The organism is Blautia sp. DFI.9.10 (assembly GCF_024461705.1).
Lineage (GTDB): Bacteria > Bacillota > Clostridia > Lachnospirales > Lachnospiraceae > Blautia_A > Blautia_A fusiformis.
In genome coordinates this window covers 1-48266 of sequence record NZ_JANGAA010000026.1, presented here as the reverse complement: position 1 = coordinate 48266, position 48266 = coordinate 1, and the positions used below count along the sequence as shown (strand labels likewise).

The following is a 48266-nucleotide window of genomic DNA, read 5'->3' as shown; positions in this document are numbered from 1 at the left end:
CGTAAGGTGTTTGCCAATGCAGTAGTGGGAGAAGCAAGAATCCCCCTGCTTTAGCCGTGGGGAGTGTCAAGATGTTATTCGGCTATGAGCAAGTAGCGAAGCGGATTGCGAATATCCGTCTTATGGATATTATGATGCCGGTCATGAATGGTTATGAAGCTACAAAGATGATCAGGTCTCTGGACAGAGAGGATGCAAAAGAAATACCGATCATTGCAATGACAGCAAATGCGTTCACGGAGGACAGAATAAGAGCAAAAGAAGCAGGGATGGATGAACATATTGCTAAGCCTGTTGATGTGGGGTTACTGATAAAAGTAATTCATAAATTGGTGAAATATAATGGATATGGCAGTGACAAATAAGCAGTGAAATATAGATAGGAGGACAAAATCATGACAATACAGGAATGCTATGAAGCGATCGGAGGAAACTATAAAGATGTCTTGGGACGTCTTCAAAGCGAAGCACTGATTCGGAGATTTACATTAAAGTTCCTTGAAGACCAGAGTTATCTACAGTTAAAACAGGCATTGGAAAATAAAAATTATGAAGATGCTTTCCGCAGTGCACACACACTGAAAGGGGTTTGTCAGAATCTTTCTTTTGACCGTCTGTATGAGGTTAGTAATGAGTTAACAGAACTTTTGAGAGATAGAACCGGAGCGCAGCCTGGGATATCGAAGGCAATGGAAAAAGTAACAGAAGTATATGAGAGGATGATTGAAGAAATAAAGAAGGGACTGTCGAATTAAGTGATGCGACACGACGTTCGATCTTTGACCAGGTGCTTGGAACATCATAAACCCATTGGATAAAGGAAATAAAAAAATATGGATAAAAGACAAAAGATCCTGATTGTAGACGATTCAGAATTTAACAGGGATATGTTGAAGGAGATCCTCGGAGAAACTTATAATTACCTGGAAGCGGAAAATGGAAATCAGGCAATTCAGATGATAGGAGAAAATATAGGAATTGATCTGATGCTTTTAGATATCAATATGCCACAGATGAATGGTTTTGAAGTCTTGGAAATAATGAAAAGAAGCCAGTGTATTGCTGAAACTCCTGTAATTATGATATCTTCAGAAGATGCCGTTGATACTATGCGTAAGGCATATGAGCTGGGAATCACGGATTATATCACACGACCGTTTGATTCTGTGATTGTAAAGAAAAGAGTTCAGAATACCCTGGGACTCTATATGAAGCAAAAGCATCTGATTAATGTGGTTTATGATCAGGTTTACGAAAAAGAAGAAAATAATAATATTATGATCCGGATCCTGAGTAATGTACTGGGATCACGTAACAGTGAGAGTAGAGAACATATCCTGCATATTAAAACAGCAACAGAACTGATGCTGAGACAACTGGTAAAAATAACAGATGCTTATCCTATGACAGAGGCAGATATTTCTTTGATCACAACAGCATCTTCTCTTCATGATATCGGTAAGATCCGTATTCCGGAAGAAATCCTGAACAAACCTGGCAGACTTACCGATGAAGAATTCAGAATTATGAAAACTCATAGTGAACTTGGTGCAGATATGATCCATGATATGCATTTCCCAAAAGACAATTCATTGGTACGTGCTTCATGGGAAATCTGCAGATGGCATCATGAAAGATGGGATGGAAAAGGTTATCCGGATGGACTGAAAGGAGAAGAAATACCAATCTCCGCACAGGTGGTGTCGATCGTTGATGTTTATGACGCACTTACAAGTGAAAGATGTTATAAGAAAGCATTTGATCATGACACAGCGATCCAGATGATCCTGGATGGGCAATGCGGACAATTTAACCCCATCCTCCTTAAGTGCCTGAAAGAGCTGCGTCTTCAGCTTTCGAAAATGCTTGATAAAGAGAAGGATGACAATAGCTATTACCATGAAGTGCAGAGACTTTCAAATGAAATACTCAGCGACAGATCTTTACCGAACCCAAATTATTCACAGAGTATTCTCAGGGTCATGAAGGAAAAGGTTGATTCCTTCAAAGCGAACAGCGGCATGGGTTCAATTGATTACAATACAAGTTCCGGTCAGCTGACTATATTAAACGGAAAACAGCAGATATTATATCAGAGAAATAATCCGGATTTTAATCTGTTCAAAGAATTCGGAGTAAATGAAGAAGATGTTCATCATATTCAGGGTTTATTATATCAGACATCTGTACAAAATAAAGAAATCTCTGTGCAGATAAAAGCAAGGGTGGAAAATGACCGCCAGATGTACAAACTGAAATTGCATACATTGTGGTCGCCTTTGAAGAAGGATGGATACATTGGGATCGTTGGATATTTTGATATTGTAAAATAGAAAAATGCAAAGGAAGCTCAGAAGGAGGATCCTAATGAAAAAGAAAATCCGGCACTGGCTGGAATTACTATTCTTGCTATGACTGCCAATGCCTTTGATGAGGATAGAAAGAAAGCACTGAAATGTGGTATGGATGGGTTCTTGTCCAAACCAATTGTCATAGAGGAATTGATCAGCATCCTGCAGAAGAACCTGGATTAGGTGTCCGGAGTATTAGAAAAACCGCACAAATAAAGGAAATAAAAATATGGATAAAAGTAGGAAAAAATCAACCGTACTATGTGCAGGTATATTTGTGTTTCTGGGAATATGGATGGTATTGACAGTACCTTGCCGGGCTGCTGAGACGAACAACGATGAAAAGCAGTCACAGATCATCCGTGTCGGCTCATTTGAGGATACTTTTAATTATGTCGATAAAAACGGTGTAAGACGAGGATATGGATACGAACTTATGCAGGCTTTGGCAGGTTATACCGGATGGAAATTTGAGTATGTGAAATGTGACTGGTCTGACTGTTTTGATAAACTTGAAAATGGTGAGATCGATATCATGGGTGATATCTCTTACACCGATGAACGTGCACAAAAGATGCTTTTCCCGGATGAACCGATGGGGGAGGAAAAATATATCCTTTATGCTGATTTATCGGATACGGATATTGGAATGTCTGATTTCAAGTCTCTGGATGGGAAACGTGTAGGTGTGCTCATGGATACAGAACCTGAGATCATGCTGACAGAATGGGAAAATAAGAATGGCATACATACAGAACATGTAAATGTGAATAATGATGATGATGTCGAAAAGAAATTAGCAAATCATGAGATCGACTGTTTTGTATCTCTGGAGGAATCGATCTGGTCTGAACAGGGAATATCATCCGTTACCACGATTGGCAAATCAGGCATATATTTTGCAATAAATAAAGAACGCAGCGATATCAAGACGGAGCTGGACTATGCTATGCGTCAACTGGAACAGGATAGTCCCTTTTTTAAGGCAGATCTGTATAAGAAGTATTTTACACTTGATTATATTCAGATTCTTACAGGTAAAGAAAAGGTCTGGGTGGAAGAGCATGGAGGTATCCAGATAGGATTTTTGAACAATGATCCGGCAATCTTTTCCATGGATGAAGAGACTGGAAAAATTACCGGTATGCTGGCGGAATATATCTCCTATGCCAAAGATTGTCTGGGAAATCAGACACTGGAATTTAATATACATGCATATGATGATTATGATGAAATGATTCAGGCGCTGCAGAATCGTGAGATTGACATGATTTTTTATGCCGGCAGGAATCCATATTTTGCAGAACAAAACGGATATGCACTTACAAACACAGCCTGGACTTACAGTTTGATGGCGGTAACTGATGAGGAAAAATTTGATGAGAATAAGGTGCATACTGTAGCTGTGCCAAAGGAAAAATATGCCTTAAAACAGCATATTGCATTCAGTTATCCTGAATGGAAGCTTGTAGATTGTGATTCGCTTGACAATGCAGCAGATATGGTCATCCAAGAAAAAGCAGACCGTTTCCTCATGGGAGCAAGCCAGGCGCTGATATATGATAACAGTCAAAATTTCAAGAGTGTTCCACTTACAAAAACAATGGAGGCATGCTTTACTGTAAGAGAGGGAGATGGAAGCCTTTTATCAATACTGAATAAAACTATAAAGGCCATGCCGTTTGACATGCTTACAAGTGCACTTGCTATCTATGACAGTACTGCAGATAAAGTAACATTTTCTGATTTCATAAAAGACAATCTGCTTGTTTTTTTTGCTACGGTAGGATTTTTGGCACTCAGCATCATTGGTATTATCCTCGTACTTTTGCGGAAGGCAAGGAAAGCAGAAGCTGTCGCAAAGCTTGCGGCAAAGGATACAAAAAAACTCAATGACAAACTGGAAATCGCTTTGAAAAAAGCAGAGGATGCCAGTCTGGCAAAGACTCGTTTTCTTAACAATATGTCACATGACATCCGTACTCCTATGAATGCAATTCTGGGTTATGCACAGCTTATGGAGGAAGAACTAAAAGAAAAGGATCTGCCTGAAACTTCAGATCATCTGGAAAAATTGCAGCAGTCTGGAAATCTTCTTCTGTCAATCATAAATAATGTACTTGATATGGCTCGGATTGAGAGCGGAAAGATGGAAATTGATGAGAACTATGGCCGGATTGAAGATATCCGGCAGACTTTATTTGAAATATTTGGTGATGAAGCAAAGAAAAAGAATATTGCACTTCATTACACAATAAATGTAGAGCATGAACATATACTGACAGATACTACCAAGGTAAAAGAAATATTTGTCAATATCCTGAGCAATGCCATAAAATATACCCCATCCGGTGGTTCTGTTATGATAAACATAGACGAATTAGTATGTGATGAGCCCGGGTACATGATGGTAAGGACCAGGGTGAGCGATACCGGAATCGGTATGAGCCAGGATTATCTGACAAAGATTTTCGATGCATTCACGCGTGAGCGAAACACTACAAAGAGCAAAATCACAGGAAGCGGATTGGGAATGTCAATCGTAAAGAGATATGTTGATCTGCTCGGCGGAACAATAGATGTAGAGAGTGAGCCTGGAAAGGGCAGCACCTTTACTGTAACATTAAAACACAGGATAGCGGATGAAAGCTATTATGTAAAAAAACACGATGAAGGCTCTGGAACAGCCAGTAAAATCCTTGAAGGCAGGAATATCCTTTTGGCAGAGGACAATGATCTGAATGCAGAGATTGCAGAAGCAATACTTGAGCGTGCCGGCCTTAAAACAGAACGTGTGGAGGATGGCATTCAGTGTGTAAATAAGATAACAAAAATGCCGGTGGGAACATATGATATGATCCTCATGGATATCCAGATGCCCCGAATGGACGGTTATAAAGCAACACAGGCAATTAGGCACTTGCCGGATAAGGATAAGGCATGCATACCGATCGTTGCAATGACGGCAAATGCATTTGAAGAAGATAAGCGGGATGCTGTTGCAGCCGGAATGAATGGTCATATTGCAAAGCCGATCCAGATTGATAAACTGCTGTCGATGTTAGCGGAAGTTTTAAGGCAGTAAGAAAACTAATAATTTCGTGTTATACTGAATGGAGTGGTCATTCTTTCTGTATTGAAAAAACAGGAAAACTTACAGACTGGGAAGGACAACAGCATGAACGCAAACAGACTGCGTTTATGAGCAAGTAGCGAAAGCGGATTGCGAATGTCCGCTTTACTGGATGATAAAGAGGAAATGAATGAACAGAAAGATAGAAAAACAGATAAGAAAAAAGAGTAAGAATAATAGAGTATGTTTGAGCATTTTTGCATTTGTCATGCTGCTTTTTGTACCGTTTTTTGTTTATGCGTCGGAAACAAAAAGTGATGGGAATACAACTCAGGTAATAGAGGAAGAAAATAAAACCGTGAGAGTTGGCTATTTCCCATATGCCAATTTTCAGGAAGGCGGCTATGGGGAACACAAGCAGGGAGCAGGCTATGAGTATCTCCAGAAGATTTCGTATATAACCGGCTGGAAGTATGAATATGTCTATGGCTCATTTAAAGAGTGTCTGGATATGTTGGCAGATGGAGAAATAGATATACTTGGAAATGTCAGTTACACACCGGAAAGAGCAGAATCTATAGATTACTCAACCTATGCCGCAGGAACAGAAAGATATTGGATCTATACCCGGGAAGATCATACAGATCTTATGGATGGTGATCCAAAGCAGATGAATGGCTGTCGTATTGGTGTAGCAGATGGAAGCTATCAGAAAGAACTTCTGGAAAAATGGCTGGACAGCAATCAGATCCAGGCAGAGGTGGTTGTTTGTAAAGGCTATGATGAAATGATAGAAAAACTGGATGCAGATGAACTGGATGCACTTGTGATCCCAGTGCTGTCTGTCAACAGCGATTTTATTGCCATTGCCAATATCGGTGCAAGTGACTGTTATTTCGGTGTATCAAAATCCAGACCAGATCTGTTAAAGGAATTAAATTCTGCCATGGAAGAAATCAACAATACAGAAACGGACTACAGCAGCAAGCTGTATGCCCGTTATGAAGGAAAAGCGGTCATAAACTATGCACTTAACAAGGAAGAAAAACAATGGCTGGATGCACATGAAAATACGATCCGCGTGGGATATCTAAAGGATAATCTTCCTTTTTGTGGTGAAGAAAATGGGAAACTCACAGGAATTCTTGGAACTGTTCTGGATACTGTTCAGGAAAAATATAAAATTACGATCAAGGCAGTTCCATGTTCCACGGGAGTAGAGATGAATGAGGCATTGCAATCTGGCAAAATAGATATTGCCGGTCCTATCATTCAGGATTTTTATACACAGGAACAGTTTCAAGTGGTTTTGACGGATGCAATCTTTGATATTACGCCGGTTGTTATTTACAAGGGAAAAGAATATAGCAGCAGTCTCTCTACGATCGCAGTGACAGAGACCTCACTGTATTCTGGATTGATGGTGTCCCTTCTTTTTCCGGATGCAGAAATCAAACAATATGATACACAGGAAGAATGCCTGGAGGCTGTAGCAAATGGAAAAGTGGGAGCAACTGTCGTTCCATCCTCAAAGATCAATATTCTTAATGAAAGTCCACTGACCCAAAGTCTGTCATTTGCAGAGATGGCAAAACGGCAGGAATTAGGAATGTTCACGACGAGAGAAAACAGAAGAGCAGCTACCATTATCAATAAAGCAATTGAGCAGTCATCCAATGTTTTAAATGGTGTTGTCCTTGCACAGAATTCTGTTTCAGAAAAGGAAATGACCTTGAAGGATATCCTTGCTGAGCATGCAGGCTTAGTTATCGGAGTTTCGTTTGTGATTATTTTTGTACTGCTTCTTCTGGTTTATTCTCTTTCCGTGAGTAGAAAAAAACAGATGGAAGCCCTGAAAGAAGCACAGAATGCAAATGCGGCGAATATTGCAAAAACGACATTCCTGAACCATATGTCCCATGATCTCAGGACACCAATGAATGCAATTGTTGGATTTACAGATATTGCCATGAAGAGGAAACCGGACAAAGAGGTGGAGAATTGTCTGAAAAAGATCAGGCAGAGTTCAGAATATCTGATGACACTGATCAACGATGTGTTGGATATCAGCCGCATTGAAAGTGGTAAACTGGAATATAAACCGGTACCGACAGATCTCAGGGATATGATAAATACTGTTTTGTCGATCGCAAAGGGATATATGGAAAATCGTGATCTTAATTTGTATGTTTCAAGAGAAAAACTAAAAACTCCTTATGTGATGGCAGATGAACTCAGAATCAGGGAAGTATTGCTCAACATTATCAGTAATGCAGTCAAATTTACAAAAGACGGAGGCACCATTTCATTCGCTGCAGAAAACGCTCCGGGTAATGATGAGAATCATATAATTGTACGCTATCGTATATCAGATACCGGAATTGGTATGAGTGAGGAGTTCCAGACCAGAATATTTGATGAGTTCAGTCAGGAAAATGGTGGGGCAAGAACCAGCTATAAGGGAGCCGGACTGGGAATGGCCATTGCCAAACAGTATGTAGATCTTATGGGTGGAAAAATTGAGGTCAGCAGCAGAAAGGGTATTGGCTCAACATTTACGGTAGAAATTCCCCTGCTTATAGCAGAACAGATACTGACTGAAAAGGAAGAAAAGTTAAGGAAAGATATGGATTTACATGGTCTGCATGTCCTTTTGGCAGAGGACAATGATTTAAATGCAGAGATAGCAGCAGCTTTGCTGGAAGAACAAGGGATGATCGTAACCAGGACTGCCGATGGAAAATCTGCCCTGGCACAGTTTTGCAATACAGCTCCGGGGACCTTTGATCTGATTTTGATGGATATCATGATGCCGGAAATGAATGGCTATGAAACGACAAAAGCTATCAGAAATCTGTCGGAGCGTCCGGACGGAAAGGAGATCCCTATTATTGCAATGACAGCAAATGCATTTGCAGAGGATGTACAGGCTGCTTTGAATGCCGGAATGGATGATCATGTGGCGAAGCCGGTTGATATGAGGATTTTAATATCTGTCATCACAAAATATATAGAACGGTAATGTCAATGCTGCGTGGACTTCGGAAATGGGAGAACAGTTCGATATATATATCGGCTGTTCTTTTTTTTATTTTTGGACGTTAAAACGGTAATGTTTTTCTTGTATATAGTAGAGCACTATAGTATAATAAAACCAGTTTTTTTGTATACGTGTAAAAGCTATAATAAGGAAATCGGCAAACCAGATGAAAGTCTGGGACGCAAAGCTATAGGGCCTGTAAAATGGCAGCCAGTTGCATAAAATGAGGTGCACTGTCTGGTTGGCAGTGCTTTTTTTGAGGAATGATTTATCAACAGGAGATGATCTTCCCGATATTTGTACACAGACAGTTTATGATCCAAACATCAATGACATGAGTGGATTGATAAGCTGCTGTTGATGTTAGCGGAAGTTATAAAGCAGCAAGAAAACTGCTGCAACTGTCATTCCATCTTCAAAGATTAATATTCTTAATGAAAGTTCGCTGACCAAAAGTCTGTCATTTGATTTCCGGTAGGAAAGTAAATGAATATTATTTAAGGTTTGGGATAAATTGTGAAATGCAGACAAACAAGAAAAGTAAAAATATAATAGGTATTATACAGAGTTTCCTTATATTGATATTAGTAGTTCTTATTATTTTTATGATGATTCAGATTAATAGGCTGCAGGGGACAGCACGCGTAATAAATTATGCAGGTCTGGTACGTGGAGCTACACAGCGTGAAGTAAAATTAGAAATTACAGGAAACCAAAATGAAGAATTAATTAAATATTTGGATGATATTCTTCTTGGATTGAGATATCAGGATGGACATTATGATCTGGTAAAACTCAATGACGAAGAATACCAGGAAAAATTGCAAATCCAGAGTGATTACTGGGATAAATTGAAAACAGAAATTGAAGCAGCAAGAAACAAGGGATACGAAAATACAGACATTGTTAATATGAGTGAAATATATTTTTCGATGGCAGATGAAACTGTCTCTTCCGCAGAAAGCTATTCAGAAAAGATCGCTGTAAAGATTCGTACTATAGAGCTTTTGTCGGCACTTGATATGTTGAGTCTGGTGATATTGGTTATTATGCAGACTCTAAGGGCAATGCAGATGGCAATGCAAAACAGACTGCTGGAACAGAAAGCATTCATAGATGCCCATACTGGGCTGCCAAATAAAAATGCCTGTAATGATCTTCTTAATAAAAAAGATATAATTACAGATTCTACAGCTTGCATAATGTTTGATTTAAATAATTTAAAAACTGTAAATGATACAATGGGACATTCCGCAGGAGATCAGTTAATAATAAATTTCGCAAAGCTTTTGCGCAGTGTTATTCCAGAAAAGGATTTTGTTGGAAGATATGGCGGAGATGAGTTTATAGCAGTCATTTATCATACAAGCGAGGCGAAAATTAAGGAAATATTAAAATCCTTGAACAGAGAAAAAGACAGATTAAATAGTTATGAAAATCAAATACCAATCGACTTTGCATGCGGATGGGCATTATCCTCCGATGATATGTCGTGTACAATGCAGATGTTATTGGATGCTGCAGATGCTTATATGTATAAAAATAAACAGATATGCAAGAAATATAATTAGCTTTCAGCTCAGAGTAGATAAAAGATAATAGACGCGATCAGACGAAATATTGTTTTGCGTAGAAACACTGGAAATCCTTGAAAACAAAGGATTCTTGGTATAAGATGAAACAAGTCAAAGCACGTTATTGCGTAATAAAAAAGAAAGCAATATATTTATACCGTGAAGTCTGGAAAGTGTTGATTTTAAAGCATTTCTGGATGTGCGAGTTGATTTAGAAATATGATTTTGTGACATTTTTAGGACAAACGGTGGAAAAATCACGGATTTACAAAGACGAAGCATATTGATTTCATGATCGGCATATGCTATAATGCCAGTAGGCAAAAAGATATGACGATGTTCCATGTGAACAAAGAACGAACCCCCGTATGTACCACCAATACATGCGAGGGTTCTTCTCTTTTTATTTCAGTGGTTGAGCATCCACTAGGCTATTCGTTGTCCTTGTTATGACTGTCTAACCATTTGCAAATGAGATGGCAAGTCACACCTGCCGCAACAGCCACCAAAAAAGATATGACTATTTCCATGTGTTCACCTCCCCCCCGTTGCCGGGTCTCGGTTGGACAACGCAGTCAGTATAACACAACTTAGAACAGAATGGAACATATAAAAATACCCGGTGCAAATTAATGTACCGGGTGTTTCTTTGGCTTTTTTGTCAATTCTTGATGTTTTTGTTTTAACCATTCTTCATACTGCTTTTGAGTTTGAATAGAAGAGTTATAGTCATTAGGGCAAGGAGAAACTTTCTTTCCCTTAATCAAATCTCTGTAATAGTAGGATTCTTTTTGCGTTTCCGGTCGTTATATTGCTTTTGAGCTTTTTTGTCAGCAGAACATTTAGGGCAAAAATTTACACGTTTACAGAATGAAATGAAAAAGCTTGAAAATGTAATGTAATAATCAGAGCCATTCCCTTTATTGGGCGTGGCTTTTTATTATGACAATTTTTGTGACAAATTTTGTGACAAACAAAAGAAAATAGACGCAACCAGACGAAACATTGTTTGGCGTAGAAACACCGGAAATCCTTGAAAATAAAGGATTTTTGCTATATGATGAAACAAGTTGAACTCTATCATTGCGTAATAAAAAAAAATCCTGTATAATACCAAACTGTAATATTGTATCATTCAGCGGACAGAGAAATACGCTGTGAATCATTAAAAGAAGTCAGGAGGACATAAGTACATGCGAGTCGATGCGGACGATTTTGCCCGACCTTGCAGCTGCGGGAGGGAGCACCACATAGACGTTAGAGAAATTGTAATTGAATCAGGAGCTATCGGGAAACTGGAAAAGGAAATGTCAGACGGTGATCTGAAAGAATGTATTTCCCCGCTTCTGATCTGTGACACGAACAGTTACAAAGCTACAGAGGAACTGATGGAGGATATCTACGACCGGTGTCAGGTACTGATCCTGGATGCTGAAGGTCTTGAGGCAGATGAGCGTGCCGTGGAGATCGTGGAGAATTATATGGAAGAGGACATCGATCTTGTTCTTGCAGTTGGAGCGGGGACGATCCATGATCTCAGCCGTTTTGTCGCCCATCAGTACCGGATCCCTTTTGTCTCTGTGCCCACCGCAGCCAGTTCAGACGGATTTACTTCCACAGTAGCAGACATGACCTGGAATGGTGTAAAAAAAGTATTTCAGGCATCTGCGCCACTTTTTGTTTTTGCGGATACGGATATTTTTGCTAAGGCGCCTGCAAGGCTTACAGCAGCCGGGGTGTCGGATATTCTGGGAAAATACATTGCGCTGGCAGACTGGAAGATAGCAAGTATTCTTATGGATGAATACTATTGTACAGCGGTGGCAGACCTGGAAACAAAAGCGATCCGGACTGTTAAGGATAATCTGAAAGAAATTGCAGCAGGAGAGAAAGATGCATGTGAGAAGCTGATGTATGCGCTGATCCTTTCCGGACTGGCCATGCAGATGACAGGAAACTCCAGACCGGCATCCGGGGCGGAGCACCATATGGTCCACCTCTGGGATATGGAAGTGGTCAATGGTCACCTGGATGCTCTTCACGGGGAGAAGGTTTCTGCAGCAACCATGTTGGTCCTTCTGGAATATAAAAAGCTTGCAGATGCTATCCGAAGAGGAGCCTGCAGAGTGCATGTCTTTACAGACGGAGACAGAGAACTCCTGCAGGAGACCTTCGGCAGAAAAGGGATTCTTGGAGCACTTGAAAAAGAAAACACCCCGGAACTTCTGGACGATGTAAGCACAGAAACACTTTCCGGTGCACTTCCGGAAATCCTTAAGATCATAGATTTTCTTCCTGCAGTTACAGATATGCAGGAGATGATGAGTATCGTCGGCTGCGTGAGCAGAGTCCGGGATATCGGGCTGCCGGGAAAAGCGATCGAGGAGAGTCTCAGACTTGCACCGTATACAAGAAGAAGGCTGAGCCTTCTGAGACTTCGGAAGATGCTCACATACTGAGCAGGAACAGCTCATAAAAGGTTCTTTTGACTTGACATAAATTTCAGGAAAGGCAGTGATGAACGGTTTGATGAGAGTAGGAATGGGATATGATGTACATAAACTGACAGAGGGCAGGAAACTGATCCTTGGTGGTGTTGATATTCCCTGGGAAAAAGGTCTTCTGGGCCATTCGGATGCGGATGTTCTGATCCATGCGATCATGGATGCACTTCTGGGAGCTGCGGCTCTTGGAGATATCGGAAAGCATTTTCCGGATACAGACCCTGCATATAAGGGAATCTCCAGTGTGAAACTTCTGGTGCATGTTGCCGGATTACTGAAGGAGAATGACTATGCGATCGGAAATATCGATGCCACCATCATCGCTCAGAAACCGAAGATGGCACCACATATTCCGACGATGAGAGAAAATATCGCAGAAGCACTTGGGATTAAAATATCACAGCTGAATATCAAGGCGACCACAGAGGAAGGCCTTGGATTTACAGGACAGGGAGAGGGAATCTCCTCACAGGCGATTTGCTCCCTGTACAGAATCGGGAAATTGGAGGAAGAGTAACATGAAGATTTTTAACACACTGACACGCAGAAAAGAGGAATTTGTACCTCTGGAAGAAGGAAAAGTAAAAATGTATGTCTGCGGACCTACGGTATACAATCTGATCCATATCGGAAATGCCCGCCCTATGATCATTTTTGATACGGTGCGCAGATATATGGAATATAAAGGATATGAAGTAAATTATGTATCCAACTTTACCGATGTAGATGACAAGATCATCAAGAAGGCCATTGAAGAGGGCGTTTCCGCAGAGGAAATCTCTACCCGTTATATCAAAGAGTGCAAGAAGGATATGGCAGATATGAATGTAAAACCTGCTACAACTGCACCCCAGGCTACACAGGAGATCCAGGGCATGATCGACATGATCCAGACTCTTATTGATAAAGGATATGCATATCCGGCAGCTGACGGGACCGTTTATTTCCGTGTAAAGAAATTCAAAGAGTATGGCAAGCTTTCTCATAAGAATCTGGATGATCTCCAGTCAGGATTCCGTTCTCTTAAGGTATCCGGTGAGGATCAGAAGGAAGATCCGTTAGACTTCGTGCTTTGGAAACCAAAGAAAGAGGGCGAGCCGTCCTGGCCGTCACCGTGGTGCGACGGACGTCCTGGCTGGCATATTGAGTGTTCTGTTATGTCCAAGAAATATCTCGGAGAAGAGATTGATATCCATGCAGGCGGTGAGGATCTGATCTTCCCGCATCATGAGAATGAGATCGCACAGAGTGAGTGCTGTAATGGTAAGATTTTTGCAAGATACTGGATGCATAATGGTTTCCTGAACATCGACAACCGCAAGATGTCCAAATCTCTCGGAAATTTCCGTACCGTTCGTCAGATCGGTGAACAGTATGATCTTCAGGTTCTCCGTTTCTTTATGCTGAACGCACATTACAGAAGTCCGCTGAACTTCAGCGCAGATCTGATGGAGGCAGCAAAGAACTCTCTGGAGCGTATCCTTGAGGCGGCAGGCAAGCTCAGCGACCGTAAAGACAATGGGGCGACAGAGAATATTACAGAGGAAGAGCTTGCGCTTCTCAAAGAAGCAGAAGGTTTTGTTACCAAATTTGAAGCTGCCATGGATGATGATTTTAATACTGCAGATGCACTTGCGGCAATTTTTGAGCTTGTAAAATTTGCCAACACAAACGTAGACGAGAACAGCTCAAGGGAGTTTGCCGGTGGCCTTTATGAGGAACTTTTTAAGCTCAGTGATGTGCTGGGATTGAAAATCGAGAAAAAAGAAGAGATTCTTGACAAAGAGATCGAGGATCTGATCCAGGAGCGCCAGGCTGCAAGAAAGGCAAAGGATTTCAAGAGAGCAGATGAGATCCGAGATGAGCTCCTGAAAAAAGGTATCATCCTTAAAGATACAAGAGAAGGTGTGAAATGGCAGAGAGCTTAAAGAAACTGAAAGAGCTGTTTGATCTGAAAGACGCAGACCTTCGGACCTATTCGCCGCTGACGCTGGCCTATATCGGGGATGGCGTTTATGAGCTGGTGATCCGTACTATTCTTGTGAAAAAAGCGAATTGTCCGGTAAATCGTCTCCACAAAAAAGCCAGCAGCCTTGTAAAAGCATCTGCACAGTCGGGTATGATGGAGATCCTCGAACCACTTTTGACAGAAGAAGAAAAAAGTGTATATCGAAGAGGAAGGAATGCGCATTCCGCTACCATGGCCAAACATGCCACCATGGCGGATTACCGGCGTGCCACAGGGTTTGAGGCGCTGATGGGATATCTTTACCTGAAAGAGGATTTTTCAAGGATACTGGAACTGGTCCATGCAGGACTTGAGAAGGAGGAAATTTAAATTGACTGAAATGATAGAAGGAAGAAATGCGGTCCTTGAGGCATTTCGTTCCGGTAAATGTGTTGATAAACTGTTTATTCTGGATGGCTGTCAGGACGGACCGGTCCGCACCATCGCAAGAGAAGCCAGAAAACATGATACCATTGTAAAATTTGTTCCAAAGGAACGATTGGATTCCATGAGCGAGACAGGTGCACATCAGGGTGTGATCGCACAGGTTGCGGCTTATGATTATTCTACAGTGGAAGATATCCTGAAAAAAGCAGAAGATAAAGGAGAGCCTCCGTTTATCATTCTTCTTGATAATATTGAGGATCCTCATAATCTGGGAGCTATCATCCGTACCGCAAATCTCGCAGGTGCTCATGGTGTGATCATTCCCAAACACAGAGCAGTAGGACTGACTGCTACGGTTGCCAAGACGTCGGCAGGCGCACTGAATTATACACCGGTTGCCAAGGTTGCTAATCTGGGACAGACTATTGATGAACTGAAAGAAAAAGGCATCTGGTTCGTATGTGCAGATATGGACGGAGAGGTGATGTACCGTCAGAATCTGACAGGACCTATTGGCCTTGTGATCGGAAATGAGGGAAATGGTGTAAGCCGCCTTGTAAAAGAGAAATGTGATTTTACTACCGCGATCCCGATGAAGGGGGATATCGATTCCCTTAACGCTTCTGTAGCAGCAGGGGTGCTTGCTTTTGAGATCGTGAGACAGAGACTGTCAAAATAAATACATCAAATACAGCCATAGCTGTTCGGAGAAAAAATGTGCCGATATAATGAGATGACGGATGAAGCTCTTATCGAAAGACTTCGTGCAGGGGAATCTGCAATTGCAGATTATCTGATGGAAAAGTATAAAGGTCTGGTCAGAAAAAAAGCCCGTGCCATGTTTCTGATAGGTGGGGACACAGATGATCTGATACAGGAGGGGATGATCGGACTGTTTAAGGCAGTCCGTGATTACCAGCCAGACAGGGAGTCGTCTTTTCAGTCTTTTGCAAATATATGTATTGACAGACAGATATATACTGCAATTAAAAGTTCAAACCGCCAGAAACATCAGCCACTGAACACTTATGTGTCTTTAAGCGACGGAGAGGCGGAGGAAAACTTCAGAGATTCCTGTGTGGAGCATGATAATCCGGAATCGATCCTGATCGACCGGGAAAATGTGGCGGCTCTCGAAAATGAAATGAAAAAGAGCCTGAGCCCTCTGGAAAACAGGGTACTGCAGTTGTATCTGGATGGAAATGGATATATGGATATTGCCCGGATCCTTGGAAAAACACCGAAATCCATTGATAATGCACTGCAGAGGATCCGTGGGAAAATTAAAAGCTATTTTTGAGAAGAGTAAATACCTCTTTCCTTTTGAATATAAAAGTATTAAAATAATATTCATAAGGAGCAGAATAAGAAAGGAGACCAAATTATGGCAAAGATCAATAAATATTGGGGACTTGTTGCAGTAGGAGCGCTTACCGCTGCCGCAGCAGGAGCTATCGCAGCACTTGTATCCAGACGATCTGTATGCGAAGAAGACTTTGAGGATGATTTCGAAGATCTTGATGATTTCAAGGATGACGAGAAGAAGGAAGAAAAAGAAGAGAAAGAAGTCTTCCAGGACTGGGACAAGACTGCATCTGAGACTGTAGAAGTTTCCAAAGAGGCAGATGATGCTGAAGAGGCACCAACAGAAGCAGAAGAGGAAACACCTGCAGATGATGAATCGGAGGCCGAAGCGGAAGAAGAGACAGAAGCAGAAGAGACAAAGACAGAAGAGTAAAAAGAGAATCCTGCGTGCTGTGTCTGCGAGCGACAGCACACAGGATTTTTTGTGCTATAATCATGAAAATATGAATTTTTAAAAAAATAAAAATAATGTATTGACAATATGACAATCATCTGATAATATAAACAACTGTGAGCGGCACAAACGTCGCGAAACAAGCTGCTGTGGCTCAGTCGGTAGAGCGTCGCCTTGGTAAGGCGGAGGTCACGGGTTCGATTCCCGTCAGCAGCTTTTTTTGTGTCTAAAAACAGACAATTTTTTGTTTAGATACAGGTTTTGCGGGTTTCAAAAACTCCGGATTTATGATAAGATAAAACATCAGGATGATATTTAGGAGGGAAAGCAATGGAGAACGAAACAGTTTCCAAAAACTTTATTGAAAATATTATAGACAAAGATCTTGAAGAAGGCGTTTATGACACCGTGCATACACGTTTCCCACCGGAACCTAACGGCTATCTTCATATCGGACATGCGAAATCCATTCTTTTAAATTATGGACTGGCTCAGAAATACAACGGAAAATTCAATCTCCGTTTTGATGATACCAACCCTACAAAGGAGAAATCCGAATTTGTAGAGTCCATCAAGGCTGACGTGAAATGGCTTGGTGCAGACTGGGAAGACAGACTTTTCTTTGCATCTGATTATTTTGATCAGATGTATGAGGCAGCAGTGAAGCTTATTAAGAAAGGCAAGGCCTTTGTCTGCGACCTGACTGCAGACCAGATTCGTGAGTACCGAGGAACTCTTACAGAGCCAGGTAAAGAGAGCCCGTACAGAAACCGTACTGTAGAAGAGAATCTTCAGCTTTTTGAAGAGATGCGTGAGGGCAAATACGGAGATGGCGAGAAGGTTCTCCGTGCCAAGATCGATATGGCATCACCGAATATGAACATGCGTGACCCGGTCATTTACCGTGTAGCCCGCATGACACATCACAATACAGGAGATAAATGGTGCATCTATCCGATGTACGACTTCGCTCATCCGATCGAGGATGCCATTGAGGGTGTGACACATTCTATCTGTACTCTGGAGTTTGAGGACCACAGACCGCTTTATGACTGGGTGGTAAAGGAACTGGAATATCCGCACCCACCGAAGCAGATCGAGTTTGCAAAGCTGTACCTGACCAACGTTGTTACAGGTAAACGTTATATCAAGAAGCTTGTTGAGGACGGCATCGTAGATGGATGGGATGATCCGAGACTAGTATCCATCGCCGCACTTCGCCGCCGTGGATTTACACCGGAGTCTATCCGTAAATTTGTAGAACTCTGTGGTGTTTCAAAGGCGAACAGTTCTGTAGATTATGCAATGCTCGAGTACTGCATCCGTGAGGACCTGAAGCTGAAACGTCCGCGTATGATGGCGATCCTTGATCCGATCAAGCTCGTGATCGATAACTATCCGGAAGGACAGGTTGAGTATCTTGAAGCTCCGAATAATATGGAGAATGAGGAGCTTGGAACCAGAAAGATTCCGTTCAGTGGAGAACTTTATATTGAACGTGATGATTTTATGGCAGAGCCTCCTAAGAAATACAAACGTCTCTATATTGGAAATGAAGTTCGTCTTATGAATGCATATTTTGTAACCTGCACAGGTTATGAGGCAGATGACGACGGAACGATCCGTGTAGTCCACTGTACCTATGACCCGGAGACCAAGGGCGGAAATGCACCGGACGGACGTAAGGTAAAAGGAACGATCCACTGGGTGGAAGCATCCAATGCAGGTAAAGTTGAGGTAAGACTTTACGAGAATATCGTAGATGAAGAAAAAGGTGTTTACAATAAAGAAGATGGTTCTCTTAATGTAAATCCGAATTCTCTTACAGTAACAAGTGCTTATGTAGAGCCGGAGCTTCTGAAAGCAAAAGGTTATGACAGCTATCAGTTTGTACGTAACGGTTTCTTCTGCGCAGATATCCATGACTCCAGGGAGGGAGCACCGGTATTTAACCGCATTGTATCTCTGAAGAGCTCTTTCAAATTACCGAAAGCATAAAAACTGTCAAAAAGAATACGAAACATATGACAGCAGTACACCGTGAACAGGTATCAGGGTGTACTGCTTGTTTTGTTTTATCGTCATCAGGAATAAATGGATAAGTACAAAATGCTCCTGCAACGATTTCGGTTGCGCCCATTTACAGAAACGGTTATACTGATAACACAGGAAAGAGAGGAATTACACATGAAGAAAATCGTGCTTGCTTCCGCATCTCCCAGGAGGCGGGAACTTTTAAGCCAGGTAGGAGTCGCCTTTGAAGTGAAGCCTGCCAGCGGGGAAGAACGGATCACCAGTGCAGAGCCTGCGAAAGTGGTGGAGGAACTTTCTCGTCAGAAAGCTATGTTTACGGCATACGCGCTGGAGGAAGAGGAGAACCGAGATCTGAGAGATGTGGTTGTGATCGGTGCAGATACCGTTGTATCTTATGAGGGTAAGATTTTAGGTAAACCGGCAGATGAGACAGCTGCAATAGAGATGCTCGCTATGCTGCAGGGGAATACACATCAGGTATATACCGGTGTAACTTTGCTGATAAGAGAAAAAGGGAGATGGAAAGCTCATACCTTCCATGAGTGCACAGATGTGAGCTTTTATCCGGTGACAGAGGAAGAAATAAAGGAATATGTAAACAGCAAAGACCCAATGGACAAAGCCGGAAGCTATGGGATCCAGGGCGCCTGGGGAGCCTATGTGAAGGGAATCCGTGGTGATTATAACAACGTGGTGGGACTGCCTGTGGCAAGACTGATCTATGAGACAAAAAAACTGGGAATGAACCTGAGAGGATGAAAGACAAAATGATAAAAGCTTGTATATTTGATCTGGATGGAACAATTGCGGATACACTGGAATCTATGGCATATGTGGCGAATGAGATCATGGAAAAGTTTTCCCTGAAACCACAGCCGGCAGATAATTTTCGTTATTACAGCGGTGAAGGTGCAGATATGCTGATCAGAAGATGCCTGATCGATGCAGGAGATCCGGAGCTGGTACACTACGAAGAAGTCAGGGAACTTTATCGCAGGAAATTTGATGAAGATCCGTTGTATAAAGTTGTGCCATATAAAGATATGCCGGAAACCCTTCAGAAGCTGAAACATACAGGCCTTAAGATGGCTGTATGCTCCAATAAGCCTCATGTTGCGGCGCAGAAAGTGGTAAAGGCGATCTATGGCGATCTGTTTGATGAGGTGATGGGACAGCAGGAAGGAATCCGCAGAAAGCCGGCGCCGGATGGTCCGCTGAAGATTGCAGAAGATTTCGGCGTAAAGCCGGAAGAATGTATGTATATCGGAGATACAAAGACAGATATGCAGACAGGAAGTGCTGCCGGAATGTATACCGTTGGTGCACTATGGGGATTCCGTGACAGAGAAGAGCTTGAAAATAACGGTGCAGATATTGTAGCAGCTGTACCTGGTGATCTGTTTACTATTTATGAGGAGAAGCAGCATGATTAAGATGGTTGCCAGTGATCTGGATGGAACGCTGCTTATCGGTGGAAGACAGACGTTGCCGGAAGAGATCTTTCCGCTGGTAAAGGAACTGAAAAACATGGGAATCCTCTTTGTGGCAGCCAGTGGCAGACAGTATGCCAATATGAGGAATCTTTTTGCGCCGGTAAAGGACGAGATGGCATTTATCAGTGAAAATGGCGGGCTTGCTGTCCAGAATGAGAAGCTTCTGTACTGCGACAGCTTTGACAAAGAACTGGTCAGAGAGATCATTCAGGCAATATGGGAAAAGCCCGGAGCGGAATTTTCCTGTTCTACAAAGGATTTTTATTATATCATGCCCAAGACAGAACATTATCGTCATCTGATGATCGAAGAAGTAAAAAATCAGTGTAAGATCATAAAGAGTTTTGATGAGATCACAGAGCCTTGTATGAAGGTTGCAGTTTATGAGAGAGAAGGAATGACGGAGGAATCCATCCGGTACTGGAGAGAACGGTTCAAAGACAGATGTACTGTTGTGACATCCGGATTTGCGTGGGTGGATTTTGTTCCATTTACCACGAACAAAGCAAAAGGGATCCGTAAATACCAGGAACTTTTGGGAATCGGACCGGATGAATGCATGGCGTTCGGGGATGAATACAATGATATTGAAATGATGAAATCTGTAAAATACAGCTTTGCCATGAAGCATGCGAAGCCAGGGGTAAAGGCGGCGGCTTTCTATGAGACAGAGAAGGTGGAACCAGTACTTCGCAGACTGATCGCGGCGGGCGGAGATATAAAGGAGGTACTTTAATATGTACAAGAAAGAATATGTCCAGACATTTCTGGAAAAACAGGGTCAGCTTTTTGATGAGCCGGTAGCAGAGGATTTTGAGGAGGCAGAGGAATTTCTAGAGGATTGCATGGCAGTTGTGCTGGATTCCCTGAAGGATGTTAAAAAATATCTGGATGGAATGGGCGCAGATGTGGAGGGGATTTCCCTGAAGGAGCTGGAAGAAGAAAGTGAAGTATTCAAACTCCCGGACGGAAAATATATGATCGTAGAAGGCTGACGGAAAGCAGGGATTACACCTCTGAAAATTAAATATGATAAACTTGCATCAGCAAAAAGAAAGCCCTGCGTAGAAAGGGTAAATGTGGGGAAAATAAAATGATGTAAAGGAGGATGGGATATGAAAAAAAGCAGAGTGCTGGCAGTCGTCATGGCTGTGCTTATGATGGTAACGCTGCTTCCATCGATGGTATTTGCCACTGCAGCTCCATCGGGAACTCTTGATGGAAAGCTGAAGGTCAAAGGAACACTTGCGATCGGGTCTACCTTAAGTGCAGATTACTCAAAGGTCAAGCCGGAGGGGATCACAGATGATAATGTGAGTTTTTCCTGGTCATTAAAGGACGGAGACCTTCTTACAGAGGTAGGAACTGATAAGACTTATAAAATCGATGAAAAAGATCTGGGTCTTCCGATCGTTCTGAAGATCACCGGAAAAGAAGAGACGGGAGTCAGTGGTGAGCTTACGGTGACGACCCAGGAGGTTTCCGAAATAGAGGAAGAAGCCAAAGCACTGGCAGAAAAGAAAAAGGAAGAAGCCAAAGCAGCAGGAGAAGATCCGGATGCGGAGGAAAGTGAAGCTTCGGAGTCTTCAGAGAACACGCCGGATACAGAAGCTGGAACGTCAGAGGAGCCTGATAGTGCTCAGCCTGAGGAAACCATAGAGCCGGCAGAAGAAACGGAGTCTGCGGATGTGCAGGAGAATACAGATGTACAGGAACCTGCAGATACCCAGGAGCCTGCTGAAAACTCTGTTATAGAAGTAAACGGAGAACAGTCAGGGACTCAGAATGCCGATGAGGCAGATACATCCGGAGATAGTCAGACAGAGACAACGGATTCCGCAGATACAGCAGCAGACGCTTCCGAAAAAAATGAGGAACCGACATATTCGGCATCTGCATACACGGAAGATGGAAGTGGAATTCTGGATTTTGGTTCCGTGGAAGAGGGATATACGGAAATTCCGGAAGCACAGATGGTTACTATCACAAATAACGGAACCGGCGATCTTAATTTTAAAGAGATCGCCCCGGAGAATTTCATGGCTGCAGATATTAATGATGCGCCATTAAAGAGTGGTGAAAGTGTTACTGTGTGGGTAAAACCACGAGAAGGTCTGAAGGCTGGAGAATACAAAGATCTGATCACGTATCAGACAGAAGAAGGTGCCGATGTCTTCTTTGAAGCGGACTTTACAGTAAAAGAACCGGAAAATAAAAAAGCCGAAGATCATGAAAATAATGAGCAGACAGATCCCGGGGAAACATCGGACCCTGCAGCGGAAAAAATATACAAGCTAACTGCGGATCCGACAGAACTGCCTTTTGATGATCTGACTGCCGGTTATGAAAAGGTAGAAACAACAAGTACAGTCACGATCAAAAACGAAGGTACAGAAGCTGTGACGTTAGTACAGCCTGAGTCGGAGTTTTTTGATATTGCGCCGGTCAGTGAAGTGGAGAGTAGCGGAAATATCCAGTTGGCGCAGGGAGGAGAGCAGACCTTTACCGTACAGCCTAAGCTTGGACTCTCTGCAAAAGATGATCCATACGTGGAAGAGCTTGTATTTGCTTCTGATGAAAGCACGGAAGCATCTGCTACAGTGACGGCTTCGGTTATGGTAAAGACAGAAACACCAAAAACAGTTACTGCAACAGTGAAACCGGAAGGTCCTCTGAAGTTTGGAACACTGGAACAGGGCTATGAGACTGCGCCGGATGCACAGCCTGTAACCGTAGAGAATACAGGTACAGAGGCTATCCGGATCCAGCTTTCTGCTCCGGAGGATTATGAGGTGGGAGAGCCTTCTGCGGAAGTGCTCAATCCCGGAGATAAGGCGGCAACCTTTACCGTACAGCCCAAGACCGGTCTTCAGGTCGGAGATCACAGCGATACGATTTCTGTGACAGATCAGAATACCGGAAACACACTGGCTGAAGTCCGGCTGGAATTTACAGTTTCGGAGCCGGAACCGGAACCGGAACCCAATCCCGGTCTTTCGGTAACAGATAGTCTGGAGTTTGGAACCAAAGAGGAAGGCTATAAGGAACTTCCTGATGCGAAGAAAGTTACAGTTACCAACACCGGAAATACAAAGATCGTTCTGAAACAGCCTTCATCAAATGCATATACAATTGGTACACTTTCCGCCACAGAGCTGGAAGCAGGAGATAATGCAACCTTTAGCGTACAGCCGGTCAGCGGACTTTCACAGGGGGAATATCTGGAAGACATTGTGATCGCCAATGATGCAAATGTGGAAGCTTATGTAAATGTCCATTTCAGCGTTACAAAGAAAAAAACAGATAACGGTAAGAAGGCGAATAACCTTACAGGCATCAAAAAGCCATCCGATATCAAAGATCTTCCCAATGGAACCCAGAAAACCCAGAAAGCCCTGAAGCTTCCGGGAACAGTAAAGATCACTACAACAAAGGGAGAGCAGAAGGCATCTGTTAAATGGGATGTTAAGGGATCTTCTTATGATCCGTCTTCTGCAGAACGTCAGATATTTAATGTAAAAGGTACCGTCATTCTTCCGGAGGGGGTTAAGAATCCCAACAAGATCAGTACAGTGATCGCAGTAAGTATTACAGTAAACGGATATCAGGGCACGGAAGCCGCTGCATCGGACAATAAGATCACAGGCATTGATTCCAATGGCAAGTATGATACCAATACAAAGATCACCTTTACAGCAGCTGGTGCAGGAATGGATAATACAAACCCGCGTAAGGGAGATACCAGATATCAGCCGAAGAGCTGGAAGATCACAGAGACCCGTACCTGGGATGGAGAGCCTTATACTGCAACATTCCGTGTCAGCAAGCCGGGAAAATATACTCTGAAAGTTACCTTTGGACAGCAGAAATACGACGGCTCCAGCTGGAAGGATACCGGTACACAGTCAGAAAGTACGGTTACTTTTACGGTATCACAGGCAGCAGTTCTTACTGCGACTCCGAGTCCGGCAGTGACACAGACAAATCAGAAATCTGCAGTGCAGACGGGAGACAGTACACCGATCATGACATTTGTGATCATTTTGATCGTGGCTGTGGTATGTATTGGAGGAATCCTTGTATATCGTAGAAAGAAAAAATAAGAACAGAATGTAGAAGATAGTTTTACAGCACCCTCCGTACAAAAAATGTACGGAGGGATTTTTTTGCACATAGAGATCCGTTTTACATGCTGTTACTAGCACTCTATAATGATGAGTGCTAAATTTTTCTTGACTTTTGTAAAAAGTCGTATTAGTATATATTTATTGAAAAAAACAACAGGTTTCCGGCTCTGTCGGAACATCAGAAATAAAAATAAAAACAAAAGGAGAGTGACATATATGTCAGCAAAACATGGCAGTTTATCAATCAACAGTGAAAATATTTTTCCGATTATCAAGAAATGGTTATATTCCGACCATGATATTTTTGTAAGAGAGATGATCTCCAACGGATGCGATGCGATCACCAAACTGAGAAAGCTGGAAGTTATGGGAGATTATACATTCCCGGAAGGTTACAAACCGGCTGTAAATGTTATCGTTGATCCGGATCAGAAAACTTTGAAGTTTATCGATAACGGTATTGGTATGACAGCAGATGAAGTAGAGGAATATATCACACAGATCGCTTTTTCCGGTGCCACAGAGTTTCTTGAGAAATATAAGGATAAAACAACGGATGATCAGATGATCGGTCATTTCGGACTTGGATTTTATTCTGCATTTATGGTTGCAGATGAAGTTCATATTGATACTCTCTCTTACAAGGAGGGTTCCACACCGGTACATTGGACCTGTGACGGTGGTACGGAGTATGAGATGGCAGACGGAAACAAAACAGAACCGGGAACAGAGATCACTCTTTTCCTCAATGAGGAAAGCCTGGAGTTTGCCAATGAATATCGTATGAGAGAGGTTATCGAGAAATACTGTTCTTTCATGCCGGTAAATATCTATCTTTCCAAAGCAAATGCTGAACAGGAGTATGAAACGATCGATGAGGCAGATCTCCGTGAAGATGATGTGGTAGTTGAACATATCCATGAGGATGCCAAGACAGAGGAAAAGGAGAATGATAAAGGCGAGAAAGAAGTTGTGGAAGTTTCTCCTGCCAAAGATAAAGTAAAGATCAATAAACGGCCGGTATCCTTAAGCGATACACAGCCGCTCTGGATGAAACACCCAAATGAGTGCACGGATGAAGAGTATAAAGAATTTTACCGTAAGGTATTTATGGATTACAAGGAACCGCTGTTCTGGATCCATCTGAACATGGACTATCCGTTCAACCTGAAGGGTATCCTGTATTTCCCGAAGATCAGGACAGAGTATGATTCCATTGAGGGAACCATCAAGCTTTATAATAATCAGGTATTTATTGCAGATAACATCAAAGAGGTGATCCCGGAATTCCTTCTTCTTCTGAAAGGCGTGATCGACTGTCCGGATCTTCCACTGAATGTTTCCCGTTCTGCACTGCAGAATGATGGTTTTGTGAAAAAGATTTCTGAATACATCACCAAGAAAGTAGCAGATAAGCTCACCGGAATGTGCAAGACAGACAGAGAGTCTTATGAGAAGTACTGGGATGATATCAGCCCGTTTATCAAATTTGGATGCATCAAGGATGCGAAATTTGGTGAGAAGATGAACGATTATATCCTCTTTAAGAATCTGGATGGCAAATATCTTACCCTGAAAGACTGCATTGAGGAAAATAAAAAAGAAGAAACAAAAGCAGCTGAAGAGGAGAAGACAGAGGAGAAAGCTTCTGAAGGATCCCAGAATGAGGAACCGGAAAAAACGGTGATCTATTATGTGACCGATGAGGTACAGCAGAGCCAGTACATTAATATGTTCCGTGAAGCGGGTAAAGATGCTGTACTGCTGAAGCATGTGATCGATTCACAGTTTATTTCCCATCTTGAACAGCAGGATCAGACGATCCAGTTCAAGAGAATTGATGCAGATCTGACAGAAGAGCTTCGTGAAGACGGAAAAGCGGATGAAGCAACAGTCAAGACACTTACTGAGGTGTTCCGTAAGAATCTTGGCAAGGATAAACTTGAAGTAAAAGTAGAGAAGCTGAAAAATGAGGGAACTGCAGCGATGATCACTCTTCCTGAGGAGAGTCGCCGTATGCAGGATATGATGAAAATGTACAATATGTACGGAATGGATCCGAATATGTTCGGTGGTCAGGAAGTACTTGTACTGAACGCAAATCATCCTCTTGTAAGATTTATAGCAGAAAATCAGGGATCAGAGTATGTTCCGGTGATCTGTGAACAGCTTTATGATCTTGCAATGATGAGCCATAAACAGCTTTCTCCTGAAGAAATGACAAAATTTGTAAAGAGAAGCAACGATATCCTTATGGTCCTTACAAAATAAAACGACATATAAAATGATCGAAAGGCTTTGCCCGTAATGGGGCGAAGCCTTTGCTTTTTTTATAACAATATATGTATCTTTAACACAATTATAGGAATTTTAAATAAAATAATAGATATTAAATAAAAATAACCTGTAAAATATGACTAAAAATTTAAATTAGTATCTAATATGTATAAAATAAATTTTCAGAAGAAAGCGAAAAATATAGATAACTGTCGTATTATACATAAGGAAGTGCTTTTAAAAAGAGAAAAAAATGAAATGGAGGAACAAATGTATGAAAAAGGTGTATGGATTGATCAGAAGACTTGGTGCAAATTCGAAATACAAAGGATATTTTTTCGTTGCGGAAGCGGTAAAGATTTCCATGGGGGATCAGTATAAACCATTGCGGATCACAAAGGATATTTATCCATACCTGGCGCGGAAGTACAGATCAACACCTACCAATATTGAGCATGATATCAGAACAATGGTAAATGTGTGTTGGGAAGGAAATAAAAAACTGCTGGATGAGATTGCAGGATATCCTCTAGAATACAAGCCTACCAACAGTGAATTTATTGATATGCTTGCGTATTATCTGAGGGAAATAGAAGAAGAGAATTGACTATAGCCTTTCAAAAAGAATCTGATTCCTGGACAGAAAGCTCAGGATCATATCATCCCAGAGCTGCTCTGGGCGTTTATCCATAGAGAATGTTTTAAGAGAGGTTCCGGTAGTACAAAGAAGGCTGTTATTTTTAAATTGAAGATTTAAGAATAGTCCGTCTATCTGTTCGGAGGAAATTCCGAAATCTGTATTTCTCATTGCAGCTTTAACTCCACTCCGACTTAAATGCAGCACGATCCTGAAGCTTAAGGGCGTACGCTTACCGCGGATCACAGACCAGCAGAAAGGTCTGATGTCCTTCCAGAGAGAATGTGTCCGGCCGTGCTCTGTGAGTCTGTTCATGCTGTCTGTATCAAAAAAATCTTTCTGAAGCCTGCCATCAATGGTAAAAGTATTAAAAGTAGTCACAGTCGCTTCGGACAGACAGAATTTGTCAAATACTTCTCCTATAAAAAGTTTGTTTGTGAAATCCCGGATATCTGTGATCTTTAATGCAAGCATGCCGCACTTCCTTTCTTTTATGTGATCGCGTGTAGACATTATATCTCAGATAAAGAAAAAAGGACAGACTTTTTAAAAAACTCTTTTCAAATATCTGTTTATGTGATACGATAGATGTGGTATTGAATACTACATATAATGGAAAAGAGGACGATATAATTGAGCTATAAGATTGCGATAGATAGCTGTGGGGAGCTTTTAGATGAATGGAAAAATGACGGCAGGATTGAATCCATACCACTGACGCTGACGGTGGGCGGTGAGAATATTATAGATGATGAGAATTTCGATCAGAAAGATTTTTTAAAGAAGGTTGCGGCCTGCCCGGAATGCCCCAAGTCTGCATGCCCTTCTCCGGAACGCTATATGAAGGCATATGAGTGTGATGCGGAACACATTTATGCGGTGACGCTATCGGCAGAATTGAGTGGTTCCTATAACAGTGCGATTCTTGGAAAAAACCTGTTCCTGGAAGAGCAGCCGGAGAAAAAGGTTCATGTATTTAATTCCAAATCTGCATCCGGTGGTCAGAGTCTGATTGCCATGAAGATCGTGGAGTGTGAAGAAAAGGGACTTTCTTTTGAAGAAGTAGTAAGTGAAGTAGAGAAATATATTGAAGAGATGAACACATTTTTTGTGTTGGAGAATCTGGAAACTCTGCGCAAGAACGGACGTTTGGGCAGAGTGAAAGCTCTGGTGGCCAGTGCACTGAAGATCAAGCCGGTTATGGGAGCTACTCCGGAAGGAACGATCTGTCAGCTGGATCAGGCCAGAGGCATGAATAAAGCAATCGTAAAAATGGTGGATCACATTGGAGAGAAGGGGATCAACATCCCGGAAAAGACAGTTGCCATCACTCATTGCAACTGTCCGGAAAGAGCGAAGATGCTGGAGGAGGCTATCCGTGAGAAACTGCACCCAGCAAAGATCGTAGTTATGGATACTGCCGGTGTCAGCAGTATGTATGCCAACGATGGTGGCGTTATCGTAGCAGTCTGATCAGAGAAAATCTCCAGTTCAGAAAATTATCACATTTCTTCAGGGAGTTGCCGCTTTTCTTTTGAAAACAAGTGTGCTATAATGAACGAAGTACTGAAGCGGCAAAGGAGAAAGACAATGAGCCAGAAGAAAGTTGACAAATATAAAAACAACAAATACTCGCGAAACAGTGCCCTGAAGAAGGAACGCGCAGAATTTGTACTTGAGATGGCGGCATGGATCCTCATCGCGGTTCTGCTTGTAGGCTGGATCGGATATTCCGCATATGCCAAGATCCAGGCGAAGGAAGCCAGTGTGAAGGTGGATACTGTGATGGATACTTCTGCATTGACAGATTATATTTCCGGATTATCTTCAGACAGTGCGGAATAGAAAACACATATGAAATGATGGGTTCCCGGGATGTGTTGAAGCATCCCGGGGATTTTTATATACAGGATAAATACAATGCAATAAAAAACGGGTCTGCCATAAAGCAGCCCCGTTTTGACTTATACGTTTTTTATGGTTATAGAATTATAACTTTGTAACGTTAGCAGCCTGCATTCCGCGAGCGCCCTCTGTTAAGTCGTAGGATACAGCCTGTCCTTCTTCAAGAGATTTGAAGCCTTCACCGTTGATAGCAGAGAAGTGTACGAATACATCCTGTCCGTCCTCACCTGTGATAAAACCATAACCTTTTTCTGCGTTGAACCATTTTACAGTTCCCTTGTTCATTTTGTGTTACCTCCATAAAAATAAAAAAAATTAAAATAGCCTTCTGATGATAATAAAAAATCACCAGATTTTACAGACTATATTCATGTAAATATAATCTCTAAAAACTAGTGATTTTACATTAAATATTTTGCCATGCTCTGATTATATAACCCGTGTTTTGAAATGTCAAGGAGAAAATTCCAACAATTCCGGGGTGTAAAAAGAGGCGAAATTGCTTTGTAAAAAAAATCTTTATAAATAGAGAGATTTCGTGTATGATATAGGAGAATACAAGCGGATTGAAGGATCTGCTTTGAAAATACAGGATGAGAGGAGAACAGAAATGGGGATTCTGATTCGAGGAGGCCGGATCGTGGATGCGGCTACAGATACGGATAAAACAGGCGATATTTATCTGGAAGACGGAATCATTGCGGAAATAGGCCAGAAGCTGAAAAAGAAAGACGGCGACCGTGTGATCGATGCGAAAGGAAAGCTGGTCATGCCGGGAATTATCGATCTTCATGTCCATTTTCGTGATCCGGGCCAGACACATAAGGAAGATATCAAGAGTGGTGCTGCTGCGGCAGCACGTGGTGGTGTGACAACTGTAGTTGCTATGCCAAATACAACTCCCACTATTGATAATCCGGACCGGGTAAACTATGTACATAACAAGGCGGCGCAGGTTTCCGGTATTCATGTACTTCAGGCAGGTGCAGCCACCATGGGAGAAAAGGGTACTGAACTTGCAGATATTGCCGGAATGGTGAAAGCAGGGATCCCGGCAGTGTCCGAGGATGGTAAATCTGTGATGAATACAGCGCTTTGTAAAGAAGCAATGAGGATCGCGGCAGAATGTGGCGTGCCGTTTTTTGACCATTGTGAAGATATCGATCTGCGTGGAGATGGATGCATGAATGAGGATGAGAACGCCAAAAGACTGGGGCTTCCCGGAATCTGCAATGCAGTGGAAGATACCATTACAGCCAGAGATATCATTCTGGCGCTGGAGACAGGAGTCCATCTTCATCTCTGCCACTGTTCCACTTATGGGGATGCTCAGATGATGAAGATCGTAAAAGAGAAAGGATACGACAATATCACAGCTGAAGTATGCCCGCACCATTTTATCCTTTCATCCGATGATATTAAAACAGATGACCCGAATTACAAGATGAATCCGCCGCTCCGTACACCGAAGGATGTGGAAGCGCTGAAACAGGGCCTGAAGGACGGTACCATCGAGGTGATCAGCACGGACCATGCACCGCACAGTGCACAGGAAAAAACAGGTTCTATGAAGAATGCACCATTTGGGATCGTAGGTCTGGAAACAAGCCTTCCGCTCACCTATACAGAGCTGGTGGAAAAAGATGTGATCACACTGAAACAGATGGTTGAGAAGATGTGCCTGAACCCGGCGAAAATCCTCGGGCTTGACAGAGGAACTCTCCAGAAAGGCCATCCGGCAGATGTGATCATCGTGGATACGGAGCAGGAGTATGCTATCGATAAAAATAAATTTGTTTCCAAAGGACATAACACACCGTTTGATGGCTGGAAAGTAAAGGGAAAAGTGCTTTATACCATCTGTGACGGAAAAATTGTATTTAAAAACCAGGAGGAGAAAGAATCATGATTAACAAACTGATCAGCAATATCCGCAAAACAAATGCACCAATCGTTGTAGGACTGGATCCTATGCTGAATTATATTCCGGAGCATATCCAGAAGAAGGCTTTTGCAGAGTTTGGAGAGACTCTGGAGGGCGCTGCAGAAGCAATCTGGCAGTATAACAAAGGGATCGTGGATGCGACCTGTGATCTGATCCCGGCAGTGAAACCACAGATCGCCATGTATGAGCAGTTTGGTATCCCGGGACTGATCGCATACAAGAAAACGGTTGAGTATTGTAAAGCCAAAGATCTGGTTGTGATCGGTGATATCAAAAGAGGTGATATCGGTTCCACATCTGCAGCATATGCAGTTGGTCACCTGGGACAGGTTCAGGTAAGCTCAAAAAAATATGCAGGTTTTGATGAGGATTTTGCAACGGTCAATCCATACCTTGGTTCTGATGGTGTGAAACCCTTTATGGATGTATGTAAGGAAGAGAAAAAGGGTATCTTTGTTCTGGTCAAAACTTCCAATCCATCAAGTGGTGAGTTCCAGGATCGTGTCATCGACGGTCGCCCGCTCTATGAGCTGGTAGGTGAGAAGGTTGCACAATGGGGCGATGAGCTTATGGGTGATGGATATAGTTATGTTGGTGCTGTTGTAGGTGCGACCTATCCGGAAATGGGAAAGGTATTAAGAAAGATCATGCCGAAGACATTTATCCTTGTTCCCGGATATGGTGCTCAGGGTGGAAAGGGCGCAGATCTTGTCCATTTCTTTAATGAGGACGGACTTGGTGCTATCGTAAACTCTTCCAGAGGAATCATCGCTGCATATAAGCAGGAGAAATATAAAGAGTTTGGCGCTGAAAATTACGCAGATGCTTCCAGAGCGGCAGTAAAAGATATGATCGCGGATATCAGCGGTGCGCTGGAGAACAGATAATACAGGAGGCATTTTATGAGTACATCAGAAAGTAAAAAAACAAAAAAGCCCTGTAAGATACTCAGCCAGGAATGTATTGGTACAGATATTTACAGTATGTGGCTGGATGCAGGTGAGATTGGAAAAAATGCAGTGCCGGGACAGTTTGTATCACTTTACAGCCGCAATGGCGGTAAGCTTCTGCCAAGACCCATCAGTCTCTGTGAGATCGATAAAGCAGAAGGAAAACTGAGACTGGTATATCGCGTTACAGGAAAAGGAACCGGTACGGAGGAATTTTCCAGACTTCATGCAGGGGTCCCCATTGAGACTATGGGACCTCTGGGAAATGGTTTTCCGCTGGATGCAGTAAAAGGCAAAAAAGTGTTTCTCATGGGTGGAGGAATCGGAATCCCGCCAATGCTGGAAACTGCTAAACAGCTGGACGCAGAAAAGATCATGGTTCTCGGATACAGAGATGAGCTGTTTTTAAATAAGGAATTTGAAGCTTATGGAGATGTCTATGTGGCAACAGAAGACGGCTCTGCAGGAACAAAGGGAAATGTTATGGATGCCATCCGTGAGAACGATCTTGAGGCAGATGCGATCTTTGCCTGCGGACCTGCCCCGATGCTCCGTGCCATCAAGGCATATGCCCTTGAAAAAGGAATTCCGTGCTGGATCTCCATGGAAGAGCGTATGGCCTGTGGCGTAGGCGCGTGTCTTGCCTGTGTGTGCAAATCCAAAGATGTGGATTCTCATTCTCATGTCCATAACAAGAGAGTATGTAAAGACGGACCTATATTCCTGAGCACGGAGGTAGAGCTATGAGCAGAATGAATGTAAATCTTGCCGGCGTAGAACTTAAGAATCCGGTGATGACAGCGTCCGGAACATTTGGTTCCGGAGCGGAATACAGTGAATTTGTGGATCTGAACAGACTTGGCGCAGTTGTGACAAAAGGTGTGGCAAATGTACCGTGGCCGGGAAATCCTACACCGAGAGTGACAGAGACAGCATCCGGAATGCTCAATGCCATTGGTCTTCAGAATCCGGGGATTGATGTTTTCTGTGAAAGAGATATTCCGTTCCTTAAAAAATATGATACAAAGATCATCGTCAATGTCTGTGGAAAATCTGCAAAGGATTACTGTGAGGTTGTAGAACGCCTTGGAAATGAGCCTGTGGATATGCTGGAGATTAATGTTTCCTGCCCGAATGTCAAGGAAGGCGGAATTGCCTTCGGTCAGAATCCGAAAGCTCTTGAAGAGATCACAAAAGAAGTAAAGAAATATGCAAAACAGCCGGTGATCATGAAGCTGAGCCCAAATGTAACCGATATTACCGAGATGGCGAAAGCAGCAGAAGCTGGCGGCGCAGATGTTCTTTCTCTTATCAATACCCTGACAGGAATGAAGATCGATATCAACAGACGTACATTTGCACTGGCAAATAAAACTGGTGGAATGTCCGGTCCTGCAGTAAAACCGGTAGCTGTCCGTATGGTATATCAGGTGGCAAATGCAGTATCCCTTCCTATCATCGGTATGGGAGGAATCGCAACTGCTGAGGATGCCCTGGAATTTATTATGGCAGGTGCTACTGCAGTGTCTGTGGGAACTGCAAACTTTTTTAACCCTTATGCTACTGTGGAGATCGCAGATGGTATTCAGGCATTTCTTGAAAAACAGAAAGTGGAAGACATCAATGAGCTGATCGGAGTAGTGAAATAACGGAGGATTGCCGTATTTGCAATTCTGTTGTTCATATGTTAGAATTAACAGGATAAATAAAGGGATTTTACACTGGGATTGCAGCAGAGTGTGGATCCTGGGTTTGTCGTATATATGAAAAACATGGAGGATTAGATAAATGGAACAGTATAAGCAGGAATTTATTGAATTTATGATTGACTGTAATGTCCTGAAATTTGGAGATTTTACTACGAAATCAGGAAGAAAGACACCATTTTTTGTAAATACAGGATTTTACCGTACCGGTGCGCAGCTTCGCAAGCTGGGACAGTATTATGCAAAAGCGATAGAAAGCAAATTCGGACTGGATTTTGATGTGCTGTTTGGACCGGCATACAAAGGAATTCCGCTTTCTGTAGCAGCAACTATGGAGATCAGTGAAATGTACGGAAAGGATATCCGTTACTGTTCCAACCGTAAGGAAGTGAAAGACCACGGAGATAAAGGAATTCTTCTTGGCAGCCCGATCCAGGATGGGGATAAGGTAGTGATCATTGAGGATGTTACGACTGCAGGAACATCCATTAAAGAAACACTTCCGATCATCAAAGCGCAGGGAGATGTAAATCCGATAGGTCTTGTGGTTTCTGTTGACCGTATGGAACGCGGCCAGGGAACAAAGAGTGCGCTCAAAGAGATCGAGGAAACCTACGGCCTTCAGACTACAGCTATTGTAACTATGGCGGAGGTTGTTGAGCATCTCTACAACAAAGAATACAAAGGCCGTGTTGTGATCGATGATAAGCTGAAAGCTGCCATTGATGCATATTATGACCAGTACGGCGCAGAATAATATTGTTATAAAAGGTCATAAAAGAGCGGCGGATTCCGAAGGTCCGCTTTTACTGGGAGGACGCAGCCTTATGAATGAAAAAATTTATAAAACTATGGCGAGCAGCGGGGCGGGAAGCCTTGCACTCGGTATTGTCGTTCTGGTGACGGGACTTGTCACAGGAATTCTGATGATCGTGAACGGTGCGAGACTGCTCAGAAGAAAATCAGAGATATTAATCTAATATGATCTGAAAAGCCGCACGTTGTTCCGTGTGGCTTTTCGGACTATTTAAGCAGGGGAGAATATTGGAAAAAGGGACAAAACGCAGAGTAAAAAAACTCGGGACAGCTTTTTTTGTATTGTATGTTCTTGTTCTTGTGTATCTTCTGTTCTTTTCCGAAGGATACGGAAGAGTGGCGGATGCAGAAAGAGAATACCGTTACAATCTTGTTCCGTTTGTGGAGATCAGGCGTTTCTGGACTTATCGAAAAATAGTGGGTACATTTGCGCTTTTCACAAATGTTTTTGGAAATGTGCTGGGATTTGTGCCATACGGATTTATTCTTCCGGTAATAACCGGAAAAATGCGAAATGGCTTTTTTATCATATTATCCGGCTTTTTTATCAGTCTGACGATAGAAGTGATCCAGCTGCTTACAAAAGTTGGCTGCTTTGATGTGGATGATATGATATTGAATACTCTGGGCGCAGCGCTTGGATATGGGATTTATGCAGTCTGCGACAGGATTAGGAGAAAAATTAATGGCAAGAAGATATAGATATGCATTTGCAAAAAAAAGAGAAGCTTCCAAGGGAAAATGGTCTGTAGGACTTGCGGCGGCTTCCCTCGTGCTGTTTATCGCGGCAGTTGTGCTTGCACTCTTTTTTGATGGAAAGCTCGGGGGCCTGATCGGCGGAACCGGGCTTTTTGCCATGCTGCTTTCTGCATATGGCTTTACACTGGGGCTTTCCAGCTTTTCGGAAGAAAACCGGAAACACAGGACGAGCATGGTCGGGTCTATTTTGAACGGAGTGATCCTGGTTATCTGGCTGGGACTTTTTTTATCGGGGGTATAACAGATGGATAAAAAAGAACGCTTAAAAAAACAGCTGGACTTTATTATGGAGATAGATAAAGTCAAGAATATTTTCCGACAGACATATCTTGCAGACGGAAAGCGGAAAGAGAATGATGCGGAGCATTCCTGGCATCTGGCGTTGATGGCGGTGCTTTTAAAGGAATATTCCAATGAGGAAGTGGATCTTTCGAAGGTGATTCCTATGGTACTGGCGCATGATCTGGTAGAAATCGATGCAGGTGATACCTATGCATATGATGAAAAAGGAGCGACAACCAAGGAATACAGGGAGAAGCAGGCAGCAGAACGGATCTATGGACTATTGCCGGAAGATCAGGGACAGTGGTTAAAAGCATTATGGGAGGAGTTTGAGGCTTACGAAACCCCGGAGGCGAAATTTGCCCATGTGCTAGATAATTGTCAGCCATTGTTTCTAAATGATGCTTCCAACGGAAAAAGCTGGGAAGAGCATCAGGTGAAGAAAAGTCAGATTTATAAGAGAAACCGGAAAACAGGAGAGGGTTCTGAAGTGATCTGGGAATATATGAAAGAACTCGTTGACAAACACATTGCCCTGGGGCATGTGATCGATGATGAAAAAGATGGGAGATGAAGTCTTGGAAGAATGCATGAAAGAACGTTATGGACTTGCGAAGGAACGGATCCGTGAGATCATAACAGAAGAAACCGTAAAAAAACCGTTTGGAGATTTTTTCAGAAACAGGGCAAAGTTTCTTTCCATGGCAGCAGATGTGATGGATGAGAGCGCAGCAGAGCTTACGATGGAGGTGTTGAAAGAGAGAAATCATTGCTTTTATCAGGATATCCTCCCGGAAAATTATGAAAGCAGCTATGGAAATCCGGCGTATGCAGTACAGCAGATGGGAGAATATGGAAAAGCCTTCAGTTTTCTGTATGCAGAGATCGCAGGAACTGTAGCTTATGCTCATGAGAAAAGGCTGTGGGATATGACTGTATCCATGGAACTGTTTCTAGAAGTATATTCTGCATTTTGTGAGGAAGAACTTCCGGAGGCGGCAACAGTGGAGGGAATTCTCCGTTCCTATGTAAATGATTACTGCCAGGATATGATGGAGCAGAGGATACGGGAAGGTGTAGATCCGGAGCTTGACTTTGCAGCAGATATCATCATGAATTCGGATCTTTCGGATCTGAGATATCTGTATCGCTATGGCGAGTTTGTTTCAGAGAATGAAACAGGAGTTGCAGAGTTTTTGAATTCCCTTTCTCAGGAAGAGATCGATAAGATGGCTTCTACCTATACAGAAGGCTATCGGATCGGATTTATCACCGGACGGAAGGATATCACAAAAAAGAAAACAGTAAATATCCGATATAGTCTTGGTTTTGAACGGATGGTAAAAGCAGCGATCCTCCAGTTTGAAAAAATGGGTCTGAAGCCGGTGATCTATCGCCATGCAACGCATGTGGTAAATAAGAGAGGCGCCGTGAGAGTAGGCTATACAGGCGGCGTTGCCAATCCGCAGTACGATTACGATCATCGTCAGGACAGTGCATTGTTCCTGGATGGGGATTTTGTTCAGCGAAAACTTCGTGCTATGCAGACCTCCTATGAGAAGTACAGAGAACTGGCAGAAGTACATGGCGGTCCGGCCTGCATTGATACATTTGGAGAAAATCCTTTCTCTCCGATAAGTAAACCGGAAGCTTATGCATTAAGCGAGACACAGCAGAAGCTTCAGACAGAACTTGACAATGAATCCGGACAGATCGTAAACCGATACATCAAAGGTGATGAGAGAAGTTTTACGATCATTGCATATCCGGTTCCTGAGATTGGTGGAAATTATGAGGAAATTTTCCGTGAGATCGTAAAGATCAATACATTGGATTACCATCTCTATCAGGAAATCCAGCAGACGATCATCAATACCCTGGATACCTGTGAGTGGGTGGAAGTCAAAGGACGTGGAGACAATGAGACGGATCTTCTGATTCATCTTCATGAACTGACAGATCCGGAGAAACAGACGAATTTTGAGAACTGTGTGGCAGATGTGAACATTCCGGTGGGCGAAGTCTTTACATCTCCGCAGCTGGCAGGCACAGGCGGAATCCTTCATGTGAAAAAAGTATATCTGAACGGTCTTCAGTTCCGGGATCTGAAGCTGGTATTTGACTGCGGCCAGGTTATTGATTACACCTGCTCGAATTTTAAAACCGAAGAAGAGAACCGGAAATATATTGAAGATAATATCCTCCACCACCATCCGAAGATCCCCATGGGAGAGTTTGCCATCGGTACAAATACCACAGCTTATGTGGCGGCGCTGAAATGCGGAATTGCGGATAAGCTTCCGATCCTGATCGCAGAAAAAATGGGACCGCATTTTGCTGTGGGCGATACCTGTTACAGCTGGGCAGAGGATACACCGGTATATAATCCGGATGGAAAAGAAATCATCGCCAGGGATAATGAGATTTCCGAGATGCGAAAGGATGACGTAAGCCTTGCTTATTATGGCTGTCATACAGATATTACCATTCCCTATGATGAGCTTGGAAGTATCCGTGTGATCGATGATGAGGGAGAAATGCTTTCCATTATCGAAAACGGAAGGTTTGTTCTTCCGGGAACAGAGGAATTAAACCGTCCTTTTGAGAATCTTCCATTAAATAATAATATAAGTTAATTAGTAAATTTACAGTTTTTCCGATCGTATTGACAGAAAGTGAGAATATACGTAGAATAACCATAACAATAGTCAAAGGACACAGGCTAATATTCAGTTAGTGTACCATGAAAGGAGAACACAATGGCAAAAGTAGGAATTGTAATGGGTAGTGATTCAGATATGCCGGTTATGAGCAAAGCAGCAGATATCCTGGAGAAACTGGGGATTGATTATGAAATGAAGATCATTTCCGCACACAGAGAACCGGATGTATTTTTCGAGTATGCAAAGACAGCAGAAGAAAAAGGCTTCAAAGTTATCATCGCAGGCGCAGGAATGGCAGCTCATCTTCCGGGAATGTGCGCAGCGATCTTTCCGATGCCGGTGATCGGTATTCCGATGCATACAACATCTCTGGGAGGAAGAGATTCCCTTTACTCAATCGTACAGATGCCAAGCGGTATCCCGGTTGCTACAGTAGCGATCAATGGTGGCGCCAATGCGGGACTTCTTGCTGCCAAGATACTTGCAACTTCCGACGCAGAGCTTCTTTCCAGACTGAAAGCCTACAGTCAGGATCTGAAGGAGCAGGTTGAGAAGAAAGACGCAAGGCTTCAGGAAGTTGGATACAAAAATTACTAAATAAATTTTTTACCATAAAAATAAAAAGGTGTTGTCATAAGGAGGACATTATGGATTACAAGACTTCAGGCGTAGATATTGAGGCAGGATACAAATCAGTAGAGCTGATGAAAAAGCACATTGCCAAGACAATGAGACCGGAGGTACTTGGAGGAATCGGTGGATTCTCAGGTGCATTTTCCATGGAGAAATTCAAAGATATGGAAGAGCCTACTCTGGTTTCCGGAACAGACGGATGTGGAACCAAGGTTAAGGTAGCCATGGTTATGGACAAGCATGATACCATCGGAATCGATGCTGTAGCCATGTGTGTAAATGATATTGCATGTGCAGGCGGCGAGCCATTGTTTTTCCTGGACTACATTGCCTGCGGCAAAAATTATCCGGAAAAGATCGCAGAGATCGTAAAAGGTGTTGCAGAGGGCTGTGTACAGTCTGAGGCAGCTCTGATCGGTGGTGAGACAGCAGAGCATCCTGGACTTATGCCGGAAGATGAGTACGACCTTGCCGGATTTGCAGTAGGAGTCGTTGACAAAAAAGATCTTCTTACAGGAGAGGCCCTGAAACCAGGAGATGTCCTGATCGGTATGGCTTCCACAGGAGTTCACAGCAATGGATTTTCTCTTGTACGTAAAGTATTTGACATGACAAAAGAGTCTCTGGATACTTATTATGAAGAGCTTGGAACAACTCTGGGAGAGGCACTGATCGCACCGACCAGAATCTATGTAAAAGCGCTGAAGAGCATCCGAGAGTCTGGCGTGAAGATCCATGCATGCAGCCATATCACAGGTGGTGGATTCTATGAGAATATCCCGCGTATGCTGAAAGAGGGAACCAGAGCTGTTGTCAAAAAAGACAGCTATCCGGTACTTCCGATCTTCAAGCTCCTTGCTGAAAAAGGAAATATTGATGAGCATATGATGTATAATACATATAATATGGGTCTTGGAATGATCCTGGCAGTAGATCCTGCAGATGTTGACAAAACAATGGAAGCTATCCGCAAAACCGGTGATAAGCCATATGTGGTAGGAACCATTGAAGAGGGAGAAAAGGGAGTGACCTTATGTTAAAGATTGGTGTTCTTGTTTCCGGTGGAGGAACAAATCTTCAGGCGATCCTGGATGCCATTGATGCAGGAGAGATCACAAATGCAAAAGTGGATATTGTGATCAGTAATAATGCCTCCGCTTATGCTCTGGAAAGAGCCAGAAAGCATGATATAGAGGCGGTATGCATCGCACCGAAAGACTATCCGGACCGAGAAGCTTTCCATAAAGCATTACTGGCGAAGCTTCAGGAAAAAGAGGTAGACCTGATTGTTCTTGCAGGATATCTGGTTGCGATCCCTCCGATGATGGTGGAAGCGTATCCCAACAAGATCATCAATATCCATCCATCTCTGATCCCGTCTTTCTGCGGAAAAGGTTTTTATGGACTTAAGGTCCATGATGCAGTTCTTGCAAGAGGCGTGAAAGTAACAGGCGCTACGGTTCATTTCGTAGATGCCGGAACGGATACAGGTCCGATCATTCTTCAGAAAGCAGTAAAGGTAAAAGACGGAGATACATCCAAGGAGCTTCAGAGACGTGTAATGGAAAAAGCAGAGTGGAAGATCCTTCCGGAAGCAATCAATCTTATCGCCAATGACAAGATCACAGTGACAGATGGAATTGTTTCTTTAAAGTAATCAGCAGACAGATGAAACAAAGGAGTAAACAGATGAAAGTATTAATCGTAGGAAGCGGCGGAAGAGAACATGCAATTGCATGGAGTGTTGCAAAAAGCCCGAAAGTTGACAAGATCTACTGTGCACCTGGAAATGCAGGAATCGCAGAGTATGCGGAATGTGCAGATATCGGAGCAATGGAATTTGAAAAACTGGCAGCCTTTGCCAAAGAAAAAGAGATCGATCTTACTATCGTGGGAATGGATGATCCTCTTGTGGGCGGAATCGTAGATGTATTTGAGGCAGAGGGACTGCGTGTGTTCGGACCGCGCAAAAATGCTGCTATTCTGGAAGGCTCCAAGGCTTTTTCCAAGGATCTTATGAAAAAATACGACATTCCTACAGCTGCTTATGAGAATTTTGATGATCCGGAAAAAGCTCTGGAATATTTAAGAACCGAGGCAAAATTCCCGATCGTTTTGAAGGCAGATGGTCTTGCTCTTGGAAAAGGTGTTCTGATCTGCCAGGATCTTGCAGAGGCAGAAGCTGGCGTAAAAGAGATCATGGAAGACAAAAAATTCGGAAATGCCGGAAATACCATGGTAATTGAAGAATTTATGACTGGCCGTGAGGTTTCCGTACTTTCTTTTGTAGATGGAAAGACGATCCGTACCATGACATCCGCGCAGGATCACAAGCGTGCGAAGGATGGGGATCAGGGACTGAATACAGGCGGAATGGGAACATTTTCTCCAAGTCCGTTCTATACTCCGGAAGTAGATGAATTCTGTAAGAAATATGTTTATCAGAAAACAGTAGATGCCATGGCAGCAGAGGGGCGTCCGTTTAAGGGAATCATTTTCTTCGGACTGATGCTTACTGCAGATGGCCCGAAGGTTCTGGAATATAATGCAAGATTTGGGGATCCGGAAGCACAGGTTGTTCTTCCGCGTATGGAGAATGATATCATTGAAGTAATGGAAGCCTGTGTAGACGGCAAACTTGATCAGATCGATCTGAAATTTGAGGACAATGCAGCAGTTTGTGTTGTTCTTGCAAGTGATGGATATCCGGTAAAATACGAAAAAGGTATCCCGATCCATGGATTTGAGAATTTTAAGGACAAAGACGGATACTACTGTTTCCATGCGGGAACCAAATTTAAAGATGGAGAGATCGTTACAAACGGTGGGCGTGTTCTTGGCATCACTGCCAAAGGAGAGACATTAAAAGAAGCCAGAAAGAATGCATATGCTGCTACAGAGTGGATCAGCTTTGCAAACAAGTATATGCGTCACGATATCGGAAAAGCTATCGACGAGGCTTAAGTTGGTCATTTTTCACAGGCACAGCTTGACGAAAACAGGGATTTCATTGTACAATAGTAACAACTATGAAACACAGTGAGTAGTTACGAACATGAAAAGCTGGATGCTGACAGGGCACAACAGGAACCAACCATTTTCCTTGATGAGGTGTCGCATCCAAGTGATGAGGCAGAGAGGACAGAAAAATGGGAATCAGTGTAGAAGAAGCAATCCATGAGCTCAGAAACAGGGAGGAAGTATTTGTTGCATATTCACAGGCAACCAGACTTCCATATGTGACCTGTGATGAAGAAACATTTAATGACCAGGCAAGGATTTTTGCCACAGAAGAAGAGATCAAAGAATATGGTAAACAGCTCCTTGAGGATAAGATCCTTCTTATGGGCATGAAATATGAGAAAAAAGACTATCCAAGACTGTATGGTACGCTGTACGCGATCGGAGTGAACAGTGTGATCTGGATCGACGGAGAAGAGAAGATCGAGATTGAGATCGGAAAGATCGCAAACCAGAGAGATATGAGTAAGATCGAGCCGTCAAAGAGACCGCTTCTGAACCCGTCTCTTGAACTTTCCGGAATCTATTTTATGCAGGAATTGCGTCGCCCGGTAAAACAGGAAGAGCATAAGAATATCCGTGAGTTGGAAGAAGAGCTGATAGCAAACCTGCGTAAGGCAGAATTCCTGATCGCGATCAATGCAGAGCAGGAAGAAGATGGAAAGCTCCATATTCCGTATCTGAAAAATAAAGAGGATAAGATCATGCAGCCTGTGTTTACAGATGTTATGGAATTTGAGAAATTTGGAAGAGGTAAGAATCTCCGTGTTGCGAAAGTGACTATAGACAAACTTCCGAGCCTGATGATTCCGCAGGCAAACGCTTATGTGGTAAATCCAATGGGATTTAATCTGGTTCTTAACAAAGAACAGATAGAGAAGATTGCAGGGATCAGTAAATAAAAACAAAAATCACAGCAGGCTGCCAGGATGAAACTGTGCAGCCTTTTGCTGTTGTAGAGGAGAGATTACCCTATGGTGATAGAAATCGATTTTAACAGTGATGAGGCAATCTATATGCAGATCACCAATCAGATCATAATGGGGATCGCTACATCAAGGCTTCATGAAGGGGATACTCTGCCTTCTGTACGGCAGCTTGCAAGCATTGCAGGAATCAATATGCATACTGTGAATAAGGCATATGCGCTGCTTCGTCAGGAAGGCTTTGTGACTATTGACAGGCGAAAGGGAGCGGTGATCTCCATAGATGCAGATAAGGTCAGAGCACTGGAAGAAATGAAACAGAATCTGACAGTAGCAATGGCATGGGGATGCTGTAAAAATGTAACAAGAGAAGAAGTCCATCAGCTGGTGGACGAGATTTTTGACGAGTATGACACAGACAGATAGGAGGAGACATCATGCAGGAACGATATACAAAACAGGCAGAGAATGTTCTTGCTCTGGCAAAAGAGGCAGCCAGCTCCTGCGGACATAGTTATATCGGCACGGAGCATCTGCTGGTCGGGCTTGTAGAAGAAAAGGAGGGCACAGCAGGAAGAGTTCTGGAGGAGTTTGGGATCCAGGCTGATAAAGCGATGGCTCTGATCGATAAACTGATCGCACCGCCGGGAAATACGGCTGTTTCACAGAAACCGGGATTCAGTCCGAGAACCAGAAGAGTTCTTGAGGGCGCATATGCAGAAGCAGAATCCATGCGTTTTGAGGAAGTCGGGACAGAACATATTCTGCTGGCAATGTTGAAAGAAACAGACTGTGTGGGTACCAGACTGCTGTACACAATGGGTGCCAATATCCAGAAGCTTTATGCGGCAGTGCTGACAGCTATGGGAATGGACAGCGATGCCATTGCGGAAGAATTCCAGGCTGTAAAAGCTTCAAAGGGAAGAAACAGCAGTGTAACACCAACTCTGGATCAGTATAGCCGAGATCTGACGGCCATGGCAGAAGAAGGTAAGCTGGATCCTGTAGTGGGAAGGGATAAAGAGATTGCCAGACTGATCCAGATCCTGAGCAGAAGAACAAAGAACAATCCCTGCCTGACTGGAGAGCCGGGAGTAGGAAAAACGGCTATTGTAGAGGGACTTGCACAGCGGATCGTCACAGGAATGGTACCGGATACTGTGAAGGATAAGCGGGTTGTAGTTCTGGATCTTTCCGGAATGGTCGCAGGAAGTAAATATCGCGGTGAGTTTGAAGAACGTATCCGAAATGTGATCGATGAGGTAAGCGAACAGCAGGGAATATTGCTCTTTATTGATGAGATCCATACGATCATCGGAGCAGGTGGAGCGGAAGGTGCACTGGATGCTTCCAATATCCTGAAACCGTCTCTTTCCCGTGGAGAGATCCAGCTGATCGGAGCAACGACACTGGAAGAATATCGGAAATACATTGAAAAGGATGCAGCGCTTGAACGGCGTTTTCAGCCTATCATCGTGGAAGAACCTACAGAAGAGGAGGCTGTTGAAATCCTGAAGGGGCTGCGCCCATATTATGAAAAACATCATGGTGTAGAGATTCTGGATGAGGCCCTTGAGGCGGCTGTAAAAATGTCCGTTCGTTATATCAATGACCGGTTTCTTCCGGATAAAGCCATTGACATTATTGATGAGGCAGCGTCGAAAGTACAACTGGCGGGATATCGTCCGTCTCCGAAAGCAGAAGCACTGGAAAGAGAGATCCACGATATTCTGAAACAAAAAGAACAGGCAGTCATAAATGCAGATCTTGAAGGTGCAAAAGCAGCACAGGCAAAGCAGAATGAGGCGGAAGCAGAATTGGAAAAGATCCGAAGAAAGGCGGAGCGGAAAAATCGGAAAAATCCACTTACAGTTGATGAAGAGGCAGTTGCCGGTATTGTGTCTGACTGGACAAAAATACCTGTACAGCGTCTGACAGAGGGGGAATCCCGTAGGCTTGCAAATTTGGAAAAGGTTCTGAAAAAACGTGTGATCGGACAGGATGAGGCAGTTTCTGCAGTTGCCCGTGCGGTAAAAAGGGGAAGAGTAGGATTAAAGGATCCCGCAAGGCCTATAGGTTCTTTCTTATTCCTGGGACCTACCGGAGTGGGAAAAACGGAGCTTTCCAAAGCGCTGGCGGAAGCTGTATTTGGAAGTGAGCAGGCAATGATCCGTGTAGATATGTCCGAATATATGGAAAAACATAGTGTTTCTAAAATGATCGGATCGCCGCCCGGATATGTAGGCTATGAAGAAGGTGGACAGCTCAGCGAAAAAGTGCGCAGAAATCCATACAGTGTCATTCTTTTTGACGAGATTGAAAAGGCTCATCCGGATGTGTTTAATATTCTTCTGCAGGTACTTGATGATGGTCATATTACAGATGCTCAAGGCAGAAAAGTGGATTTTAAGCAGACGATCATTATCATGACTTCCAACGCAGGTGCGCAGATGATCATGGAACCGAAACATCTTGGATTTATGTCCGGAGATACGGAAAAGCGTGATTATGAACGGATGAAGTCCGGAGTGATGGAAGAAGTGCGGCGGATGTTTAAACCGGAATTTCTGAACCGGATCGATGAGATCATGGTATTCCATTCTCTGAATAAAGAAAATATCAGGAAGATCGTTACTATTCTTTTGAAAAACCTGGAAAAACGCTGTCAGGAACAGCTGGATATCATACTGAAAGTTACCGGAGCAGCTAAAGATCTTATCGCAGATGCGGGCTTTGACAGTAAATACGGTGCAAGACCGCTGCGTCGTGCGATCCAGACAAAGATTGAGGATGAGATGGCAACAGAAATCCTTGAAGGTCGGATCAAAGCCGGTGATACCGTACAGGTGAAGGTCAAAGACAAGAAAATCTACTTTGAAGTAAAAGATGCGGAGAAAGCGTAAGAATTTTATTACTTTCTATAGCCAAAAAAACAGAAATAAGTTATAATTAACAAAATTAAAACTATACAACGAAAGATTTCAGGAGGACATAAGATCATGGCAGTGGTACAGGAATTGATCCGCACAGAAGATAATGGGACTATCAGTTTTGGAGATTATGAATTAAATCAGAAATCCAAATTGTCGGATTATCAGTATCAGGGAGATATGTATAAAGTAAAAACATATAAGGAGATCACCAAACTTGAGCGTAATGGAATGTTCGTATATGAGTCTGTTCCGGGAACCAGTGTGTTCCATCTTCAGCAGGATGGAACAGCAATGAGTTTTGAGGTTCAGGGCTTTGAGGATTCTCAGATTACTGTTGAACTTGAAGCTGAGACAGAGTATCAGGTATTTATTGATGATGTAAGTACAGGTACAATGACCACAAACCTGGGCGGCAAGCTTTCTTTCAGTGTTGAACTGGATGCGAACACCAAAGCAGAAGTTAAAATTGTAAAATGCTAAAAAATAAAAAAACGGTTTATTTCTGTCAGGAATGCGGGTATGAATCAGCCAAGTGGATGGGGCAGTGCCCGGCATGCAAGGCATGGAATACTTTTGTGGAGGAAACGGTTTCTTCCAAAAAATCTTCCTCAGGGAGTATTAAAACTACACAAAAGAAAACGGAGCCTGTAGTTCTGAAAGATATCAGTCTTTCTTCAGATGAACGTCAGAGCTGCGGAATCGGTGAACTTGATAGGGTGCTGGGAGGCGGAATCGTCCCCGGCTCCCTTGTTTTGGTAGGTGGAGATCCTGGTATTGGCAAGTCTACATTGTTGTTGCAGGTGTGCAGAAATTTATCTTCACAGGGGATTTCTGTTTTGTATATTTCTGGTGAGGAGTCTCTCAGACAGATCAAGCTCCGGGCAGATCGGCTTGGAACGTTTAATGATAAATTGAAACTGCTCTGTGAGACGAATCTTGAAAATATCCGGGAGATCATTGAGCGGACGAAACCAGATGTAGCTGTTGTGGATTCTATCCAGACGATGTTTCATGAAGATATTTCGTCTGCACCGGGAAGTGTTTCTCAGGTGAGGGAATCTACCAATGTATTGATGCAGATCGCTAAGGGTATGGGAGTGTCCATTTTTATCGTGGGTCATGTGACCAAGGAGGGAAATGTGGCAGGTCCTCGTGTACTGGAACATATGGTAGATACTGTGCTTTACTTTGAGGGAGACAGGCATGCTTCTTACCGGATCCTGCGTGCGGTGAAAAATCGTTTTGGTTCTACCAATGAAATTGGTGTTTTTGAGATGCAGAATTCCGGACTTGAAGAAGTGAAGAATCCTTCCGAGTTCCTTTTGAATGGAAGACCGGAGAATGCTTCGGGATCTGTTGTTGCATGTTCTATGGAGGGGACGAGACCGATTTTGGTGGAGATCCAGGCTCTGGTGTGTCAGAGTAATTTTGGAATTCCGAGAAGAACAGCAGTTGGTACGGATTTTAATCGTGTGAATCTTTTGATGGCGGTTCTGGAGAAGAAGGCGGGAGTTCATCTTGCTGCTTCGGATGCTTATGTGAATATTGCGGGTGGCATGAAGATGACAGAGCCGGCGATCGATCTGGGTATTTGTCTTGCTATTATTTCCAGTGCGAAGGAGATCGTGATCCCGGATTCTGTGATGGCGTTTGGTGAAATTGGTCTGAGTGGCGAGGTTCGTGCAGTGAGTATGGCCGGACAGCGTGTGCAGGAAGCGAAAAAGCTTGGGTTTGAGACGGTGATACTTCCTGAGGTGAACCGGACGGCTACAGAGAGTATTAAAGGAATTAAATTGGTTTATGTGGCTGGGATCCGGGATGCGATTTCTTTTATCAGAGGGTTATGAGTTTCTGGCAGGTTATTTTGAATAGGATCATGTGGTCAGCCGCTGTATGGTTTGTACGGCGGCTGTGTTTGGGTTAATAGATAAAAAAACATAGATGTAAGGGAAAGGCTGGTGTTGGTTATGGGTATTGGTAATATTGGAAATATTGGAAATATGATGAAGGTTATGAATGCATGGAATACATTTAAACAGAATCATCCGAAGTTTCCGGCATTTTGTAGTGCGGTTTCCCGGCGTGGGATTCGTGAGGGGAGCATTCTTGAGGTGACGTATATTAGCCCTGAGGGTGAGAAGCTGACTACGAATATTAAAGTGCAGGCCAGCGATCTTGAGTTGCTGAGAGAACTTTCTGGTGGTAATTGAGTTGAGCAGATAGCGAATGTTGATTATATATTGTATAGGTCTGTTTGACGGGTGTTTTGGTTCCGGTGTCTGGCAGTGTTGGAACTGCCGGGTGCCGTTTTTTTTGTTGGGATGGAGAGGGACGCCAGAGGGAGGTGGCATCGGTCCGGGGAGTGGATGCAGGCGGGGGTGTTTTTGCGGTTTTGTGGGGTGGATGGAGAGGGACGCCAGAGGAAGGTGGCATCGCTCCGGGCAGGGACTCCGTCGGGGGATA

Annotated in this window: 45 protein-coding genes, 1 tRNA gene, 1 pseudogene and 1 riboswitch; of the genes and pseudogenes, 45 read left to right on the top strand and 2 right to left on the bottom strand. The window is 43.1% G+C overall.

The features are described from left to right. The first annotated feature begins 56 nt into the window (after nucleotides 1-56). The 23 genes and pseudogenes from NE671_RS13860 to NE671_RS13750 all read left to right on the top strand — a co-directional run bounded on the left by NE671_RS13860 (nucleotide 57) and on the right by NE671_RS13750 (nucleotide 27234). Complete coding sequence (locus tag NE671_RS13860; RefSeq protein ID WP_256164099.1) at nucleotides 57-365, top strand: response regulator; 309 nt, start codon at nucleotides 57-59, stop codon at nucleotides 363-365. A gap of 30 nt (nucleotides 366-395) precedes the next feature. Then, nucleotides 396-755, top strand: a complete 360-nt coding sequence (locus NE671_RS13855) for an Hpt domain-containing protein (protein WP_092069413.1) — start codon at nucleotides 396-398, stop codon at nucleotides 753-755. Nucleotides 756-833: 78 nt separating this feature from the next. After that, a complete protein-coding gene (locus NE671_RS13850; RefSeq protein ID WP_256164098.1) occupies nucleotides 834-2333 on the top strand; it encodes a response regulator in 1500 nt (499 codons plus the stop codon). A gap of 3 nt (nucleotides 2334-2336) precedes the next feature. Next, nucleotides 2337-2534 (top strand): annotated as a pseudogene (locus NE671_RS16100) (response regulator); the annotation flags it as partial. 46 nt (nucleotides 2535-2580) lie between these two features. After that, complete coding sequence (locus NE671_RS13840) at nucleotides 2581-5436, top strand: transporter substrate-binding domain-containing protein (RefSeq protein ID WP_256164096.1); 2856 nt, start codon at nucleotides 2581-2583, stop codon at nucleotides 5434-5436. 178 nt (nucleotides 5437-5614) lie between these two features. Next, nucleotides 5615-8446 (top strand): response regulator, encoded by a 2832-nt coding sequence (locus NE671_RS13835; RefSeq protein ID WP_092069423.1) that lies wholly within the window; start codon nucleotides 5615-5617, stop codon nucleotides 8444-8446. A gap of 164 nt (nucleotides 8447-8610) precedes the next feature. Next, a riboswitch (cyclic di-GMP riboswitch) is annotated at nucleotides 8611-8686 on the top strand. 299 nt (nucleotides 8687-8985) lie between these two features. Then, complete coding sequence (locus NE671_RS13830) at nucleotides 8986-10035, top strand: GGDEF domain-containing protein (protein ID WP_173740914.1); 1050 nt, start codon at nucleotides 8986-8988, stop codon at nucleotides 10033-10035. 1196 nt (nucleotides 10036-11231) lie between these two features. Next, nucleotides 11232-12497 (top strand): sn-glycerol-1-phosphate dehydrogenase, encoded by a 1266-nt coding sequence (locus tag NE671_RS13825; RefSeq protein WP_173740913.1) that lies wholly within the window; start codon nucleotides 11232-11234, stop codon nucleotides 12495-12497. Nucleotides 12498-12567: 70 nt separating this feature from the next. Further along, a complete protein-coding gene (gene ispF, locus NE671_RS13820) occupies nucleotides 12568-13059 on the top strand; it encodes a 2-C-methyl-D-erythritol 2,4-cyclodiphosphate synthase (RefSeq protein ID WP_044961210.1) in 492 nt (163 codons plus the stop codon). Between the two features lies 1 nt (nucleotide 13060). Continuing rightward, nucleotides 13061-14470, top strand: coding sequence for a cysteine--tRNA ligase (cysS, locus tag NE671_RS13815; protein ID WP_173740912.1), 1410 nt, complete (start codon nucleotides 13061-13063; stop codon nucleotides 14468-14470). Further along, nucleotides 14455-14880, top strand: coding sequence for a Mini-ribonuclease 3 (locus tag NE671_RS13810; protein WP_021650980.1), 426 nt, complete (start codon nucleotides 14455-14457; stop codon nucleotides 14878-14880). The genes cysS and NE671_RS13810 overlap by 16 nt, the downstream gene beginning before the upstream one ends. Nucleotides 14881-14890: 10 nt before the next feature. Then, nucleotides 14891-15616 carry a 23S rRNA (guanosine(2251)-2'-O)-methyltransferase RlmB gene (rlmB, locus tag NE671_RS13805; RefSeq protein ID WP_227573913.1) on the top strand — a complete coding sequence of 242 codons (726 nt, stop codon included), beginning with the start codon at nucleotides 14891-14893 and terminating at the stop codon, nucleotides 15614-15616. A 36-nt stretch (nucleotides 15617-15652) separates the two neighbouring features. After that, a complete protein-coding gene (gene sigH, locus NE671_RS13800) occupies nucleotides 15653-16237 on the top strand; it encodes an RNA polymerase sporulation sigma factor SigH (RefSeq protein WP_022426224.1) in 585 nt (194 codons plus the stop codon). Nucleotides 16238-16321: 84 nt separating this feature from the next. Continuing rightward, the gene (locus NE671_RS13795) at nucleotides 16322-16675 is read left to right on the top strand and encodes a hypothetical protein (RefSeq protein ID WP_147603663.1); all 354 of its coding nucleotides are present in this window, start codon (nucleotides 16322-16324) and stop codon (nucleotides 16673-16675) included. A 164-nt stretch (nucleotides 16676-16839) separates the two neighbouring features. After that, a tRNA-Thr gene (locus NE671_RS13790) sits at nucleotides 16840-16912 on the top strand. Nucleotides 16913-17026: 114 nt separating this feature from the next. Further along, nucleotides 17027-18694 carry a glutamine--tRNA ligase/YqeY domain fusion protein gene (locus NE671_RS13785; protein WP_015525883.1) on the top strand — a complete coding sequence of 556 codons (1668 nt, stop codon included), beginning with the start codon at nucleotides 17027-17029 and terminating at the stop codon, nucleotides 18692-18694. Between the two features lie 189 nt (nucleotides 18695-18883). Beyond that, nucleotides 18884-19489 (top strand): Maf family protein, encoded by a 606-nt coding sequence (locus tag NE671_RS13780; protein WP_022426223.1) that lies wholly within the window; start codon nucleotides 18884-18886, stop codon nucleotides 19487-19489. An 8-nt stretch (nucleotides 19490-19497) separates the two neighbouring features. After that, nucleotides 19498-20163 (top strand): HAD family hydrolase, encoded by a 666-nt coding sequence (locus NE671_RS13775; RefSeq protein ID WP_044961208.1) that lies wholly within the window; start codon nucleotides 19498-19500, stop codon nucleotides 20161-20163. Then, nucleotides 20156-20959 carry a Cof-type HAD-IIB family hydrolase gene (locus NE671_RS13770; RefSeq protein ID WP_022426221.1) on the top strand — a complete coding sequence of 268 codons (804 nt, stop codon included), beginning with the start codon at nucleotides 20156-20158 and terminating at the stop codon, nucleotides 20957-20959. The genes NE671_RS13775 and NE671_RS13770 overlap by 8 nt, the downstream gene beginning before the upstream one ends. Nucleotide 20960: 1 nt before the next feature. Then, nucleotides 20961-21218: a hypothetical protein gene (locus NE671_RS13765; protein ID WP_015525887.1), complete on the top strand. Its 258-nt coding sequence runs from the start codon at nucleotides 20961-20963 to the stop codon at nucleotides 21216-21218. Nucleotides 21219-21338: 120 nt separating this feature from the next. Then, nucleotides 21339-24326 (top strand): LPXTG cell wall anchor domain-containing protein, encoded by a 2988-nt coding sequence (locus NE671_RS13760; RefSeq protein ID WP_244096004.1) that lies wholly within the window; start codon nucleotides 21339-21341, stop codon nucleotides 24324-24326. 240 nt (nucleotides 24327-24566) lie between these two features. Further along, nucleotides 24567-26621, top strand: coding sequence for a molecular chaperone HtpG (gene htpG, locus NE671_RS13755; protein WP_059085170.1), 2055 nt, complete (start codon nucleotides 24567-24569; stop codon nucleotides 26619-26621). Nucleotides 26622-26901: 280 nt separating this feature from the next. Next, on the top strand, nucleotides 26902-27234 hold the full coding sequence (locus NE671_RS13750; RefSeq protein WP_044961168.1) for a sporulation initiation factor Spo0A C-terminal domain-containing protein: 333 nt from the start codon (nucleotides 26902-26904) through the stop codon (nucleotides 27232-27234). On the opposite strand, the gene NE671_RS13745 is transcribed toward NE671_RS13750, so the two are convergent. Then, on the bottom strand, nucleotides 27235-27738 hold the full coding sequence (locus NE671_RS13745) for a DUF5721 family protein (RefSeq protein ID WP_173740911.1): 504 nt from the start codon (nucleotides 27736-27738) through the stop codon (nucleotides 27235-27237). A gap of 159 nt (nucleotides 27739-27897) precedes the next feature. On the opposite strand from NE671_RS13745, the gene NE671_RS13740 reads away from it, so the two are divergent. Together NE671_RS13740 and NE671_RS13735 are read left to right on the top strand one after the other, a co-directional pair. After that, complete coding sequence (locus tag NE671_RS13740) at nucleotides 27898-28737, top strand: DegV family protein (RefSeq protein WP_021650968.1); 840 nt, start codon at nucleotides 27898-27900, stop codon at nucleotides 28735-28737. Nucleotides 28738-28854: 117 nt separating this feature from the next. Then, complete coding sequence (locus tag NE671_RS13735; RefSeq protein ID WP_015525893.1) at nucleotides 28855-29109, top strand: hypothetical protein; 255 nt, start codon at nucleotides 28855-28857, stop codon at nucleotides 29107-29109. A 144-nt stretch (nucleotides 29110-29253) separates the two neighbouring features. Here NE671_RS13735 and NE671_RS13730 read toward each other — a convergent pair whose 3' ends face one another. Then, the gene (locus tag NE671_RS13730) at nucleotides 29254-29454 is read right to left on the bottom strand and encodes a cold-shock protein (RefSeq protein ID WP_015525894.1); all 201 of its coding nucleotides are present in this window, start codon (nucleotides 29452-29454) and stop codon (nucleotides 29254-29256) included. A gap of 325 nt (nucleotides 29455-29779) precedes the next feature. On the opposite strand from NE671_RS13730, the gene NE671_RS13725 reads away from it, so the two are divergent. The 20 genes from NE671_RS13725 (at nucleotide 29780) to NE671_RS13630 (ending at nucleotide 48013) form a co-directional block, all read left to right on the top strand. Continuing rightward, nucleotides 29780-31078: a dihydroorotase gene (locus NE671_RS13725; RefSeq protein ID WP_022426216.1), complete on the top strand. Its 1299-nt coding sequence runs from the start codon at nucleotides 29780-29782 to the stop codon at nucleotides 31076-31078. Further along, complete coding sequence (gene pyrF, locus NE671_RS13720; RefSeq protein ID WP_173740910.1) at nucleotides 31075-32001, top strand: orotidine-5'-phosphate decarboxylase; 927 nt, start codon at nucleotides 31075-31077, stop codon at nucleotides 31999-32001. The genes NE671_RS13725 and pyrF overlap by 4 nt, the downstream gene beginning before the upstream one ends. Nucleotides 32002-32016: 15 nt before the next feature. Then, nucleotides 32017-32811, top strand: a complete 795-nt coding sequence (locus NE671_RS13715; protein ID WP_256164095.1) for a dihydroorotate dehydrogenase electron transfer subunit — start codon at nucleotides 32017-32019, stop codon at nucleotides 32809-32811. Continuing rightward, on the top strand, nucleotides 32808-33713 hold the full coding sequence (locus NE671_RS13710) for a dihydroorotate dehydrogenase (RefSeq protein ID WP_015525898.1): 906 nt from the start codon (nucleotides 32808-32810) through the stop codon (nucleotides 33711-33713). Before NE671_RS13715 ends, NE671_RS13710 begins: the two co-directional genes overlap by 4 nt. Nucleotides 33714-33852: 139 nt before the next feature. Further along, a complete protein-coding gene (gene pyrE, locus NE671_RS13705) occupies nucleotides 33853-34527 on the top strand; it encodes an orotate phosphoribosyltransferase (protein WP_015525899.1) in 675 nt (224 codons plus the stop codon). A gap of 70 nt (nucleotides 34528-34597) precedes the next feature. After that, the gene (locus NE671_RS13700; RefSeq protein WP_022426215.1) at nucleotides 34598-34750 is read left to right on the top strand and encodes a hypothetical protein; all 153 of its coding nucleotides are present in this window, start codon (nucleotides 34598-34600) and stop codon (nucleotides 34748-34750) included. 64 nt (nucleotides 34751-34814) lie between these two features. Then, nucleotides 34815-35288 carry a VanZ family protein gene (locus NE671_RS13695; RefSeq protein WP_022426214.1) on the top strand — a complete coding sequence of 158 codons (474 nt, stop codon included), beginning with the start codon at nucleotides 34815-34817 and terminating at the stop codon, nucleotides 35286-35288. Continuing rightward, a complete protein-coding gene (locus NE671_RS13690) occupies nucleotides 35272-35586 on the top strand; it encodes a hypothetical protein (RefSeq protein WP_015525901.1) in 315 nt (104 codons plus the stop codon). The genes NE671_RS13695 and NE671_RS13690 overlap by 17 nt, the downstream gene beginning before the upstream one ends. A 3-nt stretch (nucleotides 35587-35589) precedes the next feature. Then, nucleotides 35590-36201, top strand: coding sequence for an HD domain-containing protein (locus tag NE671_RS13685; RefSeq protein ID WP_021650961.1), 612 nt, complete (start codon nucleotides 35590-35592; stop codon nucleotides 36199-36201). Beyond that, complete coding sequence (locus NE671_RS13680; RefSeq protein ID WP_418414864.1) at nucleotides 36182-38263, top strand: aminopeptidase; 2082 nt, start codon at nucleotides 36182-36184, stop codon at nucleotides 38261-38263. The genes NE671_RS13685 and NE671_RS13680 overlap by 20 nt, the downstream gene beginning before the upstream one ends. Nucleotides 38264-38386: 123 nt before the next feature. Next, a complete protein-coding gene (gene purE / locus NE671_RS13675) occupies nucleotides 38387-38887 on the top strand; it encodes a 5-(carboxyamino)imidazole ribonucleotide mutase (protein WP_015525905.1) in 501 nt (166 codons plus the stop codon). Nucleotides 38888-38937: 50 nt separating this feature from the next. Further along, nucleotides 38938-39963 (top strand): phosphoribosylformylglycinamidine cyclo-ligase, encoded by a 1026-nt coding sequence (gene purM, locus NE671_RS13670; protein ID WP_173740908.1) that lies wholly within the window; start codon nucleotides 38938-38940, stop codon nucleotides 39961-39963. Next, nucleotides 39957-40580: a phosphoribosylglycinamide formyltransferase gene (gene purN / locus NE671_RS13665; protein ID WP_015525907.1), complete on the top strand. Its 624-nt coding sequence runs from the start codon at nucleotides 39957-39959 to the stop codon at nucleotides 40578-40580. Before purM ends, purN begins: the two co-directional genes overlap by 7 nt. A 32-nt stretch (nucleotides 40581-40612) precedes the next feature. Continuing rightward, the gene (gene purD / locus NE671_RS13660) at nucleotides 40613-41887 is read left to right on the top strand and encodes a phosphoribosylamine--glycine ligase (protein WP_022426209.1); all 1275 of its coding nucleotides are present in this window, start codon (nucleotides 40613-40615) and stop codon (nucleotides 41885-41887) included. A 185-nt stretch (nucleotides 41888-42072) separates the two neighbouring features. After that, entirely contained in the window at nucleotides 42073-42846 is a 774-nt protein-coding gene (locus tag NE671_RS13655; protein ID WP_015525910.1) for an SseB family protein, read from the top strand. 72 nt (nucleotides 42847-42918) lie between these two features. After that, the gene (locus tag NE671_RS13650; RefSeq protein WP_015525911.1) at nucleotides 42919-43296 is read left to right on the top strand and encodes a GntR family transcriptional regulator; all 378 of its coding nucleotides are present in this window, start codon (nucleotides 42919-42921) and stop codon (nucleotides 43294-43296) included. Between the two features lie 11 nt (nucleotides 43297-43307). Next, entirely contained in the window at nucleotides 43308-45773 is a 2466-nt protein-coding gene (locus NE671_RS13645) for an ATP-dependent Clp protease ATP-binding subunit (protein ID WP_195274347.1), read from the top strand. Between the two features lie 96 nt (nucleotides 45774-45869). Beyond that, nucleotides 45870-46283 carry a hypothetical protein gene (locus tag NE671_RS13640; RefSeq protein ID WP_015525913.1) on the top strand — a complete coding sequence of 138 codons (414 nt, stop codon included), beginning with the start codon at nucleotides 45870-45872 and terminating at the stop codon, nucleotides 46281-46283. Continuing rightward, entirely contained in the window at nucleotides 46277-47650 is a 1374-nt protein-coding gene (radA, locus tag NE671_RS13635) for a DNA repair protein RadA (RefSeq protein ID WP_021650957.1), read from the top strand. Before NE671_RS13640 ends, radA begins: the two co-directional genes overlap by 7 nt. Nucleotides 47651-47770: 120 nt before the next feature. Beyond that, nucleotides 47771-48013, top strand: a complete 243-nt coding sequence (locus NE671_RS13630) for a hypothetical protein (protein ID WP_015525915.1) — start codon at nucleotides 47771-47773, stop codon at nucleotides 48011-48013. Nucleotides 48014-48266: the final 253 nt, after the last annotated feature.

What these genes read in the sequence shown, in the direction of transcription:
- NE671_RS13855 (WP_092069413.1), top strand. Translation starts at nt 396, where the DNA reads ATGACAATACAGGAATGCTATGAAGCGATCGGAGGAAACTATAAAGAT.
- NE671_RS13850 (WP_256164098.1), top strand. Translation starts at nt 834, where the DNA reads ATGGATAAAAGACAAAAGATCCTGATTGTAGACGATTCAGAATTTAAC.
- NE671_RS13840 (WP_256164096.1), top strand. Translation starts at nt 2,581, where the DNA reads ATGGATAAAAGTAGGAAAAAATCAACCGTACTATGTGCAGGTATATTT.
- NE671_RS13835 (WP_092069423.1), top strand. Translation starts at nt 5,615, where the DNA reads ATGAACAGAAAGATAGAAAAACAGATAAGAAAAAAGAGTAAGAATAAT.
- NE671_RS13830 (WP_173740914.1), top strand. Translation starts at nt 8,986, where the DNA reads ATGCAGACAAACAAGAAAAGTAAAAATATAATAGGTATTATACAGAGT.
- NE671_RS13825 (WP_173740913.1), top strand. Translation starts at nt 11,232, where the DNA reads ATGCGAGTCGATGCGGACGATTTTGCCCGACCTTGCAGCTGCGGGAGG.
- ispF (WP_044961210.1), top strand. Translation starts at nt 12,568, where the DNA reads ATGAGAGTAGGAATGGGATATGATGTACATAAACTGACAGAGGGCAGG.
- cysS (WP_173740912.1), top strand. Translation starts at nt 13,061, where the DNA reads ATGAAGATTTTTAACACACTGACACGCAGAAAAGAGGAATTTGTACCT.
- NE671_RS13810 (WP_021650980.1), top strand. Translation starts at nt 14,455, where the DNA reads ATGGCAGAGAGCTTAAAGAAACTGAAAGAGCTGTTTGATCTGAAAGAC.
- rlmB (WP_227573913.1), top strand. Translation starts at nt 14,891, where the DNA reads ATGATAGAAGGAAGAAATGCGGTCCTTGAGGCATTTCGTTCCGGTAAA.
- sigH (WP_022426224.1), top strand. Translation starts at nt 15,653, where the DNA reads ATGTGCCGATATAATGAGATGACGGATGAAGCTCTTATCGAAAGACTT.
- NE671_RS13795 (WP_147603663.1), top strand. Translation starts at nt 16,322, where the DNA reads ATGGCAAAGATCAATAAATATTGGGGACTTGTTGCAGTAGGAGCGCTT.
- NE671_RS13785 (WP_015525883.1), top strand. Translation starts at nt 17,027, where the DNA reads ATGGAGAACGAAACAGTTTCCAAAAACTTTATTGAAAATATTATAGAC.
- NE671_RS13780 (WP_022426223.1), top strand. Translation starts at nt 18,884, where the DNA reads ATGAAGAAAATCGTGCTTGCTTCCGCATCTCCCAGGAGGCGGGAACTT.
- NE671_RS13775 (WP_044961208.1), top strand. Translation starts at nt 19,498, where the DNA reads ATGATAAAAGCTTGTATATTTGATCTGGATGGAACAATTGCGGATACA.
- NE671_RS13770 (WP_022426221.1), top strand. Translation starts at nt 20,156, where the DNA reads ATGATTAAGATGGTTGCCAGTGATCTGGATGGAACGCTGCTTATCGGT.
- NE671_RS13765 (WP_015525887.1), top strand. Translation starts at nt 20,961, where the DNA reads ATGTACAAGAAAGAATATGTCCAGACATTTCTGGAAAAACAGGGTCAG.
- NE671_RS13760 (WP_244096004.1), top strand. Translation starts at nt 21,339, where the DNA reads ATGAAAAAAAGCAGAGTGCTGGCAGTCGTCATGGCTGTGCTTATGATG.
- htpG (WP_059085170.1), top strand. Translation starts at nt 24,567, where the DNA reads ATGTCAGCAAAACATGGCAGTTTATCAATCAACAGTGAAAATATTTTT.
- NE671_RS13750 (WP_044961168.1), top strand. Translation starts at nt 26,902, where the DNA reads ATGAAAAAGGTGTATGGATTGATCAGAAGACTTGGTGCAAATTCGAAA.
- NE671_RS13745 (WP_173740911.1), bottom strand. Translation starts at nt 27,738, where the DNA reads ATGCTTGCATTAAAGATCACAGATATCCGGGATTTCACAAACAAACTT.
- NE671_RS13735 (WP_015525893.1), top strand. Translation starts at nt 28,855, where the DNA reads ATGAGCCAGAAGAAAGTTGACAAATATAAAAACAACAAATACTCGCGA.
- NE671_RS13730 (WP_015525894.1), bottom strand. Translation starts at nt 29,454, where the DNA reads ATGAACAAGGGAACTGTAAAATGGTTCAACGCAGAAAAAGGTTATGGT.
- NE671_RS13725 (WP_022426216.1), top strand. Translation starts at nt 29,780, where the DNA reads ATGGGGATTCTGATTCGAGGAGGCCGGATCGTGGATGCGGCTACAGAT.
- pyrF (WP_173740910.1), top strand. Translation starts at nt 31,075, where the DNA reads ATGATTAACAAACTGATCAGCAATATCCGCAAAACAAATGCACCAATC.
- NE671_RS13715 (WP_256164095.1), top strand. Translation starts at nt 32,017, where the DNA reads ATGAGTACATCAGAAAGTAAAAAAACAAAAAAGCCCTGTAAGATACTC.
- NE671_RS13710 (WP_015525898.1), top strand. Translation starts at nt 32,808, where the DNA reads ATGAGCAGAATGAATGTAAATCTTGCCGGCGTAGAACTTAAGAATCCG.
- pyrE (WP_015525899.1), top strand. Translation starts at nt 33,853, where the DNA reads ATGGAACAGTATAAGCAGGAATTTATTGAATTTATGATTGACTGTAAT.
- NE671_RS13700 (WP_022426215.1), top strand. Translation starts at nt 34,598, where the DNA reads ATGAATGAAAAAATTTATAAAACTATGGCGAGCAGCGGGGCGGGAAGC.
- NE671_RS13690 (WP_015525901.1), top strand. Translation starts at nt 35,272, where the DNA reads ATGGCAAGAAGATATAGATATGCATTTGCAAAAAAAAGAGAAGCTTCC.
- NE671_RS13685 (WP_021650961.1), top strand. Translation starts at nt 35,590, where the DNA reads ATGGATAAAAAAGAACGCTTAAAAAAACAGCTGGACTTTATTATGGAG.
- NE671_RS13680 (WP_418414864.1), top strand. Translation starts at nt 36,182, where the DNA reads ATGAAAAAGATGGGAGATGAAGTCTTGGAAGAATGCATGAAAGAACGT.
- purE (WP_015525905.1), top strand. Translation starts at nt 38,387, where the DNA reads ATGGCAAAAGTAGGAATTGTAATGGGTAGTGATTCAGATATGCCGGTT.
- purM (WP_173740908.1), top strand. Translation starts at nt 38,938, where the DNA reads ATGGATTACAAGACTTCAGGCGTAGATATTGAGGCAGGATACAAATCA.
- purN (WP_015525907.1), top strand. Translation starts at nt 39,957, where the DNA reads ATGTTAAAGATTGGTGTTCTTGTTTCCGGTGGAGGAACAAATCTTCAG.
- purD (WP_022426209.1), top strand. Translation starts at nt 40,613, where the DNA reads ATGAAAGTATTAATCGTAGGAAGCGGCGGAAGAGAACATGCAATTGCA.
- NE671_RS13655 (WP_015525910.1), top strand. Translation starts at nt 42,073, where the DNA reads ATGGGAATCAGTGTAGAAGAAGCAATCCATGAGCTCAGAAACAGGGAG.
- NE671_RS13650 (WP_015525911.1), top strand. Translation starts at nt 42,919, where the DNA reads ATGGTGATAGAAATCGATTTTAACAGTGATGAGGCAATCTATATGCAG.
- NE671_RS13645 (WP_195274347.1), top strand. Translation starts at nt 43,308, where the DNA reads ATGCAGGAACGATATACAAAACAGGCAGAGAATGTTCTTGCTCTGGCA.
- NE671_RS13640 (WP_015525913.1), top strand. Translation starts at nt 45,870, where the DNA reads ATGGCAGTGGTACAGGAATTGATCCGCACAGAAGATAATGGGACTATC.
- radA (WP_021650957.1), top strand. Translation starts at nt 46,277, where the DNA reads ATGCTAAAAAATAAAAAAACGGTTTATTTCTGTCAGGAATGCGGGTAT.
- NE671_RS13630 (WP_015525915.1), top strand. Translation starts at nt 47,771, where the DNA reads ATGGGTATTGGTAATATTGGAAATATTGGAAATATGATGAAGGTTATG.